This is a genomic window from Streptomyces regalis (genome assembly GCF_001509475.1).
GTDB lineage: Bacteria > Actinomycetota > Actinomycetes > Streptomycetales > Streptomycetaceae > Streptomyces > Streptomyces regalis.
The window spans coordinates 57672-114075 of record NZ_LLZG01000334.1 but is presented as its reverse complement, the minus strand read 5'-3'; the positions used below and the strand labels follow the sequence as shown (position 1 = coordinate 114075).

Annotated in this window: 51 protein-coding genes and 2 pseudogenes (2 of these 53 only partly in view); 26 read left to right on the top strand and 27 right to left on the bottom strand. The window is 70.6% G+C overall.

The window, feature by feature from the left end; translation table 11 throughout:
• Positions 1-874 carry the end of an LCP family protein gene (locus ADL12_RS28470; protein ID WP_079052326.1) on the top strand. 917 nt of this gene lie to the left of the window's left edge, so only the last 874 of its 1791 coding nucleotides appear in the window; the start codon falls outside the window, past its left edge; its stop codon occupies positions 872-874.
• A 349-nt stretch (positions 875-1223) separates the two neighbouring features.
• Entirely contained in the window at positions 1224-2828 is a 1605-nt protein-coding gene (locus tag ADL12_RS28465) for an LCP family protein (protein WP_062706754.1), read from the top strand.
• Positions 2829-2919: 91 nt separating this feature from the next.
• On the opposite strand, the gene ADL12_RS28460 is transcribed toward ADL12_RS28465, so the two are convergent.
• Positions 2920-3963 (bottom strand): glycosyltransferase family 2 protein, encoded by a 1044-nt coding sequence (locus tag ADL12_RS28460; protein ID WP_062706731.1) that lies wholly within the window; start codon positions 3961-3963, stop codon positions 2920-2922.
• Positions 3964-4106: 143 nt separating this feature from the next.
• On the opposite strand from ADL12_RS28460, the gene ADL12_RS28455 reads away from it, so the two are divergent.
• Entirely contained in the window at positions 4107-5561 is a 1455-nt protein-coding gene (locus ADL12_RS28455) for an LCP family protein (protein WP_079052325.1), read from the top strand.
• A 264-nt stretch (positions 5562-5825) separates the two neighbouring features.
• Positions 5826-6188, top strand: coding sequence for a four-helix bundle copper-binding protein (locus ADL12_RS28450; protein ID WP_062706727.1), 363 nt, complete (start codon positions 5826-5828; stop codon positions 6186-6188).
• Between the two features lie 87 nt (positions 6189-6275).
• Here the strand turns inward: ADL12_RS28450 and ADL12_RS28445 are convergent, their stop codons facing one another.
• Positions 6276-7568 (bottom strand): LCP family protein, encoded by a 1293-nt coding sequence (locus tag ADL12_RS28445; protein WP_208614633.1) that lies wholly within the window; start codon positions 7566-7568, stop codon positions 6276-6278.
• 119 nt (positions 7569-7687) lie between these two features.
• On the opposite strand from ADL12_RS28445, the gene ADL12_RS28440 reads away from it, so the two are divergent.
• Positions 7688-8245, top strand: coding sequence for an acyl-CoA thioesterase (locus ADL12_RS28440; protein ID WP_062706723.1), 558 nt, complete (start codon positions 7688-7690; stop codon positions 8243-8245).
• 34 nt (positions 8246-8279) lie between these two features.
• Here the strand turns inward: ADL12_RS28440 and ADL12_RS28435 are convergent, their stop codons facing one another.
• Positions 8280-8864 carry a DinB family protein gene (locus tag ADL12_RS28435; RefSeq protein ID WP_062706720.1) on the bottom strand — a complete coding sequence of 195 codons (585 nt, stop codon included), beginning with the start codon at positions 8862-8864 and terminating at the stop codon, positions 8280-8282.
• A 296-nt stretch (positions 8865-9160) separates the two neighbouring features.
• The gene (locus ADL12_RS28430; RefSeq protein WP_107120046.1) at positions 9161-10318 is read right to left on the bottom strand and encodes an acyl-CoA dehydrogenase family protein; all 1158 of its coding nucleotides are present in this window, start codon (positions 10316-10318) and stop codon (positions 9161-9163) included.
• 215 nt (positions 10319-10533) lie between these two features.
• Here ADL12_RS28430 and ADL12_RS28425 point away from each other — a divergent pair, with 215 nt between their 5' ends.
• The 6 genes from ADL12_RS28425 to ADL12_RS51105 all read left to right on the top strand — a co-directional run bounded on the left by ADL12_RS28425 (position 10534) and on the right by ADL12_RS51105 (position 16588).
• Positions 10534-11877: a UDP-glucose dehydrogenase family protein gene (locus ADL12_RS28425; protein WP_062706718.1), complete on the top strand. Its 1344-nt coding sequence runs from the start codon at positions 10534-10536 to the stop codon at positions 11875-11877.
• 378 nt (positions 11878-12255) lie between these two features.
• A complete protein-coding gene (locus ADL12_RS54295) occupies positions 12256-12882 on the top strand; it encodes a hypothetical protein (protein WP_062706716.1) in 627 nt (208 codons plus the stop codon).
• Positions 12879-14195 carry a copper resistance CopC/CopD family protein gene (locus tag ADL12_RS28415; RefSeq protein ID WP_079052323.1) on the top strand — a complete coding sequence of 439 codons (1317 nt, stop codon included), beginning with the start codon at positions 12879-12881 and terminating at the stop codon, positions 14193-14195. The genes ADL12_RS54295 and ADL12_RS28415 overlap by 4 nt, the downstream gene beginning before the upstream one ends.
• 27 nt (positions 14196-14222) lie before the next feature.
• Positions 14223-15269, top strand: coding sequence for a cupredoxin domain-containing protein (locus tag ADL12_RS28410; RefSeq protein ID WP_062706748.1), 1047 nt, complete (start codon positions 14223-14225; stop codon positions 15267-15269).
• A 117-nt stretch (positions 15270-15386) separates the two neighbouring features.
• Entirely contained in the window at positions 15387-15893 is a 507-nt protein-coding gene (locus ADL12_RS28405; RefSeq protein ID WP_062706714.1) for a hypothetical protein, read from the top strand.
• Entirely contained in the window at positions 15890-16588 is a 699-nt protein-coding gene (locus tag ADL12_RS51105; protein ID WP_079052322.1) for a cupredoxin domain-containing protein, read from the top strand. Before ADL12_RS28405 ends, ADL12_RS51105 begins: the two co-directional genes overlap by 4 nt.
• 12 nt (positions 16589-16600) lie before the next feature.
• Here the strand turns inward: ADL12_RS51105 and ADL12_RS28395 are convergent, their stop codons facing one another.
• The gene (locus ADL12_RS28395; protein ID WP_062706709.1) at positions 16601-16960 is read right to left on the bottom strand and encodes a MerR family transcriptional regulator; all 360 of its coding nucleotides are present in this window, start codon (positions 16958-16960) and stop codon (positions 16601-16603) included.
• Between the two features lie 105 nt (positions 16961-17065).
• Between ADL12_RS28395 and ADL12_RS28390 the strand changes: the two are divergent.
• A pseudogene (locus ADL12_RS28390) lies at positions 17066-18096 on the top strand (oxidoreductase).
• Here ADL12_RS28390 and ADL12_RS28385 read toward each other — a convergent pair.
• From ADL12_RS28385 to ADL12_RS28375, 3 genes are read right to left on the bottom strand one after another with little or no spacing between them, the layout of a single operon-like run.
• The gene (locus ADL12_RS28385) at positions 18027-19235 is read right to left on the bottom strand and encodes a dipeptidase (RefSeq protein WP_062706708.1); all 1209 of its coding nucleotides are present in this window, start codon (positions 19233-19235) and stop codon (positions 18027-18029) included. The pseudogene ADL12_RS28390 and the gene ADL12_RS28385 sit on opposite strands and share 70 nt — an antisense overlap.
• 5 nt (positions 19236-19240) lie before the next feature.
• Positions 19241-19780, bottom strand: a complete 540-nt coding sequence (purE, locus tag ADL12_RS28380; protein ID WP_208614632.1) for a 5-(carboxyamino)imidazole ribonucleotide mutase — start codon at positions 19778-19780, stop codon at positions 19241-19243.
• Complete coding sequence (locus ADL12_RS28375) at positions 19777-20973, bottom strand: 5-(carboxyamino)imidazole ribonucleotide synthase (protein WP_062706706.1); 1197 nt, start codon at positions 20971-20973, stop codon at positions 19777-19779. Before ADL12_RS28375 ends, purE begins: the two co-directional genes overlap by 4 nt.
• 175 nt (positions 20974-21148) lie before the next feature.
• Between ADL12_RS28375 and ADL12_RS28370 the strand changes: the two genes are divergently transcribed.
• A complete protein-coding gene (locus ADL12_RS28370; RefSeq protein ID WP_062706703.1) occupies positions 21149-21712 on the top strand; it encodes a GtrA family protein in 564 nt (187 codons plus the stop codon).
• Between the two features lie 223 nt (positions 21713-21935).
• Here ADL12_RS28370 and ADL12_RS28365 read toward each other — a convergent pair whose 3' ends face one another.
• Positions 21936-23210: an ATP-binding protein gene (locus tag ADL12_RS28365; RefSeq protein WP_062706701.1), complete on the bottom strand. Its 1275-nt coding sequence runs from the start codon at positions 23208-23210 to the stop codon at positions 21936-21938.
• 65 nt (positions 23211-23275) lie between these two features.
• Positions 23276-23953: a response regulator transcription factor gene (locus ADL12_RS28360; RefSeq protein ID WP_062706699.1), complete on the bottom strand. Its 678-nt coding sequence runs from the start codon at positions 23951-23953 to the stop codon at positions 23276-23278.
• Between the two features lie 417 nt (positions 23954-24370).
• Here ADL12_RS28360 and ADL12_RS28355 point away from each other — a divergent pair, with 417 nt between their 5' ends.
• Positions 24371-25882, top strand: a complete 1512-nt coding sequence (locus tag ADL12_RS28355) for a peptide MFS transporter (RefSeq protein ID WP_062706697.1) — start codon at positions 24371-24373, stop codon at positions 25880-25882.
• A 129-nt stretch (positions 25883-26011) separates the two neighbouring features.
• Here ADL12_RS28355 and ADL12_RS28350 read toward each other — a convergent pair whose 3' ends face one another.
• From ADL12_RS28350 to ADL12_RS28320, 7 genes are all read right to left on the bottom strand, one after another.
• Positions 26012-27313 carry a hypothetical protein gene (locus ADL12_RS28350; RefSeq protein WP_062706695.1) on the bottom strand — a complete coding sequence of 434 codons (1302 nt, stop codon included), beginning with the start codon at positions 27311-27313 and terminating at the stop codon, positions 26012-26014.
• A gap of 62 nt (positions 27314-27375) precedes the next feature.
• The gene (locus tag ADL12_RS28345) at positions 27376-28464 is read right to left on the bottom strand and encodes a hypothetical protein (protein ID WP_062706693.1); all 1089 of its coding nucleotides are present in this window, start codon (positions 28462-28464) and stop codon (positions 27376-27378) included.
• Positions 28461-29306 carry a COG1470 family protein gene (locus ADL12_RS28340; RefSeq protein WP_062706691.1) on the bottom strand — a complete coding sequence of 282 codons (846 nt, stop codon included), beginning with the start codon at positions 29304-29306 and terminating at the stop codon, positions 28461-28463. Before ADL12_RS28340 ends, ADL12_RS28345 begins: the two co-directional genes overlap by 4 nt.
• A 31-nt stretch (positions 29307-29337) precedes the next feature.
• The gene (locus ADL12_RS28335) at positions 29338-30018 is read right to left on the bottom strand and encodes an LPXTG cell wall anchor domain-containing protein (RefSeq protein WP_062706689.1); all 681 of its coding nucleotides are present in this window, start codon (positions 30016-30018) and stop codon (positions 29338-29340) included.
• Between the two features lie 161 nt (positions 30019-30179).
• Positions 30180-31454 carry a serine--tRNA ligase gene (serS, locus tag ADL12_RS28330; RefSeq protein ID WP_062706687.1) on the bottom strand — a complete coding sequence of 425 codons (1275 nt, stop codon included), beginning with the start codon at positions 31452-31454 and terminating at the stop codon, positions 30180-30182.
• Positions 31455-31807: 353 nt separating this feature from the next.
• Positions 31808-32428 (bottom strand): ATP-binding protein, encoded by a 621-nt coding sequence (locus ADL12_RS28325; RefSeq protein WP_062706686.1) that lies wholly within the window; start codon positions 32426-32428, stop codon positions 31808-31810.
• Between the two features lie 249 nt (positions 32429-32677).
• Positions 32678-33073 (bottom strand): STAS domain-containing protein, encoded by a 396-nt coding sequence (locus ADL12_RS28320; RefSeq protein ID WP_062706684.1) that lies wholly within the window; start codon positions 33071-33073, stop codon positions 32678-32680.
• Positions 33074-33324: 251 nt separating this feature from the next.
• Here ADL12_RS28320 and ADL12_RS28315 point away from each other — a divergent pair, with 251 nt between their 5' ends.
• Together ADL12_RS28315 and ADL12_RS28310 are read left to right on the top strand one after the other, a co-directional pair.
• A complete protein-coding gene (locus tag ADL12_RS28315) occupies positions 33325-34266 on the top strand; it encodes an RNA polymerase sigma factor SigF (protein WP_107120049.1) in 942 nt (313 codons plus the stop codon).
• Between the two features lie 230 nt (positions 34267-34496).
• Positions 34497-36062, top strand: coding sequence for an RICIN domain-containing protein (locus ADL12_RS28310; RefSeq protein ID WP_062706680.1), 1566 nt, complete (start codon positions 34497-34499; stop codon positions 36060-36062).
• Here the strand turns inward: ADL12_RS28310 and hutI are convergent, their stop codons facing one another.
• The 4 genes from hutI to hutU form a co-directional block, all read right to left on the bottom strand.
• Complete coding sequence (gene hutI / locus ADL12_RS28305) at positions 36063-37358, bottom strand: imidazolonepropionase (RefSeq protein ID WP_062706679.1); 1296 nt, start codon at positions 37356-37358, stop codon at positions 36063-36065.
• On the bottom strand, positions 37355-38704 hold the full coding sequence (locus ADL12_RS28300; RefSeq protein ID WP_062706677.1) for a formimidoylglutamate deiminase: 1350 nt from the start codon (positions 38702-38704) through the stop codon (positions 37355-37357). Before ADL12_RS28300 ends, hutI begins: the two co-directional genes overlap by 4 nt.
• Positions 38701-39903 carry an allantoate amidohydrolase gene (locus ADL12_RS28295; protein WP_208614635.1) on the bottom strand — a complete coding sequence of 401 codons (1203 nt, stop codon included), beginning with the start codon at positions 39901-39903 and terminating at the stop codon, positions 38701-38703. The genes ADL12_RS28300 and ADL12_RS28295 overlap by 4 nt, the downstream gene beginning before the upstream one ends.
• Positions 39904-40079: 176 nt before the next feature.
• Positions 40080-41762: a urocanate hydratase gene (hutU, locus tag ADL12_RS28290; protein ID WP_062706676.1), complete on the bottom strand. Its 1683-nt coding sequence runs from the start codon at positions 41760-41762 to the stop codon at positions 40080-40082.
• Positions 41763-41890: 128 nt separating this feature from the next.
• Between hutU and ADL12_RS28285 the strand changes: the two genes are divergently transcribed.
• On the top strand, positions 41891-43354 hold the full coding sequence (locus ADL12_RS28285; protein ID WP_062706674.1) for a type III PLP-dependent enzyme domain-containing protein: 1464 nt from the start codon (positions 41891-41893) through the stop codon (positions 43352-43354).
• A gap of 55 nt (positions 43355-43409) precedes the next feature.
• Here ADL12_RS28285 and ADL12_RS28280 read toward each other — a convergent pair whose 3' ends face one another.
• Entirely contained in the window at positions 43410-43994 is a 585-nt protein-coding gene (locus ADL12_RS28280) for a hypothetical protein (RefSeq protein WP_062706672.1), read from the bottom strand.
• A 243-nt stretch (positions 43995-44237) separates the two neighbouring features.
• Positions 44238-44828, bottom strand: coding sequence for a TetR/AcrR family transcriptional regulator (locus ADL12_RS28275; RefSeq protein WP_063806748.1), 591 nt, complete (start codon positions 44826-44828; stop codon positions 44238-44240).
• A gap of 73 nt (positions 44829-44901) precedes the next feature.
• Here ADL12_RS28275 and ADL12_RS28270 point away from each other — a divergent pair, with 73 nt between their 5' ends.
• The 3 genes from ADL12_RS28270 (at position 44902) to ADL12_RS28260 (ending at position 48266) form a co-directional block, all read left to right on the top strand.
• Entirely contained in the window at positions 44902-45723 is an 822-nt protein-coding gene (locus ADL12_RS28270) for an SDR family NAD(P)-dependent oxidoreductase (protein ID WP_062706668.1), read from the top strand.
• Positions 45724-45734: 11 nt separating this feature from the next.
• Positions 45735-47162, top strand: coding sequence for a coniferyl aldehyde dehydrogenase (locus ADL12_RS28265; protein WP_062706667.1), 1428 nt, complete (start codon positions 45735-45737; stop codon positions 47160-47162).
• A 198-nt stretch (positions 47163-47360) separates the two neighbouring features.
• On the top strand, positions 47361-48266 hold the full coding sequence (locus tag ADL12_RS28260) for an NmrA family NAD(P)-binding protein (RefSeq protein ID WP_062706665.1): 906 nt from the start codon (positions 47361-47363) through the stop codon (positions 48264-48266).
• 208 nt (positions 48267-48474) lie between these two features.
• On the opposite strand, the gene ADL12_RS28255 is transcribed toward ADL12_RS28260, so the two are convergent.
• Positions 48475-48873 carry a hypothetical protein gene (locus ADL12_RS28255; RefSeq protein ID WP_062706741.1) on the bottom strand — a complete coding sequence of 133 codons (399 nt, stop codon included), beginning with the start codon at positions 48871-48873 and terminating at the stop codon, positions 48475-48477.
• Positions 48874-48884: 11 nt separating this feature from the next.
• Positions 48885-49484, bottom strand: a complete 600-nt coding sequence (locus ADL12_RS28250) for a hypothetical protein (RefSeq protein ID WP_244188082.1) — start codon at positions 49482-49484, stop codon at positions 48885-48887.
• Positions 49485-49519: 35 nt separating this feature from the next.
• On the opposite strand from ADL12_RS28250, the pseudogene ADL12_RS51100 reads away from it, so the two are divergent.
• Positions 49520-49961: pseudogene (locus tag ADL12_RS51100) on the top strand (zinc ribbon domain-containing protein); the annotation flags it as partial.
• A 34-nt stretch (positions 49962-49995) separates the two neighbouring features.
• Here the strand turns inward: ADL12_RS51100 and ADL12_RS28245 are convergent.
• Together ADL12_RS28245 and ADL12_RS28240 are read right to left on the bottom strand one after the other, a co-directional pair.
• Positions 49996-50856, bottom strand: a complete 861-nt coding sequence (locus ADL12_RS28245; protein ID WP_062706663.1) for a MurR/RpiR family transcriptional regulator — start codon at positions 50854-50856, stop codon at positions 49996-49998.
• Positions 50853-52370 (bottom strand): aromatic amino acid ammonia-lyase, encoded by a 1518-nt coding sequence (locus ADL12_RS28240; protein WP_062706662.1) that lies wholly within the window; start codon positions 52368-52370, stop codon positions 50853-50855. Before ADL12_RS28240 ends, ADL12_RS28245 begins: the two co-directional genes overlap by 4 nt.
• 156 nt (positions 52371-52526) lie before the next feature.
• Here ADL12_RS28240 and ADL12_RS28235 point away from each other — a divergent pair, with 156 nt between their 5' ends.
• The 5 genes from ADL12_RS28235 to ADL12_RS28215 form a co-directional block, all read left to right on the top strand.
• The gene (locus tag ADL12_RS28235; protein WP_062706660.1) at positions 52527-53126 is read left to right on the top strand and encodes a ribonuclease FAU-1 family protein; all 600 of its coding nucleotides are present in this window, start codon (positions 52527-52529) and stop codon (positions 53124-53126) included.
• A 437-nt stretch (positions 53127-53563) separates the two neighbouring features.
• The gene (locus tag ADL12_RS28230; RefSeq protein WP_062706658.1) at positions 53564-54616 is read left to right on the top strand and encodes an ABC transporter ATP-binding protein; all 1053 of its coding nucleotides are present in this window, start codon (positions 53564-53566) and stop codon (positions 54614-54616) included.
• On the top strand, positions 54613-55254 hold the full coding sequence (locus ADL12_RS28225; RefSeq protein WP_062706657.1) for an ABC transporter permease: 642 nt from the start codon (positions 54613-54615) through the stop codon (positions 55252-55254). Before ADL12_RS28230 ends, ADL12_RS28225 begins: the two co-directional genes overlap by 4 nt.
• 1 nt (position 55255) lies before the next feature.
• Positions 55256-55918: an ABC transporter permease gene (locus tag ADL12_RS28220; protein WP_062706655.1), complete on the top strand. Its 663-nt coding sequence runs from the start codon at positions 55256-55258 to the stop codon at positions 55916-55918.
• A 9-nt stretch (positions 55919-55927) separates the two neighbouring features.
• A protein-coding gene (locus ADL12_RS28215; RefSeq protein ID WP_062706653.1) for an ABC transporter substrate-binding protein crosses the window boundary here: on the top strand, positions 55928-56404 show its 5' portion. It continues 456 nt past the right edge of the window; only the first 477 of its 933 coding nucleotides appear in the window; it begins with the start codon at positions 55928-55930; its stop codon lies beyond the right edge, outside the window.

The following is a 56404-nucleotide window of genomic DNA, read 5'->3' as shown; positions in this document are numbered from 1 at the left end:
CGACCCCGACTCCCACCTCAACCTGCCCAAGGGCAAGCATGTGATCGAGGGCGAGCAGGCGCTGGCCTTCGTCCGCACCCGGCACGCCGTCGGCTTCGGCGGCGACCTCAGCCGGATCACGCTGCAGCAGCAGTTCCTCAGCGCGCTGATGCGCAAGCTGAAGTCGAACGACACGCTCACCAGCCCGACGAAGATGATCAAGCTGGCGGAGGCGGGCACCAAGGCGCTGACCGTCGACTCGCAGCTCGACACCATCGACAAGCTGAAGGACCTGGGTCTGGAGCTGGGCAAGCTCAACACCAAGAACCTGACCTTCACGACGGTTCCGGTGATCGACAACCCGGCCGAGAAGGTGAAGGCGACCGTCGTACTCAACGAGACGACGGCTCCCCAGGTCTTCCAGGCGATCCAGAACGACGTCTCCTTCACCGAGGTCAAGCAGCAGAAGAAGAAGGAGGCCGCCGCCGTGGCCGCCCGGCTGAAGGGCACCAAGGCCGACGCCTCCGAGGTGCGGGTGCAGGTCTACAACGGCGGGGCGCCCGCGGGCAGCGCCCAGGAGACCCTCACCTGGCTGCAGACCGAGGAGGGCGTGAGCAAGTCCGAGAACGCCGGCAACGCCCCGGCGACGCTGGCGAAGACGACGCTCGAGTACGCGCCGGACCAGGCGGACCAGGCACGCCGGCTCGCCGCCATCATGGGGCTCTCCGGATCCGCGATGAAGCCCGGCAAGAGCGTGACCAACTCCCAGGGCCTGCCCACGATGACACTGACGCTGGGCAAGGACTTCAAGGGTGCGGGCGTCTCCCTCACGGCTCCGACCAAGGCGCCCGACGTGGAGAAGTCCACGGCGGACAAGGTGGAGTGCGCGAAGTAGCGGCCGGCAGTGGCCCAACGGCTCCGGTACGGAATCTGCGGCGGGGAACGCAACTGTGCCGGACCCTCGTTGGTCTGACACAGGACACGGTTGTGTCAGGCGGCGTTGGCCTGGCACACCCCGTGGCCGTGCCGGGCGTTGATTTTGCCGACACGTGGCCAACCCGGTTCGGACCCACGGGGGTCTGACAGGTTGCGAACCGGCGTCGGACAGGGTGGTGCGACATGGTCGCTCCGCGCCGGACAGGGAGGTCCGACGCGGAGCGAAGCCGTGTCGGGCCGGGGTGGGGAAGGGCGAACAGTTGGCGCAGAGCAGTGTGCGGGGGGAGGCCCCGGCGGTGGACGACACCATGTCGCTCACCCCGCAGGCCGACCAGGACACGCCGGCCGATCAGGGCGGCCGGCACGGCGGCGGGCGTCGCAGAGGCGGCCGGGGAGCCGACAGCAAGCGCCGCAGACGACGTGCGCTGCGCTGGTCGGCGACGGTTCTGTCGGTGGTGATCCTGGGCACGGCGGGGGCCGGATATCTCTACTACCAGCACCTCAACAACAACATCCAGAAGGGCCAGCGCAGCAGCGGCGACTCCAAGGCCGAGAAGACGCAGCCGAACGCGGCTGGGCAGACACCCCTGAACATCCTGGTGATCGGTTCCGACAGCCGTAACTCGGCGGAGAACGTGAAGCTCGGCGGCAGCAAGGACAATGTCGGCAACAAGCCGCTGGCCGACGTACAGATGCTCGTCCACCTGTCGGCGGACCGCGAGAGCGCAGCCGTGGTGAGCATTCCGCGCGACACCCGGGTCGACATACCCAAGTGCGCGGACCCCGAGACCGGTGACACCTACCCGGCGACGAACGACATCATCAACCTCTCCCTGGCCCGCGGCGGCGCCGGCTGCACCCTGGCCACCTGGCAGAACCTCACCGGGGTCTACATCGACCACTGGATGATGATCGACTTCGCGGGTGTGGTGAAGATGGCGGACGCCATCGGCGGTGTCGAGGTCTGCGTGAAGCAGGGCGTGTGGGACCGTCCGCTGCCCCGCGTGCCCGGCGGTTCCGGCCTGAAGATGACCAAGGGCACGAAGAAGATCGAGGGCAAGCAGGCGCTGCAATGGCTGCGCACACGGCACGCCTTCTACAGCGACCTCGGACGTGCCAAGGCCCAGCACATGTACATGAACTCGATGATCCGGTCACTGAAGGAGCAGAACGCCTTCACCGACACCGGCCGGCTGATGAACCTGGCCGAGGCGGCCACGAACTCCCTCAAGGTCTCCGAGGAGATCGGCTCGGTCAAGAAGCTGTACGACCTGGGCATGCAGCTCAAGACGGTGCCGACCGACCGCATCACGATGACGACCATGCCGACTGTCGAGGACCCGCAGGACCGCAACCACCTGGTACCGAAGGGAGCCGACGCCGAGAAGATCTGGTCGATGATCCGCGATGACGTGTCCTTCGACAAGGGCGGGAGCAAGGACTCGAAGAAGACGACGGACACGGCAGAGGCGACCAAAGCGCCCACCCATGCGGACGACGAGATGGGCGTGGTGGTGCAGAACGCCACACAGTCGTCCACGCTCGCTCCGGTCATTGGCCGCGCGCATACGATCTCCCAGCTGCTCCTGCAGAAGGGCTTCGCCAAGGCCACGGCGGACACCTCTGCGGCCCTGGCCGAGGACAAGACCGTTGTGCGCTACCCGAGCGCCGATCTGGAGGGCGACGCCCAGCGCGTCGCCAAGTCGCTGGGGATTCCCATGAGTTCGGTGAAGAAGTCGACCGACGTCTCCGGGGTGACGGTCGTCGTGGGCGCCGACTGGCGCTCGGGCACCACCTATCCGAAGCAGTCGAAGCCCAAGGCCGGGGACGTCCCCGAGAGCGCCGACGCCATCAACGGCTCGGACAGCGGCCAGTGCATGGACGTGTACGAGCCCTACCGCTGGGAGGCCTGAGCCTCGGCATACGGCAACGAGGGCTCACCGTCACGAGACGGCAGCCCCCGGGCCGTGGCCGGTCACTTCGGCTCGCTCGGTGCCGCGACCCTCACGCCTCGCTGAGCACTGCCGGGCGGCGGGAGGCGATGACCTTCTTCGCCAGGGACCGCGGGCTGGTCAGGAAGCCGTAGCCCCAGGACATGTGCATGGTGGCGAGGGCGACGGGGATCTGCAGGCGTGCCTTCACCGGGAGGCCCTTGCCGGCCGGGAGCGAGCCGGCGGTGATGGCCGCGAGGTAGCCGCCGGGGACCACCAGGGCCCACGGGGTCACCAGGGCGCCCAGCACAAGGCCCGCCGCGATCGCGCACACCGCCGTCGGCGGGGCGAGGTAGCGCAGGTTGATGGAGCCGGCGTGGTAGCGGGCGACGACGTGGCGCCAGCGGCCGTAGTCCTTGTACTGCTTGGCGAGGGCCCGCACCGAAGGACGCGGCCGGTACGACACCTTCAGCTCGGGTGAGAACCAGATGAGCCCGCCCGCTTCCCTGATCCGGAAGTTGAGCTCCCAGTCCTGGGCGCGGATGAACTCCTCGTTGTAGCCGCCCTGTTGCTCCAGCGCCTCGCGCCGGAAGACACCGAGGTAGACGGTCTCGGCCGGCTGCGCCTCGCCACCGGTGTGGAAGGCGGCGTTGCCGACCCCGATCTTCGAGGTCATGGCGGCCGCGACGGCGTGCTCCCAGTCGTTCTCGCCCTCGGCGTGCATGATGCCGCCGACGTTCTGCGCGCCGGTCTCCTCCAGGAGCCGTACGGCGGTGGCGATGTAGTTCGGCGAGAGCATGCCGTGGCCGTCGACGCGGACGACGATCGGGTGCCGGGAGGCCTTGATCGCGGCGTTCAGCGCGGCGGGCGTACGGCCGGTCGGGTTCGGGACGGTGTGCACGCGCTTGTTTTTGTGGGATGCAGTCTCGGCGACCAGCTCGGCGGCGATCTCGTCCGTGCGGTCCGTGGACGGACCGAGGGCGATCACGACCTCCATCTCGCCGGCGTACTCCTGCGCGAGGATCGCTTGGACTGCTCCGCGCAGATGCCGCTCCTCGTTGAGGACGGGCATGATGACGGACACGGCGGGGAGCTGCACGTCGGGATTGGCGTTCATAGGGGGCTCACGTTACCGCGAACGGGGGACACGGGTGCGCCCCGCCGGGGTCGCTGCCCCGGGCAGCAGATCGTATGGGCCTACGGTGCTCACGGATCCCACGTACGGCCCCCAGGGCAAGCCCCAGCGGAAGGTAGCCCCCCATGCCCACGCCGCCCCGCCGCTCCCCCGCCCCTCCGCAGCGCCGCCCGCAGCCGACGCGGGGCGGGGCGCGGCCGGTCGCGCCCGCGCGGCGGAGAAGGCCGCGCTGGGCCATGCGGGCGGTGACCACGCTGTCCGTGGTGGTCCTCGCCTCCGCCGGCATCGGGCATGCGGTGGTGACCAGCCTGGACGCGAAGATCGCGCGCGTGGACCCCTTCAAGGACATGAAGAACCGGCCGCAGGCCGGGCACGGGATGAACGTCCTCCTGGTCGGCACGGACGGCCGCGACCGCATCAGCGAGGAGGAGCGGCGCAAGTACCGCCTCGGCGGGGCCCCCTGTCACTGCACCGACACGATCATGATCGTGCACATCTCGGAGGACCGGGAGCGGGCGAGCGTGGTGAGCCTGCCGCGCGACTCGTACGCCGAGGTGCCCGCCGGCGAGGGGCGCAAGGCACATCCCATCAAGATCAACGCGGCGTACGCGGAGGGCGGCCCGAACCTCACCGTCGCCACGGTCGAGCACATGACCCACGTCAAGATCGACCACTACCTGGAGGTCGACTTCACCAGCTTCATGAGGACGGTGGACGTGGTCGGCGGGGTGCAGATCTGCACCGCCGAGCCGCTGAAGGACTCGTACACCGGACTCGACCTGTCGGCCGGCACGCACCGGCTGATGGGCGGCGAGGCCTTGCAGTACGTGCGTGCGCGGCATGTCGACAGCGCCTCCGACCTGGGCCGGGTGCAGCGCCAGCAGCGTTTCATGGCGGCGCTGATCGAGCGGGCGACGTCGTCCGGGATCCTGCTGAACCCGATGCGGTTCCGGGATGTGACCCGGGCGGTGCTCGGTTCGGTGCGGGCCGACAAGGGCTTCGGGACGGGCGAACTCCTCGACCTCGGGCGGGCGATGCGGAACTTCTCGCCGTCGTCGTCGGAGTTCACGACCGTGCCCATCCGGCAGCTGGAGTACGACGTGAAGGACGTCGGTTCCACGGTGAAGTGGGACGCCGCGAAGTCCGAGCGCCTTTTCAGGGCCCTGCGCGAGGACGAGCCGCTGTCCGTGCACCGGCCGAGGCGCAGGCCGGTACGGGTCGAGGTCGCCCCGCAGGAGATCCACGTCCAGGTGGAGAACGGCACTCCGGCGGGCGACCTCGGCAAGCGGGTCGATGCGGCGCTGGCGGCGACCGGGTTCCGGACGACGGGGCGGCCGGTGAGCGCGGCGGACCGCCCGGTGAAGCGGACGGTCGTCGCCCACGACCCGCGCTGGGACCGCTCGGCCAAGTCCCTGGCGGCCGCGCTGCCGGGGAGCGAGCTGCGTGCGGTGAAGGGGCTGGGGCCGACGCTGAAGGTGATCGTGGGCACGGACTTCAGGCAGGTCCGCAAGGTACGCGCGGAGGACCCGACAGAGGGCGAGTCCGTGGTGGTACGGGGTGGCGAGGCGGGGTGCTCGTAGGGGGACCCGCGCCCACGGCCTCGGCCTCCGGATGTGACCCGTGCGCCCGCGCCGCGCTTCGCCGGGGTGGGACGCACAAGCCGTAACACCTGGTCATCACTCCAACGGGCCTGTGCCACGGCCTCGGCCGGGACCGGAGCGACGTACGTTGCGCGGCGTCCGGTGCGCATTGTTCGCGTCCGTCCGATGGCGCGGTGCGGCGGGCGGGCGTAGGACGGAAGGGCACGGGGCCCGCCTCGGGCTCCCGCACCCCCAGGAGGAGCCATGACCCAGCCCGGAACCATGACCGCCATGAGCAAGGAGATGCAGGCCTGCGTCGACGCGTGCATGTCCTGCCACGTGGTCTGCGAGGAGACGATGAGCTCCTGCATGCAGATGGGCGGTCAGCCGCAGATGCAGATCATGCGGGCGCTCATGGACTGCGCCGAGACGACCCGCATGTGCGCGGACATGATGATGCGCCGCTCGCCCATGTCGGCCGAGATGTGCGCGATGTGCGCCAAGGCCTGTGACATGTGTGCCGAGGCGTGTATGTCCATGCCGGACGACCAGCAGATGATGCGCTGTGCCGAGGCGTGTCGCCGCTGCGCCGAGTCCTGCCGCGCGATGTCGGCCGCCACCATGTGACGACCGTCCGGCAGCATCCCCGGACACACTCGAGGGCACCCCGCAGGGGTGCCCTCGAGTGCTGTGCGCTGCTCGGCTGTGCGCTGCTCAGTTGCCGGAGACGGTCACCGTCTCGTCGTTCTTCAACTGGTCCACCAGCGTCTTCACCTTCGCCTTGTCCCAGACGAGGTTGCCGCCCGTGGAGCCGGAGATCGGCATGTTCATCGACTTGCCCTCGCCGCCGCTGACGCCCTTCATCGACCAGAACATGTCCGCCAGGTCGAACAGGCCCATGTCCTTGTCGACGATCAGGGAGTCCAGCCCCGCACCCATGGTCGGGTACAGCTTGAACGGGTTGAGGATCGTGCTCGGCGTCGCCACCTGGTTGGCCAGGGCCGAGAGGAACTTCTGCTGGTTCTTGGTGCGGTCCAGGTCGGAGCCGGCCAGCGCGTACCGGGTGCGGACGAAGGCGAGCGCCTCCTCGCCGTTCAGGGTCTGCTTGCCCTTCTTGAAGTCCGCGCCGGACTTGGAGTCCTTGATGTCCTGCGGGATGTCGATCTCGACACCGCCGACCGAGTCCACGATGTTCGCGAAGCCCGCGAAGCCGATCTCGACGTAGTGGTCGATGTGCAGACCGGTGTTGAACTCGACCGTGCGGACCAGCAGTTCGGGACCGTCCTCGGCGTATGCGGCGTTCAGCTTCACGTGCCGGCCCGTGCCCTTGTACGTCTTGCCGGACTCGGAGCCCACGAAGGTCGGTATCTCGACGTCCGAGTCACGCGGCAGCGAGATCAGCGTCGGGCCGTTGTCGCCGGTGTGCAGGATCATCATCGAGTCCGTGCGCTTGCCCTCGGCGGACCCGGTGTGCAGTGCCTTCTTCTCCTCGGCCGACATGCCCTCACGGCTGTCGGAGCCGACGATCAGGTAGTTGGTGCCCTCGCCCGCCTCCGGCCGGTCGATGACCTTGGACAGGTCGACCTCGCGGTTGAGCTTGGAGTCGGCCCAGAAGTAGGTGGCGACGGACGTCACGACCACAAGGGTCACGACGGTTATCGCGGTCACCTTGATACGGCGTCGCCAGTTCGGCGCGGGCCGCGGCTCGCGCACCCCGCCGTCCCCGGGGCCGCCCGTGCCGCCGGACCCGCCGTAGACCTGGCCGGTGTTGTAGCCGCTGTCGTACCCGTCGTTGTAGCCGGGGTCGTCGCCGTAGCCGCCGTGGCCCTGGCCGTTCACGTACGACGGCTGCTGCGGCACCCCGCCGTACCCCTGACCGGGCGGCGCCGCCGGCCCGCGGCGGACCTGCCGCATCACGCGCGCGCCCTCGGGCTGTGCCCTCGAGCTGCCGCGTCCGTAGCGGTCACCGCGATTGTCGTCGGACCATCCACCGGGCCAGTCATTCATGCGCCCCAGTGTGCAGGGCACGGCCAGGTGTCTTACAAGGTTCCGGGGAAAATAGAGGCACGGCTGTTGCGAACCCAACACAAAGTCCACGAATGTCGGGTCGGCATAAGGTGGAGGCCATGACAGACCAGGTCACCGCCGCGCAGTCGGACACTCCGGAGATCCCGGGCAAGCCGACCGCCGCGTCCCGCACCACCCTCAGCCACATCATGACCCACAACGACACCAACCTTCTGGGGACGGTGCACGGCGGCGTGATCATGAAACTCGTCGACGACGCGGCGGGCGCCGTGGCCGGCCGGCACAGCGGCGGTCCCGCCGTCACCGCGTCCATGGACGAGATGGTCTTCCTCGAACCGGTCCGCGTCGGCGACCTCGTCCATGTGAAGGCCCAGGTCAACTGGACCGGCCGGACCTCGATGGAGGTCGGCGTACGGGTCCTTGCCGAGCGCTGGAACGAGTCGGCGCCACCCACCCAAGTCGGCTCGGCGTACCTGGTGTTCGCAGCGGTGGACGCAGACGGCAAGCCACGCCGCGTCCCGCCGGTCGTACCGGAGACCGAGCGCGACAAGCGCCGCAACCAGGAGGCGCAGATCCGCCGCACCCACCGCCTCGCCCGCCGCCGCGCCATCAAGGAACTGCGGGAGAAGCGGGCGGCTGAGGGGTTCGACGACTGAGCGCGCGGGCTGCAGCATCTGCCTTGCTGGAGTACTAAGCCTTGATGGGTGCGGCCGACCTGGCGGCCTGCTCGATCTTCGCGCAGTAGGCCGCACGGGCTTCCTCGTCGATCTGCTGCTCGTGTTCGGCGCGCAACCCGGTCCGGCCGTCGAGGCCCTCGCGCAGGATATCCGCGTGCCCGGCATGCCGGATGGACTCGCCGAGGACATGGACCATGATGGCGAACAGGTTGGTGTCGGCATAAGGCTCCGGCCACCACGGCACTCGGCCGGGGGCGTCGAGGGGAAGCTCGTTGATCGTCGCGTCCGAGTGTTCCCACGTGCGCCGGTAGAACCCGGTGATCTGATCGCGGGTCTCGTCCTCGGTCGCCCACAGATCGCTGCCGTCGGAGTCCTGCCACCGGGACAGCGATTCCGGGGAAGGGCGGTCGAAGACCTCGCCGAAGTACCTGGCCTCGACGGTGGCCACGTGTTTGACCAGGCCGAGGAGATTGGTCCCGGTCGCTGTCAAAGGTCGGCGGGCGTCGCATTCGGACAGGCCGTCGAGTTTCCAGAGCAGCGCCTTGCGGTCCCGCCGCAGTCTCCCGTGCAGGTTGCCTTTCGCGAATTCATCGATCATGCGGCATGAGCCTGCCATGGGCTACTCGTGGTCTCAAGATCCCGTACGTGGTCCGCAACGACTGCGCAGAGCCGAGGCCTGGCCATGGCCGCCGCCCTGACCTGCTACAAGAAGCTCGCGAAAAATATCGGCAGTGCCGACCTTCAGCCCGCCCCCATTCCCTGGGGGCCGTCGATCCACGTATGCCAACAGCCCCCGGCGCGATGCCGAGGGCTGTTGTGCTGGTCAGCGGCCCTCATCGGGCGGAGAGCGTCTCTCGCGACGCCTCAAAGTGGCCCTGACCCGCACAAACCCTGCTAGGGGAGGTTCCTTGCCATCACGATCCGCTGGACCTGGTTCGTGCCCTCGTAGATCTGCGTGATCTTCGCGTCCCGCATCATCCGCTCCACCGGGTAGTCCCGCGTGTACCCGTAACCGCCCAGCAGCTGCACCGCGTCCACCGTCACCTCCATCGCCACGTCCGAGGCGAAGCACTTCGCGGCGGCGCCCAGGTAGGTGAGGTCGGCGTCGCCGCGCTCGGAGGCGGCGGCGGCCTGGTAGGTCAGGGCGCGGGCGGCCGAGATCTTCATGGCCATGTCGGCGAGCATGAACTGGATGCCCTGGAAGTCGGCGATCGGCTTGCCGAACTGCTTGCGCTCCTGGACGTAGCCCTTGCCGTAGTCGAGGGCGCCCTGCGCGATGCCGAGGGCCTGCGCGGCGATCGTGATGCGGGTGTGGTCCAGCGTCTTCATCGCCGTGGCAAAGCCGGTGCCCTCCTCGCCGATCATGCGGTCCACCGGGATGCGAACGTTGTCCAGGTAGACCTCGCGGGTCGGGGAGCCCTTGATTCCGAGCTTCTTCTCGGGGGCGCCGAAGGAGACGCCCTCGTCCGACTTCTCGACGACGAAGGCCGATATGCCCTTCGAGCGCTTGGTGGGGTCGGTGACCGCCATCACCGTGTAGTACTCGGAGACGCCGGCGTTGGTGATCCAGCGCTTCACGCCGTTCAGGACGTAGTGGTCGCCGTCGCGAACCGCCTTCGTCTTCATGCCGGCGGCGTCGGAACCCGCGTCCGGCTCGGAGAGGCAGTACGAGAACATGCCGTCGCCCTTGGCGAGGGGGGTCATGTACCGCTTCTTCAGCTCGTCGGAGCCGGAGAGGATCACCGGGAGCGAGCCCAGCTTGTTCACGGCGGGGATGAGGGAGGAGGACGCGCACACGCGGGCCACCTCCTCGATCACGATCACCGTGGCGAGGGCGTCCGCGCCCGAGCCGCCGTACTCCTCGGGTACGTGCACCGCGTGCAGGTCACCCGCGACCAGCGCGTCCAGCGCCTCCTGCGGGAAGCGGGCCTCCTCGTCCACCGCGGCGGCGTGCGGCGCGATCTTCGCCTCGGCCAGCGAGCGGATCGCGTCGCGGAGCATGTCGTGCTCCTCGGACGGGCGGTACAGGTCGAAGTCAGCCGATCCGGCCAAGGTCTCTCACGCTCCAAGGACGCTGTGGGGTCTGAGTGCGATGTGGTCTGAGTGCGGTGCTGGCGCTAATTACCGTTAAGTAACTCAAATTTTAGGGGGCGGCTCACGGGAGTGATACGTGAGCTTGGCGACAGCGGGAAAGTTGCCCGTGGAACGGCCCGACTATGCTCGGGCCCGCATCACCGCCGTACCCCCGTAGACCTCTGGAGTACCCCATGGCCCTCAAGATCACCGTGATCGGCACCGGCTATCTCGGCGCGACGCACGCCGCGGCCATGGCCGAGCTCGGCTTCGAGGTGCTGGGGCTCGATGTCGTGCCGGAGAAGATCGAGATGCTGCGGCGCGGTGAGGTCCCGATGTACGAGCCGGGACTGGAGGAGCTGCTGCGCAGGCATGTCGCGGGGATCGAGGGGTCCACCGGGCGGCTGCGGTTCACCATGGACTGGGCCGAGGTCGGGGCGTTCGGCGATGTGCACTTCGTGTGCGTGAACACGCCGCAGCGGCACGGCGAGTACGCCTGCGACATGTCGTACGTCGACCGGGCCTTCGCGTTGCTCGCCCCGCACCTCACCGGCCCCGCTCTCGTCGTCGGCAAGTCCACCGTCCCCGTCGGCTCCGCCGACCGCCTCGCCGCCTACCTCGCCGCGCACGCGCCGGCCGGCGAGGACGCCGAGCTGGCCTGGAACCCGGAGTTCCTGCGCGAGGGCTTCGCCGTCGACGACACGCTGCACCCGGACCGGATCGTGGTCGGCGTGCGCAGCGAGCGGGCCGAGAAGCTGCTGCGCGAGGTGTACGCCACGCCGATCGCCGCCGGCTCCCCCTTCGTCGTCACCGACTTCCCCACCGCCGAGCTGGTGAAGACCTCCGCCAACTCCTTCCTCGCCACCAAGATCTCCTTCATCAACGCGATGGCGGAGATGTGCGAGGCCTCCGGCGGCGATGTCGCCAAGCTCGCGGAGGCCATCGGGTACGACGACCGGATCGGGAAGAAGTTTCTGCGGGCCGGTATCGGCTTCGGCGGCGGCTGCCTGCCCAAGGACATCCGCGCCTTCATGGCCCGGGCCGGTGAGCTGGGCGCCGACCAGGCGCTGACCTTCCTGCGCGAGATCGACTCCATCAACATGCGCCAGCGCGGGCAGATGGTGGAGCTCGCCCGGCAGGCGCTGGGCGGCGGGTCGTTCCTGGGCAAGCGGGTCGCCGTGCTCGGCGCCACCTTCAAGCCCGACTCGGACGACGTACGGGACTCGCCCGCGCTGAACGTCGCCGGGCAGATCCACCTCCAGGGCGGCCAGGTCACGGTGTACGACCCCAAGGGCATGGAGAACGCCCGCCGCCTCTTCCCGACCCTCGGCTACGCCGACAGCGCGATCGATGCCGTACGGGGCGCCGATGTCGTACTGCATCTGACGGAATGGCGGGAATTCCGCGAGCTGGACCCGGCGGCACTCGGCGAGGTCGCGACGGCTCGGCTCATTCTGGACGGGCGCAATGCCCTGGACCCGGAGTTGTGGCGGAACGCCGGCTGGACTTATCGGGCGATGGGGCGGCCGACGGCCTGAGAAAAGGCGGGGCGTTCGGGCGGGCCGTTCGGGCAAGGGAATCGTGCTCGGGCGGCCTTCCCCACGGGGACGGGCCTGCGGGCGCCCGGGTCGGGCCATGGCAGACCCGCGCAACGGGCATATGCCGTTCTCCTTGGAATCCCCACGCGGCTGCGAATTCTATTCGAGTAGCGTGTGGGAATAGAAATGCTCGCACGCTAATTCTTCACAGCCGCATTGCGCGGAATAGCAACGGTCTCATCCGGTCTCACAGCGGGGGTCCCCTCGAAAGAGAGGCGCCGCAACAGGCGCTTAACTGACGCGTAGCCGCACGGAATTCGCGCGCCACTCCACTGGTCGTCGTTCGCTGGTTTTGAACAGACCATGCCAGGAGTGATCATGCCCCTGTTCCGCAGGGCCCTGTGGCCGCACGACCACCGCGACGAACTGGTCGCGGGAGCGCTCGTCGGCGCCGTGGTGGTCGTACTCGGCTACGCGTCGGGGATCGGCGCACCCGCCGCCTCCTCCGACGCGACCGCAGCCCCGCCGCCCGCGGCCACCTCACCGTCCTCCCCGGAAGGTGCGGCCCCGCCGGAGGGCACCGGCGACGCCTCAGGAGGCGCGGCGGACACCGGGGCGCCGCCCGTCACCGGCGTCCACTACCCCGGCGGCACGGGCGAGGACCACACCGGCCACGGGGGCGACGGCACCGGCGGCACCGGCCACTCCGGCCACGGCGCCTCCCCGGCCCCCTCCGACTCCGCACCCCCGTCCTCCCCCTCCCCGTCCGACCCCGGGACCACCCCGGCCGCCGACGGCGACGCCCCCTGCGAGGACGGCGAGGTCCGTCTCGCCCGGCCGCTCCTCACCGGTCTCACCGAGCCCGTCTTCGGCCTCCTCAATCCGGCGGAGAGCGGCGCGGAGGCGTCGGCGGAGCCCGAGCCGCAACCTTCCCCCTGCATCGGGCTCGCCCCGCTGCCCTCCCTCCTCGGCGGCATCAGCCCCGTCCCGGAGGCGACGCCATGACCCTCCGCCGTGCCCTCGCCCTCCTCGCCCTCACGCCGCTCCTCTACGTCCTGGCGGGCACCGCCCCGGCCTTCGCCCACACCGAGCTGGTCACCTCCAGCCCCGCCGACGGCGCCGAGCTGAAGCAGGCCCCCGACCACCTCACGCTCACCTTCGACGAGGCCGTCGACCCGGCCGACGTACGCGTGATGACCCCGGACGGCGACCGGCTCCCGGTGTCCCTCGTGCCGGGGCACAAGGGCGAGGTCGTACAGGCCGCCCTCGGGCATCCGGCGGACGGCTCCTTCGCCGTCGTCTGGTCGGTCGTCGACGAGGAGGACGGGCACGCCTCGTCCGGCCGGCTCCACTTCGGCACCGCGGCACCCGCCGCACAGGACCGCGGCGACGAGGCCGCGCCCGCACCGTCCCCCCTGGTGCGGGGCGGCCTCGTCGCCGCTCGCTGGACCGGCTATCTCTCCCTGGCGCTGTTCGTCGGCGGCCTCGCCTTCGTCACGCTGCTGTGGCCACGCGGCGCACACGAGCCGCGGGCCCGGGCGCTGCTGGGACTGGCCTGGACGTGCGGCCTGCTGGCGTCGGTCGCGGCGATCGGGCTCCAGGGCGCGTACGCCGCCCTCGGCGACCTGCGGGACGTCCTGCGCGCCGAGACGTACGCGGACGTCCTGACCACCGAGCCCGGCGTCGTGCTCGCCGCCCGGGTCCTGCTGTGGGTGCTCGCGGCCATCGTGCTGAGCGCGCTGCTCCAGGGCGGGCCCCGTACCGCCTGCTCCCCCGGCTGGCGGGTCGGCACGCTCGCCGTCTGTCTCGGGCTGCTGCGGGCGACCGGCATGGCGGGCCACAACGCCGAGGGCACCGAGCCCACTTGGGGCGCGATCGCCGACCTCGTGCATCTGCTCGGCGTCGCGCTGTGGATCGGCGGGCTGGCCATGCTCGCGCTGGCGGTGCTGCCGCGGCGGCGGCCCGCGGAGCTGGCCGCGGTGGTGCCGGGCTACTCACGGCTCGCGGCGGTCGGCGTGGCGGGCATCGTCGCCGCCGGACTGGTGCTGGCGTGGCAGGTCGTGGGGTCGTACGACGCCCTCCTGCACACCTCGTACGGGCATCTGCTGCTGGCGAAGGCAGCGGTGCTCGGGGTCGTCCTGCTGGTCGCCCTCGCCAGCCGTCAGTGGGTGCGCACCCGCCTCGATCTCGCCGTGCTGCTGCGCGGCGACGCCGCCACCGTGCGGCCCTTCGGTTACTCGGTCGCGGCCGAGACGGGGCTGGTCCTCGTCGTGCTCGCTGTGACGAGTCTGCTGGTCACGACCAACCCTGGCCAGTGAACTCCCAGGAAAATCAAAGGAGTTGTGTTGAAACGACGTAATGAGAGCGACGCGGCACCGCGCCGCCGGGCGCCCTCGGGCAACCGGGGTCTGCTGGTCGCCGGACTCGGCGCGGCGCTGACCGCGGTGCTCAGCCTGGGGCTGCTCCAGGCCGCCTCGGGCACCTCGGCGTCCGGGGCCTCCACGGCGGACGCGGGCGCGGCTCAGGCGCCCGCTGCCGCCGCGGCCCAGGACCGGCCGGCGGCCGACGCGGCGCCGGACCACCAGGTCGACATCATGAACAACAAGTTCGGCGACGGGAAGCAACTCGTCGTCGAGGTCGGCGACACGGTCCGCTGGACCAACCACGACAGCGTGCCGCACACGGTCACCACGACCAAGGGTCCGAAGAAGTTCGACTCGGGCACGCTGGAGCAGGGCGACTCGTGGTCGTACACCTTCACCACGGCCGGGACGTACGAGTACTACTGCGCGGTGCACCCCGACATGGTGGCGTCCGTGAAGGTCGTGGCCGCCGACGACGGCGGGTCGTCCGGTGGTTCGAGCGGCGGCTCGTCCGGCGGTTCCTCCGGTGGTTCCTCGGGCGGGTCGAGCGGCGGCTCCTCCGGTGGATCCGGCTCCGGCGGCAGCACGGGCGGTACGTCCGGCGGCACCTCGGGCGGTACGTCGGGTGGCGGCACGGGCGGTACGTCCGGCGGTGGCTCCGGTGGCGACGACGAGCAGTGCGCCAGCGTCCGAGACGTGCTGCTGCCGATCCTGCAGCACCTCAACTCCGCGCATCTGGAGCGGTCCCCGGGTCAGCAGGTGCAGGACGCGCTGGCGCTGGACGCGTACATCAAGACGCACACGGTGTGGATCGAGAGCATCCTGGCGCCGGCCACCGAGGGCGGCGGCACGATCCTCGACGACACGCTCAGCGTGCTGCTGAACCACATCAACGAGGCGCACCTGGAGCAGTCGCCCGGGCAGCAGGTCGCCGATCTGCTGAACGCCGACAGCTACGTGAAGATGCACACGGTCTGGGCCGCGCAGCTGCTCACCCCCACCGAGGACTTCCTCACCAACAGCTGCTGACACCGCCCGCGCGGAAGACGGACGCCGGTCCGGCCGAGGCTCAGTCGGCCGGACCGGCGCTCCCTCATTGTCCCCGTCACCGCCGCCCTTCCGGAACCGCTTTCCAAGGAGACCGGGATGACAACCGTCACCCTGCCCACCGACCCGACCCCGCCCGGGGCCTCCGGCTCGCCCCCCTGGCTGCCGCTGCCCGGCCGGTATGCCGTGGCCCCCGGCCGCTCGCTCGTCGAGCTCACCGCTCTGTGCGGCCCGTTGCCGCTCCGGCGCCGGCGCCTCACCCTCGCGGCGGCCTCGCTCACCGTCCCCGAGACCGGCGAACACCCCATCTTCCGCTTCGAGTTCGACGACGCCGACCTCAAGGGCGTCCTCACCCTCGACCATGCCCACGCCCACACCCACGAGGGCACCGGCACCGTCCAGCTGACCGGCGACCTCGGCATCGACGGCACCGACTTCCCCGCGCTGCTGCGGCTGCGGGTCGTCGAGCGGGCCGAGAACCTGCTGCTCGTCGTGGGCACCGCCCGGCTGCCGTACGGGCTGCTGCGCCGCGCCACCGGCTTCAGGTTCGGCCGGCTGCGGCCCACCACCCGGCTGCGGCTGCTGGTCGCCGGGGAGTTCGCATGAGGGCGGCACGGCGAGCGGTCCCGGGGACCGTCCTCGCCCCGGCCGTCCTGGCCGTCCTGGTCGGGCTGCTGCTCGTGCTGCCGGTCGGCCGGGCGTCAGCGGCGAGCTACCGGGTTGCGATGAGCAGGTACGCCTTCAGCCCCGCCACCCTGACCGTCACCGCCGGCTCCACGGTCACCTGGACCAACCAGGACACCGCCCCGCACGACGTGAGGACCACGTCGGCCCCGGCCGCCTTCCACTCCCCCATGCTGAACAAGGGCGGGAGCTGGAGCTTCACCTTCACTACGCCGGGGACGTACGCCTACTACTGCACCGTCCACCCGAACATGACGGCCCGGATCGTGGTGGAGGCGGCGGCACCAAAGACGTCGGCGGCCGTGCCGACGCCCACGCATGAGCATGCGGGTTCCGGGACGTCATCGGAACAGCATGCGACCACACCGACCCGCTCCCCAACGCCATCACCTGCGCGATCCACACCGTCCACGTCGGCTCCGGCGGCCGTACATCCGGCATCCCCGTCACGGACGCCCACACCGACCCCGGCACCACAGCCCCAGGCCACCGCCGCCTCGACACTCCGCCCGCTGGATCCCTTGCTGCTCCTGACGGGGATCGTGGCAGGCGTGGCGGTGCTGTGCCTCCTGCTGGTGGGGTCACGGGCGTCCCGGGCCCAGAGGGAGGAACCCTGAACGGCCCGGCGGTCAGCGCTCCCGTGCCGCCTCGATGACCTCGTCCAAGGTGTCCCGGGAGCGGACGAGGTCGGCGATCATGTGGTCGATGCGGGCGCGCTCGGCGGTGAGGTCCTCGACCAGCCGGGGCGTGGCGATCGCGGAGGGGCCGCCGTCGGCGTCCCGCATGCAGGGCAGCAGCTGCGCGATCCTGCTGCTGTGCAGTCCGGCGGCGAACAGCTCCTGGATCCGGACGACCCGGTCGACGGCCGCCTCGGGGTAGTCGCGGTGCCCGCCGGGGGTGCGGTCGGCGCTCAGCAGCCCCTGGATCTCGTGGTAGCGCAGCGACCGCTCGCTCACGCCGGTGCGCCGGGCGAGTTCACCGATCCGCATCTCCGCCTCCGCCTTCGCCTTCGCCTTCGCCTTCGCCTTCGCCTTCGCCTTCGCCGACTGCCGGGACTTGAATCTGACACTGATGTCAAGTTTTAGCGTACGGGCATGACACGGACACCGGACTTCCTGGCACCGGCCCGGCTCGGCCGGCTCGAACTCCCCCACCACCTCGTGATGGCGCCGCTCACCGGCAACCGCGCGGAGGCGGACGGCACACCGACCGGCACGCGGCCGGGTGGCGGCGGGTGACCGAGGCCGTGCGGGAGCGCGGCGGACGGATGTTCCTGCAGCTCCAGCACGGCGGACGGGTCAGCCATCCGGAGACCATCGGCCTGACGCCCGTCGCGCCCTCCCCCGTGCCGCTGCCGGAGACGATCTTCACGCCGCACGGACACCTGCCGGCCGTCGTCCCCCGGGAGATGGGCGCCGACGACATCCGGGCCACCGCCGCCGACTTCGCCGCGGCCGGCCGCCGGGCGGTCGACGCGGGCTTCGAGGGCGTCGAGGTGCACTCGGCCAACGGGCATCTGCTGCACCAGTTCCTCGCCGGGAACACCAACCGCCGCACGGACGGATACGGCGGGCCGGCGGAGCGGCGGGTCCGGTTCACGGTGGAGGTGACCGAGGCGGTGGCCGACGCGATCGGCGCCGACCGGGTGGGCCTGCGGAGCTCCCCGGGCAATACCGTCAACGGCATCGAGGAGGACGACACCGACGTGCTCTACCCGGTGCTGGTGGCCCGGCTGAAGGAGAGGGGCCTGGCCTGTCTGCACCTCGTGCACGCCGGCCCGGACACGGCGGTCTACCGGAGGATCCGCGCGGACTGGCCCGGCGTCCTGATCGGCAACCCGGTGCTGCCCGACCTCACCACCGAGGGCGTCACCCGGGCCGCCACAGACACGCTGGCCGCCGGGGCCGATCTGGTCGCCCTCGGCAGGCCGTTCCTCGCCAACCCGGACCTGGTCGCCCGCCTGCGCCTCGGCGCGCCCCTCAACCCGGTGCGGGACCGGTACCTGATGTACACGGGCGGGGCGACCGGCTACACCGACTACCCCGCCCTCGACGATCAGCCGTCCAGTCCGTCCAGTCGGTCCAGTTCCTCGATGGTCGCGTTGGACGGGCCCCGCGTCGCCTGAAGGTCGCGGGCCACGTCCTCGGCCGCGCCCAGCACCCGTACCGCGTTCTGCCAGGTCAGCTTGGCCAGGTCGGGCTTGGACCAGCCGCGGTCCAGCAGTTCGGCGATGAGGTTGGGGTAGCCCGAGACGTCGCTGAGGCCGTCGGGGGTGAACGCCGTGCCGTCGTAGTCGCCGCCGATGCCCAGGTGGTCGACGCCGACGATCTCGCGCATGTGGTCCAGGTGGTCGGCGACCGTGGACGCGGTGGCGACCGGGCGCGGGTTGGTCTCCTCGAAGGCGCGGTGCACCTTCATCGCCTCGGCGGTCGTGTCGAGGTGGTGGAAGCCGTGGGCGCGCATGTTCTCGTCGGCCTCGGCCGTCCAGTCGACAGCCGCCTGGAGCACGAACTTCGGCACGAACGTCACCATCGCGACGCCGCCGTTGCCGCGGAGGCGTTCCAGGACGTCGTCGGGGATGTTGCGCGGGTGGTCGCACACCGCGCGGGAGGAGGAGTGGGAGAAGATCACGGGGGCCGACGTGGCGTCCAGCGCGTCGCGCATCGTCGTGGCCGCCACGTGCGAGAGGTCGACCAGCATGCCCTCGCGGTTCATCTCCCGCACCACCTCGCGGCCGAAGGCCGTGAGGCCGCCCGCCCGGGGCTCGTCCGTCGCCGAGTCGGCCCACGCGATGTTGTCGTTGTGGGTGAGGGTCATGTAGCGGACGCCGAGCGCGTACAGCGCGCGGAGCGTGGCGAGGGAGTCGGCGATCGAGTGGCCGCCCTCGGCGCCCATGAGGGAGGCGATACGGCCCTCCGCGCGGGCCGCCTCCATGTCCGCCGCCGTCAGCGCGGGGCGCAGGTCGGTCGGGTAGCGGGCCAGCAACTGCCGTACGCAGTCGATCTGTTCGAGGGTGGCGCTGACCGCCTTGTCACCGGCGTAGTCCGACCGCACGAACACCGACCAGAACTGCGCGCCCACGCCGCCCTCGCGCAGACGGGGGATGTCGGTGTGCAGATGGGCGGCCTGGTCGGTGGCGATGTCCCGGGCGTCGAGGTCGTAGCGGACCTGGGCACGCAGGGCCCACGGGAGGTCGTTGTGGCCGTCGACGACCGGGAACTCGCGCAGGAGTTCCCGGGCTGCCTCCAACGAAGCGGAGGTCATCGTCGTCACTTCCCCGCGCCGAAGCCGAAGCCGCCGACGCCCTCGACCTTGGTGCGCAGGCGCTTGCCCTTCTCGGTGGCCTGGTCGTTCAGCTCCTGCTGGAACTCGCGCATCCGCTGCAGCAGGTCCTCGTCGTGGGCGGCGAGGATGCGGGCGGCGAGCAGACCGGCGTTGCGGGCGCCGGCGACCGAGACGGTGGCCACGGGGACGCCGGCCGGCATCTGCACGATCGACAGCAGGGAGTCCATGCCGTCGAGGTACTTCAGCGGGACGGGGACGCCGATGACCGGCAGCGGCGTGACGGAGGCGAGCATGCCGGGGAGGTGGGCGGCGCCGCCCGCGCCCGCGATGATCACCTTGAGCCCGCGCTCGGCCGCCTGCTCGCCGTACGTGACCATCTCGCGCGGCATACGGTGCGCGGAGACGACGTCGACCTCGTAGTCGATCTCGAACTCGTCGAGGGCCTGGGCGGCGGCCTCCATGACGGGCCAGTCGGAGTCCGAACCCATGACGATGCCCACGACGGGGCCGACAGCGGTGCTCATTCGGTGATCGTGCCTCTCAGGTAGCCGGCAGCGTGACGGGCGCGCTCCAGCACGTCGTCGAGGTCGTCGCCGTAGGTGTTGACGTGACCGACCTTGCGGCCCGGCTTCACGTCCTTGCCGTACATGTGGATCTTGAGCTTCGGGTCGCGGGCCATGCAGTGCAGGTACGCGGAGTACATGTCGGGGTAGTCGCCGCCGAGGACGTTGACCATGACGGTCCACTTGGCGCGCGGGCGCGGGTCGCCGAGGGGGAGGTCGAGGACGGCGCGGACGTGGTTGGCGAACTGCGACGTGATCGCGCCGTCCTGGGTCCAGTGGCCCGAGTTGTGCGGGCGCATCGCGAGCTCGTTGACGAGGATGCGGCCGTCGCGGGTCTGGAACAGCTCGACGGCGAGGTGGCCTACGACGCCGAGTTCCTTGGCGATGGTGAGGGCCATCTCCTCGGCCTTCAGGGCGAGGGCATCGTCGAGGTCGGGGGCGGGGGCTATGACGGTGTCGCAGACGCCGTTGACCTGCCGGGACTCGACCACCGGGTACGCGACGGCCTGGCCGTGCGGGGAGCGTACGACGTTCGCCGCGAGCTCCCGTACGAAGTCGACCTTCTCCTCGGCGAGGACGGGCACGCCGGCGCGGAACGGCTCGGCGGCCTCCTCGACGGAGTCGACGACCCAGACGCCCTTGCCGTCGTAACCGCCCCGGACGGTCTTGAGGACGACGGGGAATCCCCCACTCTCGGCTTCGCTCGAGCGGGAGGTGCCCCCACCGCCCTCGGCGCCTTCGGGCAGTCCTTCGCGCGCGAACGCGGCCACGTCGGCCGGGTCGCTCACGATCCGGTGCCGTGGGCACGGCACACCGATCGCATCGAGTTTGGCTCGCATCACCCCCTTGTCCTGGGCGTGCACGAGCGCGTCGGGGCCCGGGCGGACGGGGATGCCGTCCGCCTCCAGGGCCCTGAGGTGCTCGGTGGGTACGTGTTCGTGATCGAAGGTGATCACATCGCACCCGCGCGCGAAGTCGCGCAGCGTGTCGAGGTCGCGATAGTCGCCGATGACGACATCGCTCACGACCTGCGCCGCGGAATCCTGAGGGGTGTCACTGAGGAGCTTGAACCTGAGGCCCAACGGGATGCCCGCCTCGTGTGTCATACGAGCGAGCTGACCCCCGCCGACCATGCCGACTACCGGGAACGTCACGCCCCTAGGGTATCGGCCACGCCCGGGCGACCCTCTTACCGGACTTTTTCGGGTCTCTTCCCGTCCCATGTCCCGACCTATGAGCTCGCCCACAGGCAATCGACGAGGGGGGTGGTTAGCATGGCTGGGTTGACGAAACCGACTGACAAATCGACCGACAGGAGCCTTCACGACCATGGGACGTGGTTCCTCGGGGCTTCATGCGGCGCCTCCAGTACCTCGCAGTGCGGTGCGGCAACGTTTCGACCTGCTGATGCGTGAGGTCGCCAAGTTCGGCGCGGTGGGTGGAGCAGGGCTTCTGGTCAACCTCCTCGTGTTCAACCTGGTACGGCATGTGACCGACCTCCAGGTGGTGCGGGCGAGTGTCATCGCGACCGTCGTCGCGATCGCCTTCAACTACGTCGGTTTTCGCTACTTCACGTACCGCGACCGCGACAAGAGTCGTCGTACGAAGGAACTGGGCCTGTTCCTGCTGTTCAGCGTGGTCGGCCTGGTGATCGAGAACGGTGTGCTGTACGCGGCGACGTACGGGTTCGGCTGGGACAGTCCGCTGCAGAGCAACATCTTCAAGTTCCTCGGCATCGGTATCGCGACGCTGTTCCGGTTCTGGTCGTATCGGACGTGGGTGTTCCGGGCGCTTCCGGTGGAGGAGGCGGTGACCGGCGCGGAATCGTTCCTGGAGCCGCGGCAGCAGTCCCCGCAGTCCGAGAAGCCGCGGGTGAGGCAGCGGGTGGGCTGACGCTCGCCTGGAGTTTTTCGCCCCCGCCGCCCCTACCCGTCCCATCCTGAAGGGGCTCCGCCCCTTCGACCCCGCCAAGGGGCTTCGCCCCCTGGACCCCCATCGGCCTGAACGGCCCCCCCCTCAAACGCCGGACGGGCTGGAAGATCCGGACCGGCGCCGGGCGTGGACGTCGGCGCCGCGAGGCAGAGCCCCCCAGCGGATCTCGACGCAGTCCCCCCGGTCACCTGACCGTCGGACCCGAATCCTCCGTCTGCTTCTTCAGCGGCGGCGTGCGGGAGAGGAACAGGGCGAGTACCGGGGGGTTGGTCTGGAGCATTTCCAGGCGGCCGCCGTCGGCTTCCGCGAGGTCGCGGGCGACCGCGAGGCCGATGCCGGTGGAGTTGCGGCCGCTGATGGCGCGCTCGAAGATACGGGCGCCGAGGTCCGCCGGGATGCCCGGGCCCTCGTCCGTGACCTCGATGACTGCCTGGTTGCCGGTGACGCGCGTGCGCAGCGCGACGGTGCCGCCGCCGTGCATGAGGGAGTTCTCGATCAGGGCGGCGAGGACCTGCGCGACCGCGCCCGGTGTGCCGACCGCCTGGAGGTGGCGCTTGCCCGAGCTGACGATCGCCCGGCCCACGCTGCGGTACGCCGGGCGCCACTCCGCCAGCTGCTGCTGGATGACCTCGTCGAGGTCGAAGGTGACGGCGGAGCCGTTGCGCGGGTCGCGGGAGTTGGTGAGGAGGCGTTCGACCACGTCCGTGAGGCGTTCCACCTGCGTCAGGGCGATGGTCGCCTCTTCCTTCACCGTGTCGAGATCGTCGGTGAGGGTGATCTCCTCCAGGCGCATGGAGAGTGCGGTGAGCGGGGTGCGGAGCTGGTGCGAGGCGTCCGCGGCCAGGCGGCGTTCCGCGGTCAGCATGCGTCCGATGCGCTCGGCGGAGGAGTCCAGCACGTCCGCCACGCGGTCCAGCTCATGGACGCCGTACCGCTTGTGCCGGGGGCGGGGGTCACCCGAGCCGAGGCGTTCCGCCGTCTCCGCGAGGTCGGTGAGCGGGGAGGCGAGGCGGTTCGCCTGGCGGACGGCGAGCAGGACCGCCGCGATCACCGCCAGCAGCGCCACCGCACCGATGATCAGCAACGTACGGCCGACCTCCCGCGTCACCGACGAACGCGGCTCCTGCACGGTGATCGTCTCGCCCTCCTCGCCGGTCTCCTTGGCGCTGATGACGTCACCGGTCGGCTTGGAGCCCACCTCGATCACCGGCTTGCCCGGGATCCGGATCTCGGCGTAACGATCCCCCTGGATCTGGTCCCGCAGCACCGAGGCGTCCACGGTCTCGTCACCGAGCAGCCGGCTGTCCACGATGCTGACCAGCCGGACCGCTTCGGTGTCCACCCGTTCCTGCGCGGTGTTGGTGATCGTCCGGGTCTCGACGATGACGAGGGACACGCCGAAGACGGCGATGACGACGAGAACGACGGCGAGGGTGGACTGAATCAGTCGGCGGCGCATGGTGTCCTGTTACTTACCTGTGCGGCTTGTCTACCTGTACGGCTTTCTGCCTGTACGGCCCTGCGTCAACTCTTCTCGAAACGGAAGCCCACGCCTCGCACGGTGGCGATGTAGCGAGGGTTCGCCGCATCGTCGCCGAGCTTCTTGCGCAGCCACGAGATGTGCATGTCGAGCGTCTTGGTCGACGACCACCAGGTCGTGTCCCAGACCTCCCGCATCAGCTGGTCCCGGGTCACCACCCGGCCGGCGTCGCGCACCAGCACCCGCAGCAGGTCGAACTCCTTGGCGGTGAGCTGGAGTTCCTCGTCCCCCATCCACGCCCGGTGCGACTCGACGTCGATACGGACGCCGTGGGTGGCCGGCGGCTGCTGGGGCTCCGCGGCGCCGCGCCGCAGCAGGGCCCGGACCCGCGCGAGGAGTTCGGCGAGCCGGAACGGCTTGGTGACGTAGTCGTCGGCGCCCGCGTCCAGGCCGACGACGGTGTCCACCTCGTCGGCGCGTGCGGTCAGGATGAGGATCGGCACGGCGTGAGCTTCGGCACGCAGTCGGCGGGCCACCTCCAGGCCGTCCATGCCGGGCAGGCCGAGGTCCAGCACGACCAGGTCGACTCCGCCCTGCATTCCAGCGTCGAGCGCGGCGGGGCCGTCCTCCCGCACCTCGACCTCGTACCCTTCCCGGCGCAGTGCGCGGGCCAGCGGCTCCGAAATGGACGCGTCGTCCTCGGCGAGCAGTACACGGGTCATGAGCTGATGGTAGTCCGCCCACGACAAGAGCTGGGGTGTGATCGGGTGCCTTGATTCTTACCCGCCTCTGGCGCGTCTTTTACCTCCGCCCGCTGTGGTACAGACCAGCACCTCGTGGATGCGATCCTGGAAAGGACCTTGGAAAGGGTGCCTGCGGTTCCTTCGACACCTGTGATACGTGCCTCAAGTCCTTCCATATCCGGCAGTGTCCTGACGTATGGTGAATCCACGCCTGTAGCACCACAGGGACCTTTAGCGGCATTTGACGCTGAGGGTCTCTTTTGTGTGCGGATCGGTGTGCGGATCAAAAGGAATGGCCTGTGGCCGGGCGGCTGTACCCGCCGGAGCCGGCCGCTCCCCCCACCGGGCGCGCGATCGTTCACCATCGGTGCGCGTCCCGACCAGCAAGGATCGACCATGGCGTCCAGCCTGACGAAGGACTCGGCCCACCCGGGCACCCCCGGTTCCGAGAAGACCTTCTTCGGCCACCCCCGCGGTATGGCCACGCTCTTCATGACAGAGATGTGGGAGCGCTTTTCCTGGTACGGGATGCGCGGCATCCTCGTCCTCTACTTGATCGCGGGCGTCCTCGACGGCCCGCTGGCGGGCCGGGAAGCCCTGGCCGCCTCGATCTACGGCGTGTACAACGCGGTCGTGTACATGGCCGCCATGCCCGGTGGCTGGGTCGCGGACCGCCTCTGGGGTGCGCGCAAGGCCGTGCTCGTCGGCGGCATCGTCATCGCGGCCGGCCACTTCGCGCTGGCCATCCCCGCGGACATCGCCTTCTTCTGCGGTCTCGGCCTGATCGCGATCGGCACCGGTCTGCTGAAGCCGAACATCTCCGCGATGGTCGGCGGCCTCTACGAGGGCCAGCCCAGCGCCCGCCGCGACGCCGGCTTCACGCTCTTCTACATGGCGATCAACATCGGTGGCATGGCCGCCCCGCTGGTCGTCGGCTACCTCGGCGAGAACGTCGACTGGCACCTCGGCTTCGGTGTCGCCGGTGTCGGTATGACCCTCGCCGTCATCCAGTACGTCCTCGGCGGCCGCCACCTCGGCGACATCGGCAAGGAGCCCGGCACGCCGGCCTCCCCCGAGGAGAAGCGCGCCGCGCTGCGCAAGGTCGCGCTGTGGGGTGGCATCGCCGTCGCCGCGCTGGTCCTGGACATCGTGCTGGGCACGTACGACATCGAGCACATCGTCAACGTCCTCGCGGTCCTCGGCATCGTGGTCCCGATCGTCTACTTCGTGACGATGTACCGGAACCCGGCCCTGGCCAAGGAGGACAAGCCGAAGATCCAGGCCTTCGCGTGGTTCTTCGCCACCGCCGTGCTGTTCTGGATGATCTACGACCAGTCCGGTTCGCTGCTGACGATCTTCGCGGACGGCAAGACCGACCGCATGATCGGCGGCTGGGAGTTCCCGGCGTCCTGGTACCAGTCGGTCAACCCGGCCATGGTCATCGTGCTCGCCCCCGTCTTCGCCGCTGTGTGGGTGAAGCTGGCCCGGCGCAACCGTGAGCCCAGCACCCCCATGAAGTTCGCTCTGGCGATGCTCCTCATCGGTGGCTCGTTCGGCATCATGGGCCTGGCCGGCGCCGCCGCCGCGAACAGCGACACGGGCAAGGTCACCGTCTTCTGGCTGCTGAGCGTCTACCTGGTGCAGACCCTCGGCGAGATGTGCCTGTCGCCGGTGGGGCTGTCCCTGTCGACGAAGCTGGCGCCGAAGCAGTTCGTGGGCCAGATCATGGGTCTGTGGTTCCTGGCCACGGCGACGGGCAACGCGCTCAACGGCTGGACCACCAAGCTGAACGCTCCGCTGGGTGACGCGGCGTACTACTCGATGTGGGCCGTCATTGCTGTTGCCGCCGGGCTGGCGTTCATGACGGCTGGGCGGAAGATTCGGGCGCTGATGGGTGACGTACGCTAGCGCTGCGCTGGCTTGAGCCGACGGGGCCGCTGGATCCAAGTGGGTTTCAGCGGCCCGTTGGTTTTGCCTCTGTGCGCCCGCGCGGCGGAGCCGCACATTGATACAGCCCCGCGCCCCTCAAGAGGTTGGCTAGCGCGCCCGGCGTCCGGGCATGAACGTGAACACCGCCCCGCCCAGCAACAGCGCCGTACCCGCCACCAGACCCAGCGCCTTCAGCGAGCCATGGTCCTCCGCTCCCGTGGCCGCCAGGCCGCCGTCGGTCGACGAGCCCCCTGCCGAGCCTCCCGCCGAACCGCCGCCCGACGCGCCGCTCGCCTGTTCGGTCGTGTCCAGGGTCAGGGACACCTCCGTCTTGGTCGGAGTGCATGTCGTCGTCGTGCCCAGGGCCTTCACCGTCAGTACGCCCGGCGACAGGGTCGACTCGCCGCTCGCGCCCGGCTTGTAGATGCCCGTGAGGTCCGGGATCTCGATCGGGTCGCCCGCCTTGATGTCCTCGGAGTTGGTGGGGCCCTCGACGTGGACCGTGCCCTTGTCGGCGCCGCCCAGGACGACCTCCATGGACGGCTTGACCGAGTCCTTGGGGATGTCGGCGGGGCTGTCCATCACCGACTTCTTGAACTGGACGGTGAGGTCGAAACTGGCGCCGTTCTTCTTGGCGTTGATCTGGACGGGCGAGGTCGCCTTCTTGTCGCCGATGGGCGTCTTGCACTCGTACGGGATCTGGACCTCCTTGCCCGTGAAGTCGGTCTGGCCGCCACCGTCTCCGCCGCCCGCGTCGCCGCCCGTCTCACTCTCACTCGGCGTCGGACTCGACGGGCTCGACGGGCTCGAAGTCCCCGTCGGCAGGCCTGTCGGCACACTTGTCGGCAGCGTCGGGACGACCGTCGGCAAACCTCCGGTCGTACCGCCGGAACTCCCGCCGCCGTCCGTCACCTTGATCGTCGCCGCCGGCTTCACCGTCTCCTTCGGCGTGCACTTGGTGTCCGTGGAGATCGGCTTGCTGACGTTGATGTTGTACGCGTCCGGCGTGAGAGTCACCTCGCCCGGCGCCGTCAGCTTCAGCTTGCCCTTCATGTCGGACAGCTTCATGTCGCTGTTCTTGGGGATGGGCGGGTTCTGCCGGGGCCCCTGCATGGCGACGGCCGCCGTCTGCGCACCGGCCGCCTTCAAGGTTCCCGTCGGCTGGACCGTGTCCTTCTCCAGGTCGAGGATGTCGGGGTTCTTGGACGCCGCCTGGACGAACTTCCAGACGATCTCCACCTCGTCGCCGACCTTCGCCTCCGCGGGCGCGGTGATCTCCACCTTGGTCGTGCCCTGGACCGGCGGCAGCCCGGAGATGGCGGGCGGCACGCACTCGGTCGCGTACGCCACCTCGGCGGCCTGGGCGGGCGCGGCGGACACGCCGAGCAGGATGCCCGCGCCGCCGAGCATCAGGGCGACGCCCGCCGCGCCACCTCTTCTCGGGCTTGCCGGTGTGACTCTCCTTCGCTTGCTCACGGGGGTCCCTTCCTGGTCGGAGTCGCAGGACTCGTACGACTCGTCGGGCTGTCGTCGTGCGGTGCGGAGAGCCGACCGGCCGTGCCCGGGTCGTTGTCCGGGGTGAACCACGGCAGGGTCGAGGGGGATGAAGAGGCGTGCCTCGCCTCCTCGCGGGGCTTCAACCCCGGGATACGCAGGGCCGCTTCCGGCAGGCGGAATCCGCGGCGGCGGGCGGTCTGCCGCGGCCGTACCCGGTCCACCACCGCCATCCCGACGCGGAACAACGCCGCCGGTACGACCAGACAGACCAGGATCCAGAACAGCGTCACGCCCCAGGGCCGGCCCACACCCCAGGGCTGTTCGGCCATCACCTTTCCGCCGTACTTCAGGGAGACGGTGTAGCCGCCGTGCGCGCCGGCCGCGAGCTCCACCGGCAGCTCGATCCGCGCCTTCCTGCCCGGCTGGATCGTGCCGCGCCACTGCTGTTCCTCCCACTGCGGGGCGAACACGCCGTGGGAGGTGCCGACTTGGAAGACCGGGTTCTTGATGGCGGACGTGCCCACATTGCCGACGGTGAAGACGAGCGTGCGGGCGGGCGGTGCGCCGAACCAGGTCAGCAGGCCGCTCGAGCCGTCCAGCCGGGTGTCCGTGAGGACCGACAGGCGCCCGCCCGTCGGCTCCGCAGGCAGCGGCTCCACCGCGTGCCCGGCCACCTGGAAGATCGCGTCGGCCTCGGCCTTCCTGCCCTGGACGGTCGCCACATGCACCACGCAGGGGCAGGGCACGGGCGGCTCGGCCACCGGCAGTTTCCTGCTGAAGTGCCCCTCGGCGTCCGTGGTGACGGCCCTGCCGTCCGCGTTGGCGCAGGAGTTGGTACCGCCTCTCACGCTCGTCGACGGCACGGACTGACCGCAGATCAGGATCATCAGCAGGGCACGGGGGCGCCACTCCTCGCCGGTGACCGTGATCGAACCCCCGGCCCCCGCCTGGGACTTGGAGAGCTTCACGGACGGCGGAGCCGCGGCCGAGGCAGGCTGCACGATCGCCACGAGCGGGATCAGAAACAGCAGCGCCAGCAGCGCGCCGCGGACCTTGCCGTTCACTTCACCGCTCCCGTCAACTCGGCTTCCCTGTGCGGTGGTCCGACGGACTCGCCGCTTTCTCCCCTACGGCGCCCAAGCCGTCGTACGACGAAGAAGCCACCGATCACCGCCGAGGCTCCCCCGGCTCCCGCCACCGCACCCCATGGCACGAACCGTGCCGACACCTCCGCGGTGTCCCGCGCCCCGCCCGCCCCCGTCACCGTCAGCCGTACGTCGACCGCGTCCAGGGCGGGCCGGTCGGGCCAGGGCTCGGTGAGCTTCGTACGGCTGCCCGGGGGCAGGTCGACGGGAAGGGTGCGCGAGGCGCGGTCGAGGACCCGGCCGAGGACGCCGTCCGCCCGGACGGCCAGCCTCGGCACCAGGGTCGTCGTACCGCGGTTGACCAGCTCGTATGCGATGCCGTCGGCGCGTATCGCGACGTGCTCGACGGTCAGTGCCGTCAGCTCAGGGCCGGTGACGCGCAGGCGGAGGGGGACGGACCGTGAGCGGCCGTCCGTGTCACGGGCGACGATCTCGCCGGACCGGTCGCCGGGGGCCGTGCCCTCCCCGACGGTCACCGTGAACGGGACCTCGGCCCGGGTGCGGGCCGGGATCCGTACCGGGCTCTTCGCGAAGGCGATGGGGACGCCGGTGCCGTGCAGGCGTACGGTGACCGGTTCGCCACCCGGGTTCGTCACGGACACCGTGTCCTGCAGGACCGTCCCCGGCTCGCCCTCGGCGTAGAAGGACGGCCGTCCGCCGCCGGAGGGCGCGACGGACCAGGCCTCGGCGGCGGTCGCCGTGGGGGCGGCGGCCAGCAGAGTCAGAAGGGACAGGCACAGGACACGGGCGGCTGACGACATCGGCGGCTCCAGCGGTTACGTACGAAACGGTTCAGCGGCGTGCCGCCTGCCCCCTCCGCGTCAGCCACAGCGCGCCCGCCGCGCCCGCGAGCAGAACCGTGCCGCCGAGGGTGCCCAGGGCGATCGCCGAGTCCTCGGGGCCGGTCTGCGGGAGCTCGGCGCCGGAGCCGGAGCCGCCCTGGCCGGTGCCGCCCGCGCCGGCCGCCGCCGTCACGTCGAGGGTCAGCGACGGCTTGGGATTGTTGGTGGGGGTGCACGTGGTCGTCGTGCCCAGGGCCTTGATGGTGAGCACGGCCGCCGTGAAGGTGACCTTTCCGGTCTTCTTCGGGGTGTACGTGCCCGTCAAGTCGTTGATCTTGATGGGGGTGTCGGCCGGAATGGCCTCCTGGTTGGCCGGGCCCGTCACCGACAGGGTGCCGCTGTCGGCGCCGCCCAGCTTGATGGTGGCGCTCGGGTTCATCGCGCCCTTGCCGAGTTCGACCGGGCTGGACGAGACGCCCTTCTGCCACGACATGGTGATCTTGTAGCCGCTGCCGCTCTTGACGCCCTTGATGTCGATGGGCGAGACGGCGCTCTTGTCGCCGATCGGCGTCTTGCAGGCGTAGTTGACGTCGACGACATCGGCCCGGGCCGCAGGGGCGGCCATCAACACCGCCGAGCCGGCCAGGGCCGCGGCGGTCGCGAGCGCGGCGGTTCGCTTCTGCTTCGACACGGTCCCCTCATTCCTGACGGTACATCAGATCGGCGTCAAGGTACGCCCGGCGCCTTGAGGAGGGAAGACACGGCGCACGCCGGAGTTGTGGGGATCCGGCGTGCGCGTGAGGGGGTTCGAATGGAGAGGGTGACCCTCGGTAACCCAGGGTCAGGCCGGGGTCAGGCCGGCGTCGACTGTGGGCGCAGCACTTCGGGCAGCCCCCAGCGCCGCAGCACCTCGGGCACGGCCACCGTCCCGTCCGGCCGCTGGCACTGCTCCAGGATCGCGGGCAGCAGCCGGCTGGTGGCGAGACCCGAGGCGTTGAGGGTGTGGACGTAGGCCGCCTTGCCGCCGTCGGCCGGGCGGTACCGGATGCCACCGCGCCGGGCCTGGTAGGCGCGGGCGTTCGACACCGAGCTGACCTCGGCATACGCTCCCAGGCTCGGCAGCCAGACCTCCACGTCGTAGGTCTTGGCCTGGGCGGGGCTGGTGTCCCCGGCGGCTAGCTTGGTGACCCGGTGGTGCAGGCCGAGCCCGGCGACCAACTCCTCGGCCCGCTCCAGGAGTTCGAGGTGGGCGGCGTCCGAGTCCTCGGGCCGGGCGAACTGGAACAACTCGACCTTGTTGAACTGGTGGCCTCGCAGCGTCCCGCGGTCCGCCGTGCGGTGGCTGCCGCTCTCCCTGCGGTAACAGGGCGTGTAGGCGACGTACCGGCGCGGCAGTTCGCGCTCGTCGAGCGTCTCGCCGCGATGGAGGTTGACCAGGGCCGTCTCGGCGGTGGGCAGCAGGAAGTGGTCGTCCACGCGGAAGACCTCGTCGGCGAACTTGGGGAACTGCCCGGCCGTGTACCCGGCCTCGTACGTCAGCAGGTGCGGCGGCAGCACGAACTCGTATCCCGCGCGGCGGTGTGCGTCGAGGAAGTGGTTGAGCAGGGCCCACTCCAGCGCGGCGCCCTGGCCACGGTAGATCCAGTAGCCGTTGCCGGCGAGGGCCGCACCCCGCTTGTAGTCGACCAGGCCGAGGTCCTGGGCGAGACCCACATGATCCCTGGCCGGGAAGGCGAAGGCGGGCGGTTCCCCCACGGTCCGTACGACCTCGTTGTTCTCCTTGCCGCCCGCCGCCACGTCGTCGTCCGGCAGGTTGGGCAGAGCGTCGAGGAACTCCTGGTGCCTGGCGGCCAGTTCGGCGAGGTGGGCCTCCGCCTCGGCGAGTTCGTCGGTCAGGGTCTTGGCGGCGTCCTGGAGTTCACCGGCCGCGGCGCCCTCGCGGCGCCGTACGGCGATCTCGGCCGAGATCCGCCGCCGCTCGCCGCGCAGCCGCTCCACGGCCGTACGCGTCTCGCGGAAGGTGGCGTCGAGGGTGAGGAAGGCCGGGATGTCGGCGTCCACGGCGCGTTTGCGCAGGCCCTCGCGGACCTGGCCGGGGTGGTTTCGGATGAGGGTGACGTCGAGCATGGTGCGCGCTCCGTCCGGTCGGCCGGAGCGGCACGGTCCGCCCCGGGGTGGCCCCTCGGGGCGTGGGCGAGAGGGTGCTCGCGGTGCCACCACGCCTTCACCGCCGTACGCCACCTGCGTGGCCGTACGACGGACTCGTTCGGGCCCGATGACGGGGGCCGGCCGGCGGGGCATTTCCTCCCCGCACTCGGGAGTGGATTCGTCCGGGGCGCAGGCCGCCTTCACAGCGAGTGGCGGCTCTCTCGGCTCGCGGCCCCGGGTTACTTTTCTCCGTCAGCGCGTTGCAGGGAGGGTAGAGCAGCAGCTCAGCGGGGCGGAAACGAATTTCCTGTACGGCGGTTGGCTCCCCTGCCCTACGCCGGTGCTCCCAGCTCCGCCCACACCGTCTTGCCCGCGACCCCCGGCGTCCGTACGACTCCCCAGTCCAGGCACAGCCGCTGCACGATGAACATGCCGTGGCCGCCGGGGCGGCCCGCGCGGTGCGGGGTGCGGGGGGCCGGCTGGCCCGTGCCCTTGTCGGAGACCTCGATACGGATCACCTTGTTGTCGCAGGCGATCCACATCTCGTCCGGCCCCTCGGCGTGCAGACAGGCGTTGGTGACCAGCTCGGACACGACGAGCAGCACATCCTCGGCGGCCGCCCGCTGGTCGGCGGTGGCGGCGGGCAGCCAGCCCCACGCGTACAGCGCCTGGCGGGCGAAGTCGCGGGCGAGCGGGACGACCCCGCTCTGCCCTGCGAAGCCCAGCCGACGGACCTGACGCCCCGCGGCCGCCTGGACGGACGCCTCGGACGCCTCGGACGCCTCGGACGCCTCGGGGCTCACGGACGGCACGGCGTCCCCGTCGGGCGTTCCCGCCGCCGGAGCGCCCTCGTCGGAGCCCCCCGTGGCCGGCACGTCCCCCTCGGACACCCCGGAAGCGCCGCTGGGCTCACGGCCGCGGTCGCCCGGCGAGAAAGGCCGGGTGGTGCTCATCAGCGCTTCACCTCACCGATTCACCAGTTCAACGTTCACACGATTCAGAAGTCTGCACGCAGAGTCAGTACGCCCGTACACTTCCTTGCCTGATACGTCGGTCACAGTCCCCCCACCCCCGGTGGCCGACCTCACAGCCGACAGTTTCAGGATGCTCCTGCCCGACCGCGCCGAGCGAACACCCCCGGATTCGGCACGAATGATGTGCACGAACGACGTGACGTCCGATGCGGGGCCGGACGCGAGGACTCAACCCGACCCGTCGGACTCGTCGGACTCATCGGCCAGAGCGTCGTCGAGCGAGGCGTGAACGGTGAAGACCGCTTCTGCCCCTGTGATCTCGAACACGCGCGCAACGACGGGCAGCATGCCCGCGAGATGCACCCCGCCACCGGCGGCCTCGGCCTTCAGTCGCGCCCCGAGCAGCACGTTCAGCCCCGTGGAGTCACAGAACTCGAGCCGCGAGCAGTCGACGACCAGCCGGCTGAAACCCTTGTCGAGGCAGTCCTCGAGTGGCTCACGCAACAAATCGGCGGTGTGGTGATCCAACTCACCCGCCGGAGTCACGACGGCACTGGAGCCCTCTTCCCGCACCTCGACCAGAAGTCGGCCAGACTGTGCGCTGCCGACGGTCCCGCGGTCCATGCCGTCTCTCACTCCCGACGTCGTGGCTGCTGACTGACGCTCTCGAACACTACGCCTTCCCTACGCCCTCCAACACCCGAACATCCACCCAGAAACGGACATTTCGGAACAGAGCGCACTTGCGGTGGGCTCCCGAAAGCGGGTAGGGCTAGTAGAGACACGTAACCGACTCGGCCGGCTTTGGAGGCGCCGCACACCGCAGTGCACGCACAGGCTTCGGCAGCCATATGCCGAGAACGATGGAGGACATCATGTCACCCCGGCTCGACGCATCGCATGCCCAGAAGGCGACGTCGGCACCCCGACCGGAACATCTGGATCCCATCGAGCGCAGCAGCGCCGTACGTCACGAACAGGACTTCGGCCAGGAGTTCGGCCAGGACGACGTACTCGCCGGGCTTCCGGACATCCCCCCGTACGACGAGGTGGGGCCGGTGGACGCGCGGGCCCTGTCCAAGACCCTCTTCGAGCGGCTGGAGTCGCTGGAGGAAGGGACCCACGAATACTCGTACGTCCGCAACACGCTCGTCGAACTCAACCTCGCTCTGGTCAAGTTCGCCGCCTCCCGCTTCCGCTCGCGCAGCGAGCCGATGGAGGACATCATCCAGGTCGGCACCATCGGCCTGATCAAGGCGATCGACCGCTTCGAGCTCAGCCGTGGCGTGGAGTTCCCCACCTTCGCGATGCCGACCATCGTCGGCGAGATCAAGCGCTTCTTCCGTGACACCTCGTGGTCGGTGCGGGTACCGCGCCGGCTGCAGGAACTCCGGCTCGACCTGGCCAAGGCCGGCGACGAGTTGGCCCAGAAGCTCGACCGCGCCCCGACGGTGGCGGAACTGGCGGAGCGCCTCGGTCTGACCAACGACGAGGTCGTCGAGGGCATGGCGGCGTCGAACGCGTACACCGCCTCCTCGCTGGACGCCCAGCCCGAGGAGGACGACGCCGAGGGCGCGCTCGCCGACCGGATCGGCTACGAGGACCACGGCATCGAAGGCATCGAGTACGTCGAGTCGTTGAAGCCGCTCATCGCCGAACTGCCGCCCAGAGACCGGAAGATCCTTTCCCTGCGGTTCGTCGCGGGCATGACCCAGTCGGAGATCGGCGACGAGCTCGGCATCTCACAGATGCATGTGTCGCGACTGCTGTCGCGCACCTTGATCCGGCTCCGCAAGGGGCTGACGGTCGAGGAGTGACGACCGGCGGCGGAGGGGCGTCTGCCTCCCGCCGACGTGCGCTGTGCCCGGTACCCCGCCGAATCCGTCGGCCGGATACCGGGCACAGCGCGTTCGGGCCGTCCACGGGCACTTCACGGGTTACCCACGGAAACCCTTTCCCCAAAGCCGCCCTTCCTCCACTATGAGCCGTCATACCCGCCGGTAGGTCAGACTCCGGGCGGGTGGCAAGGCTGCAAGGAGGCGGGGGAATGGCTCGGGCCGACGACAGCAGGGACCTTGACCGTGGGATGCACACGGGCGCGTCCGACGCCCGGCTCACCGAACTGCTGCGCGCCGACACGGCCACCGCGTACCAGGCGCTCCACGAACTCCGCGCCCGCCATCACGCACCCGTCCTCGGCTACGCCCGCCTGTGCACCCCGAACGACTCCATGGCACGGCAGTTGGCCGCCCAGGCGTTCACCCTCGCGGCCCGCCAGACGGCACGCGGCGTCGACCCGGGTCTCCCCTGGCGGCACCGGCTTCTGCTGCTGACCGCCCGGTCGGCCGGGACGTGGGCCATGGACGAGCGGGCCGCCGGCCTCGACGCGGGCCTGCTCCTCGTGCTGAACACGACGGGTCCGTCCGGCCCGGTCCCGCCCATGCTCACGGCGTTCCAGAGCCTGTCGTCCCGCACGCAGGGCCTGATCTGGTACGGGGTCCTGGAGCGGGAGCCGGTGGAACGGACGGCCACTCTCCTCGGCCGCACCCGCGAGGACGTGACGTACGGCACCGGCCCGGCGCTCCAGCAGCTGGCCCGCGCCTGTCTGCGCACCCGCCTCGCCGCCTCCGACGACCCCGACTGCCCCGACTTCGGCCGCCTCATCGAGGAGTCCGTCCGTCCGGACAGCCCTCGCGAAAGCGCCGACCTGCGCGGCCACATGGCGCGCTGCCCGCACTGCACGACGGCGTACGAGGAGCTGTCGGCCCTGCGGGACACCCCGCGCGCGGCGCTGGCGGAGGGACTGCTGCCGTGGGGCGGGACGGCATATGCGGCGGGTGGGGCGGGAGAGCGGGAGGCCGTCGGCCTTACTGCGGAGCGGAGTTGGCCGACGGGAGGCCGGCCGCGAGATCGTCGCCGAATCGCGCTGGTGTCGGCGGCGCTCGGGGTGGCGTTGCTTCCGCTGGTGGTCTTCCTGGTGGCGCAGGGCGGTTCGTCGTCGCCGCAGGAGCCGGTGGCCTCGGTCGGCACCGCGGCGAGTGTGCCGCCGGTGGCGGTGACGGTGACCGCGACGGTGTCGGTCACGCCGTCGGCCTCTTCGCCTTCACCTTCGCCGTCTCCGTCGCGGACGTCCAAGTCGCCTTCTCCGACGCGGAGTCCGAAGCCGACGAAGACGGCCCGCCCGAAGCCGACCCCCGCCCCCGTTCGCCTGCCGAACGGCACCTACGCCCAGGTCGTGAACGTCGCCACGGGGCTGTGCCTGGACATCGACGGCGCCCCGTACAACGGCACGGACGTCGTCACGGCCACCTGCACGTCCGCGCGCGACCAACGGTGGCGGGTCGACTCCGAACGCGGCGTGCTGCAGTCGTACGCCTACCCCGACTGCTGCCTGGACAGCCGGGGGTCCGTGGACCGGGGCGTCGGCATCTGGGAGTGCGGCTCGGTGTTCGGACCCAACGGGCTGAACCTCAGGTTCGCGGTGGACTCCAGCGGGGTGATCCGCCCGGGGATCGCGCCGGACCATGCGGTGACGCCGAGCGGGGACAGGTCGCTGGCCCTGGTGCGGGAGGCGGGGCGGGAGGATCAGCGGTGGCGGGCGGGGGCGGCCTGATCAGACGATCCGCACCCCCCGTCGCCACACCTCGCTGACCAGCGGCACCCCCGGCCGGTAGGCCAGGTGCACATGGCTCGGCGCGTCCAGCACGAGCAGGTCCGCGCGAGCGCCCGGGGTGAGGCGGCCGATGTCGTCGCGGCGCAGGGCCGCTGCCCCGCCCGCCGTGGCCGACCAGACCGCCTCGTCCGGTGTCATCCCCATGTCCCGTACCGCGAGCGCGATGCAGAAGGGCACGGAGGAGGTGAAGGACGAGCCGGGGTTGCAGTCGGTGGAGAGGGCGACGGTGACGCCCGCGTCGAGGAGGCGGCGGGCGTTCGGCCACTGGGCGCGGGTGGAGAACTCGGCGCCGGGGAGCAGGGTGGCGACCGTACGGCCGTTCGCCAGGGCGTCGATGTCCGCGTCCGTGAGGTGGGTGCAGTGGTCGGCGCTGGCGGCGTCCAGTTCGACGGCCAGCTGCACACCGGGGCCGTGGGTGAGCTGGTTGGCGTGGACGCGGGGGTGCAGGCCCTTGGCCTTGCCCGCGGTGAGGATCGCGCGGGCCTGGTCGCCGTCGAAGGCGCCCTTCTCGCAGAAGACGTCGATCCAACGGGCGTACGGGGCACAGGCGTCGAGCATCTCGCCGGTGACGAGGGCGACGTAGGCGGTGGGGTCGTCGGCGTAGTCGGGGGAGACGATGTGGGCGCCCAAGTACGTGACCTCGTCCGTGTGCGCCGACGCGATGCGCAGGGCTCGGGCCTCGTCCTCGACCGTCAGGCCGTAGCCGGACTTCGTCTCGAAGGTGGTGGTGCCCTGGTGCAGCGCCTCGTGGAGGTAACGGGTGAGGTTGACTTCGAGTTCCTCGTCGCTCGCGGCGCGGGTGGCGGCGACGGTCGTGCGGATGCCGCCGGCGGTGTAACTGCGGCCGGACATGCGGGCGTTGAACTCGGCGGTCCGGTCCCCCGCGAAGACGAGGTGGGAGTGGGAGTCGACGAACCCCGGGACGACCGCCCGGCCGCCTGCGTCGAGCCGATTGTCAGTGGCGGGTGCTTTGCTTTGATCACCGGTCCACACGACGCGGTCGCCTTCGATGACGACGGCCGCGTCCTGGATCAGTCCGAGGGGGGAATTGTCACCGAGGGAGGGGTTGTTGGTGACCAGGGCGGCGATGTTGGTGATGAGCGTGCTTGCGGTGCTCGCGGAGTGGGCGGGGCTGACGGTCGTCGCGTTGCTCATGGCGTCCTTGGTGGCCTGGTCGGCGGTCGGGTCGGGTTCGGGAGCGGAGGCGGGCCGCGCGGGTGGGCGGCCCGGGATCATCCGCGCAGGGCTGCGACGGCGTCCGAGAGGGCTTTCGGCACCTCCGGTACGAGTGAGTGGACCCCGTCCCGTACGACGTGCCGACCGCCCACGACCGTATGCGACACGTCTGCTGCCGACGCAGCGAATACGGCCGTCTCGGCCCCGAGCCGCGGAAGCGGCCCTGCCGTCCTGACCGAGTCGAGCGCGATCGTGGTGAGGTCGGCGCGTGCGCCGGGCTCGATGGTGCCCACGTCGTCCCAGCCGAGAGCCGCGTGGCCGTCGACCGAGGCCGCCCGCAGGAGGGCCGCAGCTGTCCAGTGACCTCGCGTACGGGTGCGCAGGCGCTCGTTCAGCTCCATCGCGCGCGCCTCTTCGAGCAGGTCGATGACGGCGTGGCTGTCGGAGCCGAGGGAGAGCGGGGAGCCTTCGTTCTGCAGGGCGACGGCCGGCCCGATGCCGTCCGCGAGGTCCCGTTCGGTGGTCGGGCACATACAGGTGCCGGTGCCGCTGCCCCCGATCAGGGAGATGTCCTCGGCGGTGAGGTGGGTGTTGTGGACGCCGGTGGTGCGCGGGCCGAGCACGCCGTGCAGGGCGAGGAGCTGGGTCGGGGTGCAGCCGTGGACCTCCAGGCACGCCTCGTTCTCGGCGGTCTGCTCGGACAGGTGCACATGGAGCGGAGCCCGCCGCTCCTCGGCCCACCGCGCCACGGTCGCCAACTGGTCGGCGGGCACGGCCCGTACGGAGTGGATCGCCGCCCCGATCCGTGCGTGATCCTGGTCCTTGAGAACTGAACAGCGTTCGGCCCAGCTCTCGGCGTTCCCGTCGGAGAAGCGGAGCTGGTGGGTGTTGGGGGGCTGCCCGAAGCCGGAGGAGAGATAGGCGGTGTCGAGGAGGGTGATACGGATGCCGGCGTCGGCGGCGGCCGCAATGAGGGCCTCGCCCATCGCGTTCGGGTCGGCGTAGGGGGTGCCGCCCGGGGCGTGGTGGACGTAGTGGAACTCGCCGACCGCGGTGATCCCGGCCAGCGCCATCTCGGCGTACACGGCGCGGGCGAGGGCGTGGTAGGTCTCCGGGGTCAGCCGGTCGGCGAACGAGTACATGACCTCGCGCCAGGTCCAGAAGGTGCCGGAGCCGACCTGGACGGTACCGCGCAGGGCGCGGTGGAAGGCGTGCGAGTGGGCGTTGGCGAGCCCGGGGAGCGTGAGGCCGCGGAGGACCTCGGCGCCGGGGGGCGGGGCTTCCGTGCCGGTGCGGACGGCGGTGATGCGGCCGTCCTGTACGTCCAGGGCGACGCCCGGCTCGACGTGGGTGTCGAGCCAGGCGTGTTCCAGCCAGTACGTACGGGTCTGCTGGGTGGGCGTCACGTGCAGGCCAGTCCTTCCAGTACGTCGGCCAGGGCGATGACTCCGGCCACGCAGTCGTCCTCGGCGGCGAACTCGGCCGGGGAGTGCGAGACGCCCGTGGGGTTGCGTACGAACAGCATGGCCGTCGGGATGCTCCCGGAGAGGATTCCGGCGTCGTGTCCGGCGCCGGTACCCAGGACGGGGACGGTGATGCCGGTGTCCTTGCCGAGGATGCGGCCCAGTTCGTCGCGCAGGGCGTGGTCGAACTCGACGACGGGCGTGAAGGACTCACGGACGATGTCGAGGTCGATGCCGTGGGCCGCCGCGTAATCCCGGGCGGCCTTCTCGATGCCGCCGACGACGGCGTCGAGGCTCGCCTGGTCCTCGGCACGGGAGTCGAGCCAGACGCGCACCAGGGAGGGGATGGCGTTGACGCCGTTCGGCTCGACGGAGATCTTGCCGAAGGTGGCGACGGCACCGGCGAGTTGAGCCTCCCGCCGGGCGGCGAGCACGGTCTCGGCGTACGCGAGCATGGGGTCGCGCCGGTCCACGAGCCGTGTGGTCCCCGCGTGGTTGGCCTCGCCCCGGAAGTCGAACCGCCACCGGCCGTGCGGCCAGATGGCGCTGGCGATGCCGACCCGGTCGCCGGACAGGTCCAGGGCCCGCCCCTGCTCGACATGCAGCTCGACGAAGGCGCCGATGCGGGCGAGCCGCTCCGGGTCGGCGCCGATGGTGTCGGGGTCGTACCCGGCGACCTCCATGGCCCGGGGCAGGCTGACCCCGTCCCCGTCGGTCAGCCTGTGGGCGTTCTCGACGGTGAGCTGTCCGGCGGCGAGCCGGGACCCGACACAGGCGAGCCCGAACCGGGCGCCCTCTTCGTCACCGAAGTTGACGATGGCGAGGGGTTTGGTGAAGTCCACTCCCCGGCCTCGCAGTTCATCGAGAGCAGCGAAGGAGGACACCACCCCGAGGGGCCCGTCGAAGGCACCCCCGTCCGGCACGGAGTCGAGATGCGACCCGGTGACGACGGCATCCCCGGCGGCGGGGTCCCCGAGCCAGGCCCACTGGTTGCCGTTGCGGTCGACCTCGTAGACGAGGCCGCGTGCTTCCGCCTGCTCCTTGAACCAGGCCCGGCAGTCGAGATCGGCCCCCGTCCAGGCGAAACGACGGTAGCCGTGGGAGTCGGCGTGCCGCCCGATGGGGAGCAGCTCGCGCCACATCTCATGGAAGGAGTTGCCGGACACAGGCTGTGGGCAGTCGTTCCGCAGGGCGTTGGGGGTCCCCCCGCTCGAACGAAGTTGAGAGTGGGGGAGGGTGGGCGCCGCCGAACCCGCACCCGGCGACGAGGCTTCAGCCCCCACCGGAGAGTTGCCGCTACGCCCACTGTCGTTCTGCGTCACGCGTCGTCACCCTCGCGCATAGGAACCCGCACGCCCCGCTCATCGGCAACCGACTCCGCGATGTCGTACCCCGCGTCCACATGCCGGATGACGCCCATACCGGGGTCGTTGGTGAGGACCCGCCGGATCTTCTCCCCACCCAGCTTCGTACCGTCGGCCACCGTCACCTGACCGGCGTGAATGGACCGGCCCATGCCCACACCACCACCGTGGTGAAGGGACACCCAGGAGGCACCCGAAGCCACGTTCACCATGGCGTTCAGCAGCGGCCAGTCCGCGATCGCGTCGGAGCCGTCCAGCATCGCCTCGGTCTCACGGTAGGGAGAGGCCACCGAGCCGCAGTCGAGGTGGTCCCGCCCGATCGCCAGCGGCGCGGCAAGCTCCCCGCTCGCCACCATGTCGTTGAACCGCTCGCCCGCCTTGTCCCGCTCCCCGTAGCCGAGCCAGCAGATGCGCGCGGGCAGCCCCTGGAAGTGCACCCGCTCGCCGGCCATCTTGATCCAGCGGGCGAGGGACTCGTTCTCGGGGAACAGGTCCAGGATCGCCTTGTCGGTCTTGGCGATGTCGGCGGGGTCGCCGGACAGGGCGGCCCAGCGGAAGGGTCCCTTGCCCTCGCAGAACAGGGGCCGGATGTAGGCGGGCACGAACCCGGGGAAGGCGAACGCCCGCTCGTACCCGGCGAGTTGGGCCTCGCCCCGGATCGAGTTGCCGTAGTCGAAGACCTCGGCGCCGGCGTCCATGAAGCCGACCATGGCCTCGACGTGCCTGGCCATCGACTCGCGGGCCTTGGTGGTGAAGCCCGCCGGGTCCTTGGCGGCAGCGTCCGCCATGTCGTCGAAGGCGACGCCCAGCGGCAGGTACGCCAGCGGGTCGTGCGCCGAGGTCTGGTCGGTGACGATGTCGATGGGGGCGCCCATCGCGAGGAGCTGCGGGACCAGCTCGGCGGCGTTGCCGAGGACGCCGATGGAGAGCGGGCGGCGGGCGTCGCGGGCCTCGGTCGCCAGCTGGAGCGCGTGGTCCAGACTGTCGGCCTTCACGTCCAGGTAGCGGTGCTCGATGCGCCGCTCGATCGCGCGCGGGTCGCAGTCGATGCAGATCGCGACGCCGTCGTTCATGGTCACGGCGAGCGGCTGGGCGCCGCCCATGCCGCCGAGACCGGCGGTGAGGGTGATCGTCCCGGCGAGGGTGCCGTCGACCCCTTTACCCATGGAATGCAGCTTCGCGGCGACGGCGGCGAAGGTCTCGTAGGTGCCCTGGAGGATGCCCTGGGTGCCGATGTAGATCCAGGAGCCGGCCGTCATCTGGCCGTACATGGTGAGGCCGAGGGCCTCCAGGCGGCGGAACTCCTCCCAGTTGGCCCAGTCGCCGACGAGGTTGGAGTTGGCGATGAGGACGCGCGGCGCCCACTCGTGGGTCTGCATGACGCCGACGGGGCGACCGGACTGGACCAGCATGGTCTCGTCCTGCTTCAGCGTCCTCAGCGTGCGCACCATCGCGTCGAAGGAGCGCCAGTCACGGGCCGCCTTGCCGGTGCCGCCGTAGACGACGAGCTTGTCGGGGTGCTCGGCGACCTCGGGGTCGAGGTTGTTCTGCAGCATCCGCAGGGCGGCTTCCTGCTGCCATCCCAGGGCACTCAGTTCCGTACCGCGCGGCGCTCGGACGGGGCGGGGTCCTGACATGGTCTGCCTCCCAGCGGACTGTGACTGCGAACTGTTGAGGTGGATATTCACATCCTGACCGTCTGAATAGAGCTAGTCAATACGTTCGCGGGCCAGCGCTCGCGCGTTCCGGATGTTTGGCTGGATGCATGGGCTCGGACGACGACATGACGGGGGATGTTGTGGACAACGGCGTGGGCAGCGGAGCAGGCGGCGAAACAGGTGACGGATTCGAGATATCGGCGTACGACGCCGGCCGGACGGCCCGGCGGGACGAGGCGGTGCGGGCCGCCGTGGAGCAGGGGCTGCTCGGGCCCGGCTCCCCCATCGTCGGCCTGCTCGACGTCACCGGCATCCGGGAGTCGGCGGCGGCGCTGCGGGCGGCGTTCGACGCGGTCGTGGCGCCGGGTACGCGCGTGCTGCACGCCTTCGCGGTGAAGGCGACCCCGCTGGTGCCGGTGCTGCGGCTGCTGCGTGAGGAGGGCATCGGCGCGGAGGTGGCGAGCCCGGGCGAGCTGGCGTTGGCGCGGGCGGCGGGACTGCGGCCGGGGATGACGGTCCTGGACTCGCCCGCCAAGACGCCGGCCGAGCTGCGCGAGGCGCTGGCGATGGGCATCGCCGTCAATGCGGACAACCCGCAGGAGCTGGCCCGCATCGACGGCCTCGTCCGGTCCGCCACCAGCCGCTCCCCGCTGGGGATCCGGGTGAATCCGCAGGTCGGCGGGGGTTCCATCGAGGCGACGTCCACGGCCACGGCGACGTCGAAGTTCGGGGTGGCGCTGCGTGACGAGGGGGCCCGGGAGTGGGTCGTCCGGGCGTACCAGGACCGTCCGTGGCTGACCCGGCTGCATGCGCACACCGGCTCGCAGGGCATCCCGCTGTCGCTGATGGCCCGGGGGGTCGCGGAGGCGTACGCGCTCGCCGAGGAGATCAACCGGCGGATCGGGCGGCGGCAGATCGACACGCTCGACATCGGCGGCGGGCTGCCGGTGAACTTCACCTCGGACGCGACGACGCCGACGTACGCGCAGTATGCGCGACTACTCAGCGAGGCGGTGCCGGGGCTGTTCGACGGGCGGTACGGGCTGGTCACGGAGTTCGGCCGGTCGCTGCTGGCCAAGCACGGGACGGTCGTGGCGCGGGTCGAGTACGCCAAGAGTGCGGGCGGACGGCCGGTGGCGGTCACCCATGCGGGCGTGCAGGTCGCCACGCGCACGGTGTACGCGCCGGGGAGCTGGCCGCTGAGGATCGCCGCGTACGACGACAAGGGGCGCCCGAAGGAGGGTCCGGCCGTGCTGCAGGACGTGGCCGGGCCGGCCTGCTTCTCGGGGGACCTGCTGGCCGAGGGGTGCGCGCTGCCGTTGCTGGAGCAGGGGGACCACGTGGCGGCGGTGGACACGGGGGCGTACTACTTCGCGCACCACTACGCGTACAACTCCCTTGCCCGGCCCGGCGTCTACGGCTTCGCGCCGGACGACGCCGGAGGCATCGCCTTCGCGACGGTGCGCGAGCCGCAGTCGCTCGACGAGATCGTGGCCGAATCCGGAGGGGCGCACGCAGCCTCGCTCACCACCCTGCCCTCGCCGGAGAGCCAGCGACGAGCGCCGACCTGATCAGCGGGCGCGGCGGCAGCAGCATCCTTTCTGTGCCTGGTCCTCGACGCCTGACCTACACCAGCGCCGCAGTGCGGCGGCGGGCCCCGCCCGGGGCGGCGTCGCCCGCCGCGACGCCCGTGCTGCGGTACGTCCTCACCGCCTTGCCCGCCGGCTGCCCGCCCCGCCCATCGAGCCAGTCCACCCGTACCCACAGCAGGGCGTTGTCGGCACACTCACGCCGTCCGAGCCACGCGGCCTTGAGCCGGAGCCCCGCCCCGCATCCCGCCAGCAGCATCCCGCCGGCCACCGACACGGCGAACGCGCTGCCCAGCGCGGCGACGAACGCCAACAGCAGCCACCAGCGGTGACCCCGGCGCCAGTTGCGGACGGTCACCGCGCGATCCTGGAGCACGTCATGCTTGCCGGCGCGGGCGACCGACCGGGTGAGGGCGGTGTAGCGCCTGCGGCGGCAGTACGACACGACCACGGCGGCGACGATGAACAACGCGCCACCGGCCATGACGCCGATCCTGCGGCCCGTAATACCCGGCACCAGTACGCCGATGCCCGCCGCGAACACCCCGAGCCACCACAGCGGTGCCACCCCGGCCCGTACGACGACGGCCACCCGGGCCAACCCTTGTACTCCGCGCGCCATGATCCGCCTCCTCGCCGTCCCGGCACAGCCCTGTCGGCCGCGCACGGTAGCGAGCAAACGTGAGACGAGTCTGAGAGCGGCAGCCAGGGTTCTCCAGGTTGATAGATGTCTCACGAGACACACCAACGCCCACCCGCGCGGGTGTGACCAGGGCTGTACTTGGCGCCCAGGGCCGTCGCGGACCTGCACATGTGGCCCTGGTCCCTACGCCGACGAGCGTGGCGGAGCTGGATGCGGCCGGTTTCAGGTAGGGCGGCGGACGGCCTGTACGGCGGTGTCGTAGAGGTCGAACAGGTCGACCTGTCCGCCCAGGCGTACCCATTCCTCGTTGGCTGCCTGCAGGCAGATGATCGCTGCGGCTGCGATCGCGCGGGCTTGCAGGGTGCGGCTGTCGGAGTCGGGCAGTCGCGGCTCGATCTGCGGTGCGAACAGGTCTTGCCAGCGGGCTTGCTTCTCGGCGTGTCCGGCGCGTAGGGAATCGTTGCCGAACAGCAGCGTGATGAACTCCAGGCGCCCTTCGGCTGTCATGTCGATCTCCTCGAGCACCTGGAACGCCGCGCGCAGCGCCGTCCAGGCATCCTCGTCGGCCGAGCGCTCGGCGAGGCGCGCGGCGATCAGTTCGCCCTGTTCGTCCAGGCCGCTGAGCGCGAGGTCTTCCTTGTTGCGGAAGTAGTTGAACAGGGTCCGCCGGGAGACGCCCGCGGCGGCGGCGACCTCATCGAGGGTCGTGTTGTCGAAGCCCTTGGCGGCGAACAGCTCGATAGCGGTCCGGGCCAGCAGTGATCGGACCACGGAGCGGGTCTGTTCCCGGATAGGGGCCGGTTTCTGAGTCATGCACCGATGGTACGTCGCCTCACACGATGCAGGCGCTTGCACTCAGTGCAAAAGCGTGCGTAGAGTGAATGTCATGAGCAAAATCGACTACCACCGCCAGACCGTCATCGTCACCGGCGCCAGCTCCGGCCTCGGCGCCGAATTCGCCCGCCAGCTGGCCCGCCGCGGCGCAAACCTCGTGCTGGTGGCCCGCCGCGCGGACCGGCTGCAGAGCCTGGCCGCCGAACTCACCCGCGCCCACGGCGTCACGGTGACCACCGTCGCCCGCGACCTCGGCCGGCCCGACGCCGGCCGCACGCTGCGCACCGAACTCGAGTCCCGCGGCATCCACGCCACCGGACTGGTCAACAACGCCGGCTTCGGCACCCACGACGCGTTCACCGCCGAGGACCCCGACCGCCTGCAAAGCATGATCGCGCTGAACGTCAGCGCGCTGGTCGACCTCAGCCACGCCTACATCGACCCGCTGACCTCCGCCGACACCGGCGTCCTGATCAACGTCGCGAGCCTGCTGGGCTTCCAGCCGACCCCCTACATGAGCGCCTACGGCGCCACCAAGGCCTTCGTCCTCAACTTCACCGAATCGCTGTGGGAGGAGACCCGCGGCACCGGCCTGCGTGTCCTGGCCGTATGCCCCGGCGCCACCCGGACCGAGTTCTACGACGTCGCCGGCAGCTCCGCCGACTACGGCACGAAGCGGGCAACCCCCGAGCAGGTCGTGACGATCGCCCTCGACACGCTCGACCGCCGATCCGCGCCCCCATCGGTGGTCACCAACGGCCGGTCGCTCGCTCTCCTCGGAAGGCTCCTGCCGCGCCGCTCGATGGTCCGGCTCATGGGCTGGATGGACCGCCGCCAGCGCCCCCAGCACCCCGTCGCCCTCACCAACAGCTAAGGAAGCCCGTCATGACCAGCACCGACATCACCACACAGCCCACCGACGCGGAGCGCTTCCACCACATCCTCCAAACCCAGCGCGCCGCCTACCTCCGCGACGGAGCGCCCTCCCTGGAGGCGCGGCGCAGCGATCTGACCAGGTTCAAGAAGGCACTGATCGCCCGGCGCGGCGCCATCGAGGAGGCGATCAACACCGACTTCGGACATCGCTCGCGACACGAGACCGCGTTCATGGAACTCGTGGGCGTCGTGCAGGGCATCGACTACCTGCAGCGCAACCTTCGCCGGTTCATGCGCCCGACCCGCCGCCGCATCGAGCTGCCGCTGCGTTTCGGCAGCAACCGCATCGAATACCAGCCGCTCGGCGTGGTCGGCGTCATCTCGCCGTGGAACTATCCGGTCAACCTGTCGCTGATGCCCGTCGTCACCGCGATCGCCGCCGGCAACCGCGTCATGCTCAAGCCGTCGAAGCTGACCCCGGCGACGAACGCGGTGCTCGCGTCGATGCTCAGCGAACTCTTCCCGCCGGAGCAGGTCACGATGGTCAGCGGCGACGGCTCCGCGTTCTCCTCCTTGCCGTTCGACCATCTCGTCTTCACCGGCAGCACCGAGGTCGGGCGAGCCGTGATGAAGGCGGCCAGCGACAACCTCGTCCCCGTCACGCTGGAGCTCGGCGGCAAGTCTCCGACCATCGTGGCCAAGGGACACGTCCGGGACCAGGCCGTGTCCGACATCGTCTTCGGCAAGCTTCTCAGCGGCGGGCAGACCTGCATCGCCCCCGACTACGCCCTGGTGCACGAATCCGAGATCGACGCCTTGATCGCCAGCTACGACAGATTGGTGAAGGCCGCCTACCCCGACGGCCCCACCAGCGACGACTACACCTCGATCATCGACGACAAGCAGTACAGGATCCTCACCGACCTGATAGAGGACGCCCGCGCTCATGGGGCGCGGATCATCGAGGTCGGACACCGGCCGGGCGACGCGGCTCGCCGTCCGCACACCCTCGCACCGACCGTCGTGCTCGGCGTCACCGACGACATGCGCATCGCCCACGAGGAGATCTTCGGCCCCATCCTGCCGATCTTCGGTTACCGCGACATCGACGACGCCATCAACTACGTCAACGCACGGCCGCGGCCGCTGGCGCTCTACTACTTCGGCGACAACGGCCCCGACCGGCGCAAGGTCCTCGACCGCACGACCTCCGGCAACGTCACCGTCAACGGCACCATCATGCACGTCGCGCAGGACGACCTCCCCTTCGGCGGCGTCGGCGCCAGCGGGATGGGCAAATACCACGGCATCGAAGGATTCCGCACGCTCAGCCACCCCAAGGGCATCCACGTACAAGGACGCTGGAACGCCACCCGCCTGCTGCACGCCCCCTTCGGCAAGCGCACCGAAGCTCTCCTCAACTTCTTCCTCCGATGAGGGAGGCATCACCGGCGCCCGCAGGCCCTGAGACCACACCCCCACACACGAGTGCGGCCGGCCGTTCGTCGAGACCGATCGGCGGATCGGCGGAAATGGTGTTCACCCCGAGCAGCGACGTCGAGCACCAAAACGCACTACCGCCCGTGCAGCGGCCAGGGCCTGGCCGAGGCGAACCCCTCCGGAAGGAAGCCACCGATGGCTGATCACGACCTCGTTCTCGTCACCGGCGCCGGCGGCATGGGCCGCCTCGTCACCGAGCGGCTGCGCGCGCAGAACGTGCCGGTCCGCGTCCTGATCCGCCGCGAGGACGACCGCGCGGCCGAGGTGCGGGCATTGGGCGCCGAGGTCGTCACCGGGGACCTGACCCGGCCTGAAACGGTGGCGGCCGCGCTCGACGGCGTCCGCCGGACGTACTTCGGGCTCAGTGTGTCCCCGGACCACCTGCTGGCGGCGACCGTCATGGCCACGGTCGCGAAGGCGCACGGCGAACTCGACATGCTGGTGGACATGTCGCAGATGACGGTGTCGCAGATGACCGCCACCAGCACCGCGGAATCCCACCAGCAGCGGCTGCACTGGCTGGCGGAGCAGGTGCTGGACTGGTCGGGCCTGCCCGTGGTGCACGTGCGCCCGACGACGTTCCTCGACAATCCGTTGTTCACCGCCCTCGCGGCGCGGTCGATCCGCGAGAACGGCACGCTGGCGCTGCCGTTCGGGACCGGACGCACCTCGCCAGTCGCTGCCGACGACGTCGCCCAGGTGGTCGCGACCATCCTGCGCAATCCCGGGGAGCACGCCGGGAAGGTGTACGAGCTGACGGGGCCGCGGGCGCTCGACATGACCGAAGTAGCCCAGGAGTTCTCCAAGGCGCTCGGCCGCACGGTGACCTATCTGGACGTCCCCCTGCAATGGTGGCGCACAGAGGTACTCGCGAACGCGGGCCTGCCACAGCACACCGAGCAGCACATCGCGACCATGGCGCAGCTGCACCGCGCGAACCGTTACGACAGGGCGACCATCGACGTCGAGCGCATCACCGGGAAGCGGCCTCTGACCGTCGAGGAGTTCGTCGCCGTCCGCAAGGACTTCTACCTCGGCTGACTGCCGCAGCAATCCCAGGAGGAGGGGGCATCACCGAAGTCGCGGTCGGGCACGTCGACGTTGGGCCCGAAAGCGACTGCCATGGGCGACACGTCTGTCCCGTCCTGGGTGCCGCGGCCCCGTGTGTATCGACGCTTGGTGCTGGACGGGCATAGAGGTGGCCGGTGTTGGGCTGACATGGCCCACCTTTCCCGTCTCTCAAGTCGGCTCACTCTCGGCGGGCGAGAGGCAGTGGGACCACGACGTCGGAGCAGTTGGTGAGTTGCTCGCGGAGGGCGGCGTTCTCGGCGTGGAGAGTGGCGATGACGGTCGCTGCGGCATCAACCTGCTGCTGAAGTCGTTGACGCTCTTGCCGGATACCTCTCAGTTGTCGCCGGAGGCGGGTGATCTCCTCCTGCTGATGTTGGTCGTGCAGGCTGGCGGGGCTTCGGCCGACGCGGTTGTCCCACTCCGCGAGGAGGACGGTTGCACGGTTCATCGTGGCTCGGCTGACGCCGGCCTCTCGCCAGAGGTTGTTCTTGGTCAGCTTGCCGTCGGTACGGATGGGCCGGCCGGTGAACAGACGCTCCATCGCCTCGCGCAGGGCCTGCTCTGTCTGGGCGGACACCGTCGGAGGGGTCATTCGGTGGCCTTTGGGATTACGCGGTCGACGTCGTGGAGCTGTTCGGTGAGCAGTGCCCGGCGGTTGGGCGGGAGCTTCCGGGTGGCGAGCAGGTCGGTGAGCGAGGCTCGTTCCACAGTCCAGATGGGCAGATGAGCGGGGGCGATGACGCTGTTCGCGCAGCGGGAGGGTTGGCAGCGGTCGATCAGCGGGCCTTGGTGACCTTCGGGGACGATCGCGTCCTCCAGGCATTTGGCGCCGACTGGGTTCGCGTCGTCCATGGTGCAGTGGTTGAGCTTGCCGAAACGGACGGACAAGCGCGTGCGGCGCAGGAGGTCGAGTTCGACCCGGAGATCGCCGCGCTGCGCCTGGTTAGTTGCTGTCATCTCGGCGGCCTTGGCTCGGATGGCGGCAAAGGTCTCGCGCATGCGATCGGCGCCCGGTCCGTAGCCGATCGGCTCGCCGCGGCCGTCGGCGGCGAAGAGCTCGGCCAGCCGCTCGAAACGGCGCTCGCTGATGGCGGTCTTCAGATGCTGGGCCCAGGCGGGCGAGGCCTCGGTGTAGCCCTGGGTGGTGGTGTTCGCGAGCGCCCGGGTGGCGACGTGCTTGAGCTGCATCCCGACGGCGATCTCCGAGCCGGGAAAAGCGGGCGCGGGCCAGGCGGCCCGCCGCCGTGCAGGATGCGGCCCGCAAGTGGGCGAAGAAGGTCGCGCGGGACCATGACGTGATCGCGGTGGAGGACTTCAAGCCGAAGTTCCCCGCCAGGACCAGCATGGCGCGCAAGGCGGCCGACGCCGCGATCGGCGCGACGAAGAAGGCGCTGATCGAGATGGGGCGCAAGCACGGGCGGGACGTGCGCCTCGTACATCCCGCGCACACCACCATGGGCACACCACCATGGATTGTGGCCAGTGCGGAGCGAGAACCAAGCACGCACTACCCCTGTCCGAACGCACCTACACCTGCACCGCGTGCGGGCTCGTGTCCCCCAGGGACAAGAACTCCGCCCGCGTGATGCTCGTCCGGGCAGGTCTGGCCCCGGCTGGTGTCGAGGGCTAAGACCTCCTGGAGCGCAGCTCCAGGAGGCGGCCTGAGCCAGGAATCCCCCTCATCTGCGAGAGGGAGCAGTCAATCGACGAACAGCCCCCGCGCCGCCGCCCGCGCGTCGAACTCCTCCAGTCGCGCCTGCGCGTCCGGCAGGTCGTCGCACATCGCCTCCAGCAGGACCCGGCCCAGCAGCATCGGCGCGCAGGCCGTGTCGAAGGCGAGGCCCGTGCCGACGGCGGCGGGCAGCAGCAGGTCGGAGACCTTGGCGACCGGTGCGAAGGCGGAGTCCGCCACCGTCACCACCGTGAGCCCGGCCTCCTTGGCGTAGGCGAGGGTGTCCACGACCTCGCGTGGGTGCCGGGGCAGCGCGAAGCAGAGCAGCGCCGTCGCCCCGGCCCGTACGGCGGCGTCGATCCGGTCGTGGATCATCGTGCCGCCCTCGTGCAGCAGCCGTACGTCCGGGTGCACCTTGGCGGCGAAGTAGGCGAAGCCGTACGCCTGGGAGGCCGCAGCCCGCAGGCCGAGGACGGGCAGCGGGCGCGAGGCCGAGAGCAGGCGCCCGGCCTTCTGCACCGGGCGCGGGTCGGCCAGTACCTCGGCCAGGTGCCGCAGGTTCTCGATCTCGGCCTCGACGGCCTGCTGGTACTCGTTGTAGGAGCCGGCGTCCGCCGCCGGTTCCACGGGGGCGACCTCGCGCAGGTGCCTGCGCAGCGCCGGGTAGCCGTCGAAGCCGAGGGCGACGGCGAAGCGGGTCACGGACGGCTGGCTGACCCCGGCCAGTTCGGCCAGTTCCACGCTGGACAGGAACGGCACGTCGGCGGCGCGCCGCACCATGCTGTGCGCGATGCGCCGCTGGGTCGGGGTGAGCCGGTGCCCCTCGAAGAGCGCCTGAAGTCGCGCGGCGGGGCTGTCCGTCCCGATCGTGTTCCTGTCCGCGCTCATGCCGCGCTCCCCCTCCAGATGTCCGTGAACCGGTCCAGCAGTGCGGCCGCAGCCGTCACATCGTCGGTGAGCGGCCGGTCGGCCAGGTCGTCGTCGAGCACCGACTCGGCCAGCTCCATCGCCCGGCCCACCGGAAGGTCCGGGTCGGGCCGGAGGTCGCGCAGCCGCAACGCCCGTACGGCGGCGACGAGTTCGCAGCCGACGACCAGACGGTACGCGCCGCACGCGCGCAGTGTCTGCCGTGCGGCGAGCGAGGCGAAGCTGGCCTGCTCCTCCACGCCCCGGGAGAGTACAGCGTGGCCGAGCGAGGCGGGGGCCGAGAAGGCCCGCAGGTCGCCGAGGGCGGCCGCGGCGGCGTACTCCAGGATCATCACGCCGGACGAGGCGGGCTCGGGGTCGGCGAGGAAGGGCTTGAGGCGGGTGTAGGCGGGCTCGTTCAGGGTGGACAGGCGGGATGTCGACAGCCGGGCCACCTGGGTCAGCGCCAGCCTGAAGTGGTCCAGGGCGAGGGCGAGTTGGGCCTGGTAGAAGCCGCCGTGGTGGTAGGCGGCCATGTCCTCGGGGGAGATGAGGGGGTTCTCGGCGGCGGCGTTGATCTCCACCGCGAGCACCTCCTCCAGGGCGTCGGCCGCGTCGTGCGCGGGGCCGTGGATCTGGGGCAGGCAGCGGAAGCCGTACGGGTCCTGGATGCGGCCGAGCGGCGGGGTCGGCCGGTCCTCGGCGCCGATCAGCTCCCGCATGCGGCGGGCGACCTCGGTGCTGCCCCGGTGCGGTCGGGCGGTGTGCACGGGGGCGGCGTACGCCTCGTGGGAGCCGTCGACGGCGAGCAGCGACAGGGCGGCGACGACCTGGGTGGCGGCGACGAGCCCGCGCAGTTCGTGCAGGGCCAGGGCCGCCTGGCCGAGGGTGAGTGCGTTGCTGCTGATGAACGCGAGGGCGTCGTTGTTGTCGAGCGGCTGCGGCTCGGGCGCCCCGGACCCGCGCCAGGGATGCTCGCCGGCCAGCGCGAGGCCGGTCTGCGCCAGCGCCGCGAGGTCTCCGGTGCCGACCGAGCCGAACTCGTTCACGACCGGGTGGGCCCCGCTCTCCAGCGCCTCGCAGAGCGCCGTGACGACGGTGGGCCGCAGGCCGGCACCTCCCGCGAGCAGCTGGTTGGCGCGTACGGCGAGCATGGCCCGCACCTGCCGGGCGGGCAGCTCCTCGCCGATGGCCCCGGCGTGGCTGCGCAGCAGGCGCAGGCCGTGCTCGGCGGCGGCGTCGGTGGGCACGTCCTCGTTCCGGTTGGCGCCCACGCCGGTGGAGCGGCCGTAGACGCGCCCGGTCGCGGCGATGAGGCGGGCGGCGTCCCAGGACTCCTCGGCGCGCTTCATCGCGTCGCTCGCGGGAACCGGGCGCGCGGCCCCGGTGGCGAGGCGCACGACGTCCTCGACGCCGAGCCCGATCCCGTCGAGGACGACCAGGCCGGTGTGCCCGGTGTGCACAGCGCCGGGTGCGTCCACGATCCGAGACGACATAAAGCTCAGACACCCCTCAATCCGTGCGGCATCGACGTCCTATTCAGACACCAAGAACTCTGCATGACGTTATGCAGCCGGGCAAGGGACATCTCATGATCCATTTTCCCCGCCGGGAAGCCGTCCACATCGGCGGGGCGCTTAGGGTGGGGCGGCATGAGGTCACGGTTCCGCAAGGGTGAGGTCATCGTCCGGCGGGAGATTCTGTCCGGCCGCGAATGGCTCGTGTACCCCGTGCGGGTCGCGAGTGACGACGAGCGTGCGCTCGCCGTGTACCTGGCCCAGGGCACGCCGCTCACTTTCGGACGCGGCGACTTCCGCTGGGGCCTGCACCCCTGGATCGAGTTCGAGCACGTGTGGCAGTCCGGCGGTGTCCTGCAGCTGCAGCGCCCGGGGGACGGCTATTCCGTGTGGGGCCGATGGGAGGACGGGGTCCTGTCGGAGTGGTACGTCAACTTCCAGGCCCCCCTCGTCCGTACGGAGCGCGGGTTCGACACGCTGGACCACGAGCTGGACCTGATCATCCCCGGCGACGGCTCCCCGTACCGGTGGAAGGACGTCGAGCACTTCGAGGAGCGAGTGCGCACGGGCGGCTTCGACGCCGAGGAGGCGGACGCCGTGCGTGTGGCGGCCGCCTCCGTCGTGGATCTCGTCGAGCGTGGCGCGTGCTGGTGGGAGCAGTGGCGTAACTGGCGGGCACCGACCGACTGGGACGTCCCCGCGCCGGCGCCCCTCGAGGACGACGCCTCACGGTGAACAGATAGTCGCGGCCGACCTGGCCCGCCGGATCGTTGTCGAGGTTGCCCGTCACGCCCTCGACCAGCCGGTCCAGGTCACCCTTGGCTCGATCCGTACGCCGCCGCCCTCGACGGGGACGGCGGCCGCGCCCCGGCGGACACCGGCCGACCCGCCGGGAGCCGTCCCGGCCAGGGCGCGAGCGGCCGGCTCAGTGGCTGGAAGCTCGCTGTAGCTACCCGTAGCTGCCCGTAGCTCGCCATAGCTCGCCGCAGCCGGACCCGACACAGGGGATGCGTCCACGATCCGAGACGACATATGCCTCGAACGCCACCAAGCCGGTCAGCCGATCCCGCCCACCGGCCATCCGTTACCCCGGATTAACAGCAGAGTATTGACAATCTATTCAGGCACCGAGAACTCTGCATGAGGTTATACAGCCGGGCAGAGGACATCTCATGATCCAGTTCGACGCGGTCCACAAGCGCTTCCCCAACGGCACGACAGCAGTCCACGACCTCTCCCTGGAGATGCCGGAGGGCGGCGTGACCGTCCTGGTCGGATCCTCCGGTTGCGGCAAGACGACCACCCTGCGGATGGTCAACCGGATGGTGGAGCCGACCTCCGGCACCATCCGGGTCGGCGGCAAGGACGTCACCCGCCAGGACGCCGCCGAGCTGCGCCGCTCCATCAGGTACGTCATCCAGCAGGCGGGCCTGTTCCCGCACCGCACGGTGCTCGACAACATCGCCACCGTGCCGCTGCTGCTCGGCTTCAGCCGCCGCAAGGCCCGCGCCCGGGCGGCGGAACTGCTGGAGACCGTCGGCCTCGCGGCCGACGCCGGCAAGCGCTACCCGCACCAGCTCTCCGGCGGCCAGCAGCAGCGCGTCGGCGTCGCCCGGGCGCTCGCCGCCGACCCGCCCGTCCTGCTGATGGACGAGCCGTTCGGCGCGGTCGACCCCGTCGTGCGCACCCAGCTCCAAGACGAACTCCTGCGTCTACAGAAGGAGTTGAGCAAGACCATCGTCTTCGTCACGCACGACGTCGACGAGGCCGTGCGGCTGGGCGACCAGATCGCGATCTTCCGCACCGGCGGCCATCTGGTCCAGTGCGCCCCGCCCGCCGAGCTGCTCGCCCGCCCGGCCGACGACTTCGTGGCCGACTTCCTCGGCGCCGAGCGCGGCCTGAAGCTGCTGTCGCTGCGCACGCTCGCGGACGTCCCGCAGGGCCCGGCACCGGAAGCCGGCAATTGGAGCCTCGTACTCGACGCGGCGAACAAGCCCCTGTACTGGGCGTCGAAGGACGCGAAGGACACGAAGGCCGCCGAACTCCCCGTACGACCGCTCAAGGACACCGACTCGCTCCTGTCGGCCCTCAACGAGTCGATCGCCTCCCCCACCGGCCTGATAGCCCGCGTCGACGCGGAGGGCGCCCTCACCGGCGTCACGTCCCGCGACGACATCCACGCCCACGCCGGACAGGCCCACACCGAGGCCCGGGTGGCCGCATGACCATCGACTGGTCGTGGATAGGCGACCACACCGACGACCTCACCACCCTGACGATCTCCCACCTCCAGGCCGCGCTCACCGCCGTCCTCCTCGGCGTCCTCATCTCCCTCCCCCTCGCGGTGATCGCCCACCGGATCCGCCCCCTGCGCGGCTTCCTGCTGGGCCTGTCGAACGTCCTGTTCACGATCCCGTCGATCGCGATCTTCGTCCTGCTGCTCCCGGTCTCCGGCCTCACCCGCACCACGACCGTGATCGGCCTGACGGTCTACACCTTGGTCGTCCTTCTCCGGAACACGGTCGAGGGCCTCGACTCGGTCCCGGTGAAGGTGAAGGAGGCCGCGAAGGCGATGGGCACGCGCCCCCTTCGCACGCTCCTGACCGTCGAGTTCCCGCTCGCCCTCCCCGTGATCATGGCGGGCGTGCGGATCGCGACCGTCATGTCCATCTCCCTGGTCTCGGTCGCGACCTACATCGGCGACGGCGGCCTCGGCCAGCTCTTCACCGACGGCTTCCAGCGCAACTTCCCGACCCCGGTGATCGCCGGAGTGGTCCTCACCCTCCTGCTCGCGGTGGTCGCGGACGCGGCTCTGGTCGCCCTGCAGTACGTCCTGACCCCCTGGCGGAGGCGGCGAGCCTGACATGTACGAACTCTTCAGCAACCTCGGCGCCTGGCTGGTCAGTGGCGAGCAGTGGTCCGGCCCGGACGGCATCGGCCACCGCCTGGCCGAACACCTCCAGTACTCCCTCCTCGCCACACTCATCGCGACAGCGATCGGCCTCCCCCTCGGCCTGCTGATCGGCCACACCGGCAAGGGCGCCTTCCTCGCGATCAACCTCGCGTCCTTCGGTCGCGCCCTGCCGACCGTCGGCCTGGTCGTCCTGGTCTTCCTGGCCGGCGGACTGTCCATGCTCCCGGTCTACGTCGCCCTGGTCGCCCTCGCGGTCCCGGCGATCGTCACCAACACCTACGCGGGGATGACGGCCGTCGACCCGGACGTGAAGGACGCGGCGCGCGGGCAGGGGATGCGCGGCCACCAGGTCCTGTTCCAGGTGGAGCTGCCCCTCGCCCTCCCCTTGATCATGACGGGCCTGCGCCTGGCGCTCATCCAGGTCGTGGCCACGGCCACCATCGCCGCGTACGTCTCCTTCGGCGGCCTGGGCCGCTACGTCTTCGACGGCCTCGCCCAGCGCGACCTCGTCCAGGTGCTCGGCGGCGCGGTGCTGGTCGCCGTGGTCGCCGTGGCCCTGGACCTGGCCCTCTCCGGCCTCCAGCGCTTCCTCTTCCGCCACCGCACTGCCTAGGGACCTCCGATGAACCGACGCACTCTCCTCGGCGGCCTCTTCGCGGCCGCCTCCGTCCCCGCCCTCGCCGCCTGCTCCAGCGGCATCACATCCCTGGACAGCCAGGGAACCTCCTCCGCCGGCGGCGGCTCCAGCAAGGGCGGCATCACCATCGGCACCGCCAACTTCACCGAGAACCAGGTGCTCGGATACCTGTACGCCGCCGTGCTGCAGGAGGCCGGCGTGAAGGTGACCGTCCGCCCCAACCTCGGCACCCGCGAGATCCTCATCCCCGCCCTCAAGGGCGGCGACATCGACCTGCTCCCCGAGTACCAGGGCGCCCTGCTCCACTACGTCGCCCCCAAGGCGACCGCCACCGAGGAGGGCGAGATGCAGAACGCCCTCACCGTCGCACTCCCGGGCGGCCTCCAGGTGCTGCCGTACGGCATGGCCGAGGACTCGGACGCCTTCGTCGTCACCCGCGAGACGGCCCAGAAGTACGGCCTG

Coding starts and splice junctions, on each gene's coding strand:
- ADL12_RS28465 (WP_062706754.1), top strand. CDS start 1,224: ATGTCGCTCACCCCGCAGGCCGACCAGGACACGCCGGCCGATCAGGGC.
- ADL12_RS28460 (WP_062706731.1), bottom strand. CDS start 3,963: ATGAACGCCAATCCCGACGTGCAGCTCCCCGCCGTGTCCGTCATCATG.
- ADL12_RS28455 (WP_079052325.1), top strand. CDS start 4,107: ATGCCCACGCCGCCCCGCCGCTCCCCCGCCCCTCCGCAGCGCCGCCCG.
- ADL12_RS28450 (WP_062706727.1), top strand. CDS start 5,826: ATGACCCAGCCCGGAACCATGACCGCCATGAGCAAGGAGATGCAGGCC.
- ADL12_RS28445 (WP_208614633.1), bottom strand. CDS start 7,568: ATGAATGACTGGCCCGGTGGATGGTCCGACGACAATCGCGGTGACCGC.
- ADL12_RS28440 (WP_062706723.1), top strand. CDS start 7,688: ATGACAGACCAGGTCACCGCCGCGCAGTCGGACACTCCGGAGATCCCG.
- ADL12_RS28435 (WP_062706720.1), bottom strand. CDS start 8,864: ATGATCGATGAATTCGCGAAAGGCAACCTGCACGGGAGACTGCGGCGG.
- ADL12_RS28425 (WP_062706718.1), top strand. CDS start 10,534: ATGGCCCTCAAGATCACCGTGATCGGCACCGGCTATCTCGGCGCGACG.
- ADL12_RS54295 (WP_062706716.1), top strand. CDS start 12,256: ATGCCCCTGTTCCGCAGGGCCCTGTGGCCGCACGACCACCGCGACGAA.
- ADL12_RS28415 (WP_079052323.1), top strand. CDS start 12,879: ATGACCCTCCGCCGTGCCCTCGCCCTCCTCGCCCTCACGCCGCTCCTC.
- ADL12_RS28405 (WP_062706714.1), top strand. CDS start 15,387: ATGACAACCGTCACCCTGCCCACCGACCCGACCCCGCCCGGGGCCTCC.
- ADL12_RS51105 (WP_079052322.1), top strand. CDS start 15,890: ATGAGGGCGGCACGGCGAGCGGTCCCGGGGACCGTCCTCGCCCCGGCC.
- ADL12_RS28395 (WP_062706709.1), bottom strand. CDS start 16,960: ATGCGGATCGGTGAACTCGCCCGGCGCACCGGCGTGAGCGAGCGGTCG.
- ADL12_RS28385 (WP_062706708.1), bottom strand. CDS start 19,235: ATGACCTCCGCTTCGTTGGAGGCAGCCCGGGAACTCCTGCGCGAGTTC.
- purE (WP_208614632.1), bottom strand. CDS start 19,780: ATGAGCACCGCTGTCGGCCCCGTCGTGGGCATCGTCATGGGTTCGGAC.
- ADL12_RS28370 (WP_062706703.1), top strand. CDS start 21,149: ATGGGACGTGGTTCCTCGGGGCTTCATGCGGCGCCTCCAGTACCTCGC.
- ADL12_RS28365 (WP_062706701.1), bottom strand. CDS start 23,210: ATGCGCCGCCGACTGATTCAGTCCACCCTCGCCGTCGTTCTCGTCGTC.
- ADL12_RS28360 (WP_062706699.1), bottom strand. CDS start 23,953: ATGACCCGTGTACTGCTCGCCGAGGACGACGCGTCCATTTCGGAGCCG.
- ADL12_RS28355 (WP_062706697.1), top strand. CDS start 24,371: ATGGCGTCCAGCCTGACGAAGGACTCGGCCCACCCGGGCACCCCCGGT.
- ADL12_RS28350 (WP_062706695.1), bottom strand. CDS start 27,313: ATGCTCGGCGGCGCGGGCATCCTGCTCGGCGTGTCCGCCGCGCCCGCC.
- ADL12_RS28340 (WP_062706691.1), bottom strand. CDS start 29,306: ATGTCGTCAGCCGCCCGTGTCCTGTGCCTGTCCCTTCTGACTCTGCTG.
- serS (WP_062706687.1), bottom strand. CDS start 31,454: ATGCTCGACGTCACCCTCATCCGAAACCACCCCGGCCAGGTCCGCGAG.
- ADL12_RS28325 (WP_062706686.1), bottom strand. CDS start 32,428: ATGAGCACCACCCGGCCTTTCTCGCCGGGCGACCGCGGCCGTGAGCCC.
- ADL12_RS28320 (WP_062706684.1), bottom strand. CDS start 33,073: ATGGACCGCGGGACCGTCGGCAGCGCACAGTCTGGCCGACTTCTGGTC.
- ADL12_RS28315 (WP_107120049.1), top strand. CDS start 33,325: ATGTCACCCCGGCTCGACGCATCGCATGCCCAGAAGGCGACGTCGGCA.
- ADL12_RS28310 (WP_062706680.1), top strand. CDS start 34,497: ATGGCTCGGGCCGACGACAGCAGGGACCTTGACCGTGGGATGCACACG.
- hutI (WP_062706679.1), bottom strand. CDS start 37,358: ATGATCCCGGGCCGCCCACCCGCGCGGCCCGCCTCCGCTCCCGAACCC.
- ADL12_RS28295 (WP_208614635.1), bottom strand. CDS start 39,903: ATGTGGCGCGAGCTGCTCCCCATCGGGCGGCACGCCGACTCCCACGGC.
- hutU (WP_062706676.1), bottom strand. CDS start 41,762: ATGTCAGGACCCCGCCCCGTCCGAGCGCCGCGCGGTACGGAACTGAGT.
- ADL12_RS28285 (WP_062706674.1), top strand. CDS start 41,891: ATGGGCTCGGACGACGACATGACGGGGGATGTTGTGGACAACGGCGTG.
- ADL12_RS28280 (WP_062706672.1), bottom strand. CDS start 43,994: ATGGCGCGCGGAGTACAAGGGTTGGCCCGGGTGGCCGTCGTCGTACGG.
- ADL12_RS28275 (WP_063806748.1), bottom strand. CDS start 44,828: ATGACTCAGAAACCGGCCCCTATCCGGGAACAGACCCGCTCCGTGGTC.
- ADL12_RS28270 (WP_062706668.1), top strand. CDS start 44,902: ATGAGCAAAATCGACTACCACCGCCAGACCGTCATCGTCACCGGCGCC.
- ADL12_RS28265 (WP_062706667.1), top strand. CDS start 45,735: ATGACCAGCACCGACATCACCACACAGCCCACCGACGCGGAGCGCTTC.
- ADL12_RS28260 (WP_062706665.1), top strand. CDS start 47,361: ATGGCTGATCACGACCTCGTTCTCGTCACCGGCGCCGGCGGCATGGGC.
- ADL12_RS28250 (WP_244188082.1), bottom strand. CDS start 49,484: ATGCAGCTCAAGCACGTCGCCACCCGGGCGCTCGCGAACACCACCACC.
- ADL12_RS28245 (WP_062706663.1), bottom strand. CDS start 50,856: ATGAGCGCGGACAGGAACACGATCGGGACGGACAGCCCCGCCGCGCGA.
- ADL12_RS28240 (WP_062706662.1), bottom strand. CDS start 52,370: ATGTCGTCTCGGATCGTGGACGCACCCGGCGCTGTGCACACCGGGCAC.
- ADL12_RS28235 (WP_062706660.1), top strand. CDS start 52,527: ATGAGGTCACGGTTCCGCAAGGGTGAGGTCATCGTCCGGCGGGAGATT.
- ADL12_RS28230 (WP_062706658.1), top strand. CDS start 53,564: ATGATCCAGTTCGACGCGGTCCACAAGCGCTTCCCCAACGGCACGACA.
- ADL12_RS28225 (WP_062706657.1), top strand. CDS start 54,613: ATGACCATCGACTGGTCGTGGATAGGCGACCACACCGACGACCTCACC.
- ADL12_RS28220 (WP_062706655.1), top strand. CDS start 55,256: ATGTACGAACTCTTCAGCAACCTCGGCGCCTGGCTGGTCAGTGGCGAG.